The organism is Nocardioides jishulii, assembly GCF_006007965.1.
Taxonomy (GTDB): Bacteria; Actinomycetota; Actinomycetes; order Propionibacteriales; family Nocardioidaceae; genus Nocardioides; species Nocardioides jishulii.
Window position 1 is genome coordinate 2,553,674 of the sequence record NZ_CP040748.1, and the last position, 56,727, is coordinate 2,610,400.

General features: G+C 71.2%; 52 protein-coding genes (2 of these 52 only partly in view). 15 read left to right on the forward strand and 37 right to left on the reverse strand.

Going from position 1 to position 56,727, the window contains the following annotated elements:
• A protein-coding gene (locus FCL41_RS12135) for an endonuclease/exonuclease/phosphatase family protein (RefSeq protein ID WP_137067153.1) crosses the window boundary here: on the forward strand, window positions 1-300 show its 3' end. Its footprint begins 897 nt before the window's first position; the window shows 300 of its 1,197 coding nt (coding positions 898-1,197); its start codon lies beyond the left edge, outside the window; it ends in the stop codon at window positions 298-300.
• A 49-nt stretch (window positions 301-349) separates the two neighbouring features.
• Here FCL41_RS12135 and FCL41_RS12140 read toward each other — a convergent pair whose 3' ends face one another.
• Window positions 350-595, reverse strand: a complete 246-nt coding sequence (locus tag FCL41_RS12140; protein WP_137067154.1) for a DUF6752 domain-containing protein — start codon at window positions 593-595, stop codon at window positions 350-352.
• Complete coding sequence (locus FCL41_RS12145) at window positions 583-2,154, reverse strand: class I SAM-dependent methyltransferase (RefSeq protein ID WP_137067155.1); 1,572 nt, start codon at window positions 2,152-2,154, stop codon at window positions 583-585. The genes FCL41_RS12140 and FCL41_RS12145 overlap by 13 nt, the downstream gene beginning before the upstream one ends.
• 70 nt (window positions 2,155-2,224) lie before the next feature.
• On the opposite strand from FCL41_RS12145, the gene FCL41_RS17650 reads away from it, so the two are divergent.
• The 6 genes from FCL41_RS17650 (at window position 2,225) to FCL41_RS12175 (ending at window position 8,708) form a co-directional block, all read left to right on the forward strand.
• Complete coding sequence (locus FCL41_RS17650) at window positions 2,225-3,283, forward strand: glycosyltransferase family 2 protein (protein WP_137067156.1); 1,059 nt, start codon at window positions 2,225-2,227, stop codon at window positions 3,281-3,283.
• A gap of 133 nt (window positions 3,284-3,416) precedes the next feature.
• Window positions 3,417-5,318, forward strand: coding sequence for an endonuclease/exonuclease/phosphatase family protein (locus tag FCL41_RS12155; protein WP_170970349.1), 1,902 nt, complete (start codon window positions 3,417-3,419; stop codon window positions 5,316-5,318).
• Between the two features lie 84 nt (window positions 5,319-5,402).
• Window positions 5,403-6,665, forward strand: coding sequence for a magnesium transporter MgtE N-terminal domain-containing protein (locus FCL41_RS12160; RefSeq protein WP_137067158.1), 1,263 nt, complete (start codon window positions 5,403-5,405; stop codon window positions 6,663-6,665).
• The gene (locus tag FCL41_RS12165) at window positions 6,662-7,180 is read left to right on the forward strand and encodes a DUF1003 domain-containing protein (protein WP_137067159.1); all 519 of its coding nucleotides are present in this window, start codon (window positions 6,662-6,664) and stop codon (window positions 7,178-7,180) included. The genes FCL41_RS12160 and FCL41_RS12165 overlap by 4 nt, the downstream gene beginning before the upstream one ends.
• Window positions 7,181-7,211: 31 nt before the next feature.
• The gene (locus FCL41_RS12170; protein WP_137067160.1) at window positions 7,212-8,375 is read left to right on the forward strand and encodes an Mrp/NBP35 family ATP-binding protein; all 1,164 of its coding nucleotides are present in this window, start codon (window positions 7,212-7,214) and stop codon (window positions 8,373-8,375) included.
• Between the two features lie 3 nt (window positions 8,376-8,378).
• Window positions 8,379-8,708, forward strand: coding sequence for a sec-independent translocase (locus tag FCL41_RS12175; protein ID WP_137067161.1), 330 nt, complete (start codon window positions 8,379-8,381; stop codon window positions 8,706-8,708).
• Window positions 8,709-8,735: 27 nt separating this feature from the next.
• Here FCL41_RS12175 and FCL41_RS12180 read toward each other — a convergent pair whose 3' ends face one another.
• A complete protein-coding gene (locus tag FCL41_RS12180) occupies window positions 8,736-9,293 on the reverse strand; it encodes a hypothetical protein (protein ID WP_137067162.1) in 558 nt (185 codons plus the stop codon).
• A complete protein-coding gene (locus FCL41_RS12185) occupies window positions 9,290-9,484 on the reverse strand; it encodes a hypothetical protein (RefSeq protein ID WP_137067163.1) in 195 nt (64 codons plus the stop codon). Before FCL41_RS12185 ends, FCL41_RS12180 begins: the two co-directional genes overlap by 4 nt.
• Window positions 9,485-9,719: 235 nt before the next feature.
• Between FCL41_RS12185 and FCL41_RS17275 the strand changes: the two genes are divergently transcribed.
• On the forward strand, window positions 9,720-10,613 hold the full coding sequence (locus FCL41_RS17275; RefSeq protein WP_212723200.1) for a LysM peptidoglycan-binding domain-containing protein: 894 nt from the start codon (window positions 9,720-9,722) through the stop codon (window positions 10,611-10,613).
• Complete coding sequence (locus tag FCL41_RS12195; protein WP_137067164.1) at window positions 10,610-11,140, forward strand: Rv3235 family protein; 531 nt, start codon at window positions 10,610-10,612, stop codon at window positions 11,138-11,140. The genes FCL41_RS17275 and FCL41_RS12195 overlap by 4 nt, the downstream gene beginning before the upstream one ends.
• Window positions 11,141-11,158: 18 nt before the next feature.
• Here the strand turns inward: FCL41_RS12195 and secA are convergent, their stop codons facing one another.
• From secA to FCL41_RS12265, 14 genes are all read right to left on the reverse strand, one after another.
• The gene (secA, locus tag FCL41_RS12200; RefSeq protein WP_137067165.1) at window positions 11,159-13,966 is read right to left on the reverse strand and encodes a preprotein translocase subunit SecA; all 2,808 of its coding nucleotides are present in this window, start codon (window positions 13,964-13,966) and stop codon (window positions 11,159-11,161) included.
• 116 nt (window positions 13,967-14,082) lie between these two features.
• The gene (locus tag FCL41_RS12205) at window positions 14,083-15,318 is read right to left on the reverse strand and encodes a winged helix-turn-helix domain-containing protein (RefSeq protein ID WP_137067166.1); all 1,236 of its coding nucleotides are present in this window, start codon (window positions 15,316-15,318) and stop codon (window positions 14,083-14,085) included.
• Window positions 15,315-15,992: a response regulator gene (locus tag FCL41_RS12210; RefSeq protein WP_212723201.1), complete on the reverse strand. Its 678-nt coding sequence runs from the start codon at window positions 15,990-15,992 to the stop codon at window positions 15,315-15,317. Before FCL41_RS12210 ends, FCL41_RS12205 begins: the two co-directional genes overlap by 4 nt.
• Window positions 15,993-16,087: 95 nt before the next feature.
• The gene (hpf, locus tag FCL41_RS12215; RefSeq protein WP_137067167.1) at window positions 16,088-16,699 is read right to left on the reverse strand and encodes a ribosome hibernation-promoting factor, HPF/YfiA family; all 612 of its coding nucleotides are present in this window, start codon (window positions 16,697-16,699) and stop codon (window positions 16,088-16,090) included.
• Between the two features lie 399 nt (window positions 16,700-17,098).
• Complete coding sequence (locus tag FCL41_RS12220; RefSeq protein WP_137067168.1) at window positions 17,099-17,893, reverse strand: ComF family protein; 795 nt, start codon at window positions 17,891-17,893, stop codon at window positions 17,099-17,101.
• 128 nt (window positions 17,894-18,021) lie between these two features.
• On the reverse strand, window positions 18,022-19,773 hold the full coding sequence (locus FCL41_RS12225; protein WP_137067169.1) for an LpqB family beta-propeller domain-containing protein: 1,752 nt from the start codon (window positions 19,771-19,773) through the stop codon (window positions 18,022-18,024).
• Entirely contained in the window at window positions 19,770-21,380 is a 1,611-nt protein-coding gene (gene mtrB / locus FCL41_RS12230) for an MtrAB system histidine kinase MtrB (protein ID WP_137067170.1), read from the reverse strand. The genes FCL41_RS12225 and mtrB overlap by 4 nt, the downstream gene beginning before the upstream one ends.
• A gap of 9 nt (window positions 21,381-21,389) precedes the next feature.
• Entirely contained in the window at window positions 21,390-22,094 is a 705-nt protein-coding gene (gene mtrA / locus FCL41_RS12235; protein WP_137067171.1) for an MtrAB system response regulator MtrA, read from the reverse strand.
• 41 nt (window positions 22,095-22,135) lie between these two features.
• Window positions 22,136-23,566 (reverse strand): adenosylhomocysteinase, encoded by a 1,431-nt coding sequence (gene ahcY, locus FCL41_RS12240; RefSeq protein WP_137067172.1) that lies wholly within the window; start codon window positions 23,564-23,566, stop codon window positions 22,136-22,138.
• Between the two features lie 207 nt (window positions 23,567-23,773).
• On the reverse strand, window positions 23,774-24,835 hold the full coding sequence (locus FCL41_RS12245) for a DUF808 domain-containing protein (protein ID WP_137067173.1): 1,062 nt from the start codon (window positions 24,833-24,835) through the stop codon (window positions 23,774-23,776).
• A gap of 4 nt (window positions 24,836-24,839) precedes the next feature.
• Window positions 24,840-25,877 carry an SIS domain-containing protein gene (locus tag FCL41_RS12250; RefSeq protein WP_137067174.1) on the reverse strand — a complete coding sequence of 346 codons (1,038 nt, stop codon included), beginning with the start codon at window positions 25,875-25,877 and terminating at the stop codon, window positions 24,840-24,842.
• A gap of 10 nt (window positions 25,878-25,887) precedes the next feature.
• Entirely contained in the window at window positions 25,888-26,052 is a 165-nt protein-coding gene (locus FCL41_RS12255) for a Trm112 family protein (RefSeq protein WP_137067175.1), read from the reverse strand.
• On the reverse strand, window positions 26,052-27,431 hold the full coding sequence (locus FCL41_RS12260) for a phosphomannomutase/phosphoglucomutase (RefSeq protein WP_137067176.1): 1,380 nt from the start codon (window positions 27,429-27,431) through the stop codon (window positions 26,052-26,054). The genes FCL41_RS12255 and FCL41_RS12260 overlap by 1 nt, the downstream gene beginning before the upstream one ends.
• Window positions 27,432-27,463: 32 nt before the next feature.
• Complete coding sequence (locus FCL41_RS12265; protein ID WP_137067177.1) at window positions 27,464-27,823, reverse strand: DUF3499 domain-containing protein; 360 nt, start codon at window positions 27,821-27,823, stop codon at window positions 27,464-27,466.
• Window positions 27,824-27,872: 49 nt separating this feature from the next.
• Here FCL41_RS12265 and FCL41_RS12270 point away from each other — a divergent pair, with 49 nt between their 5' ends.
• A complete protein-coding gene (locus tag FCL41_RS12270; RefSeq protein ID WP_239021632.1) occupies window positions 27,873-28,295 on the forward strand; it encodes a metallopeptidase family protein in 423 nt (140 codons plus the stop codon).
• Window positions 28,296-28,343: 48 nt separating this feature from the next.
• Here FCL41_RS12270 and FCL41_RS12275 read toward each other — a convergent pair whose 3' ends face one another.
• From FCL41_RS12275 to FCL41_RS12285, 3 genes are all read right to left on the reverse strand, one after another.
• Window positions 28,344-29,744 carry a DUF5719 family protein gene (locus FCL41_RS12275; protein WP_137067178.1) on the reverse strand — a complete coding sequence of 467 codons (1,401 nt, stop codon included), beginning with the start codon at window positions 29,742-29,744 and terminating at the stop codon, window positions 28,344-28,346.
• Window positions 29,741-32,656 (reverse strand): glycosyltransferase family 2 protein, encoded by a 2,916-nt coding sequence (locus FCL41_RS12280; protein WP_137067179.1) that lies wholly within the window; start codon window positions 32,654-32,656, stop codon window positions 29,741-29,743. The genes FCL41_RS12275 and FCL41_RS12280 overlap by 4 nt, the downstream gene beginning before the upstream one ends.
• Window positions 32,657-32,726: 70 nt before the next feature.
• On the reverse strand, window positions 32,727-32,981 hold the full coding sequence (locus FCL41_RS12285) for a WhiB family transcriptional regulator (protein ID WP_137067180.1): 255 nt from the start codon (window positions 32,979-32,981) through the stop codon (window positions 32,727-32,729).
• A 165-nt stretch (window positions 32,982-33,146) separates the two neighbouring features.
• Here FCL41_RS12285 and cofD point away from each other — a divergent pair, with 165 nt between their 5' ends.
• From cofD to FCL41_RS12300, 3 genes are all read left to right on the forward strand, one after another.
• A complete protein-coding gene (cofD, locus tag FCL41_RS12290; RefSeq protein ID WP_137067181.1) occupies window positions 33,147-34,148 on the forward strand; it encodes a 2-phospho-L-lactate transferase in 1,002 nt (333 codons plus the stop codon).
• A 1-nt stretch (window position 34,149) separates the two neighbouring features.
• Window positions 34,150-35,148, forward strand: coding sequence for a coenzyme F420-0:L-glutamate ligase (cofE, locus tag FCL41_RS12295; protein ID WP_137067182.1), 999 nt, complete (start codon window positions 34,150-34,152; stop codon window positions 35,146-35,148).
• 97 nt (window positions 35,149-35,245) lie between these two features.
• Window positions 35,246-35,980, forward strand: a complete 735-nt coding sequence (locus FCL41_RS12300; RefSeq protein ID WP_137067183.1) for a DUF3105 domain-containing protein — start codon at window positions 35,246-35,248, stop codon at window positions 35,978-35,980.
• Between the two features lie 11 nt (window positions 35,981-35,991).
• On the opposite strand, the gene FCL41_RS12305 is transcribed toward FCL41_RS12300, so the two are convergent.
• Genes FCL41_RS12305 through FCL41_RS12315 form a run of 3 tightly spaced genes read right to left on the reverse strand, consistent with a single transcriptional unit; the run spans window position 35,992 to window position 39,277 of the window.
• Window positions 35,992-37,104 (reverse strand): mannose-1-phosphate guanylyltransferase, encoded by a 1,113-nt coding sequence (locus tag FCL41_RS12305; RefSeq protein WP_137067184.1) that lies wholly within the window; start codon window positions 37,102-37,104, stop codon window positions 35,992-35,994.
• Window positions 37,105-37,127: 23 nt separating this feature from the next.
• The gene (locus FCL41_RS17135; RefSeq protein ID WP_170970350.1) at window positions 37,128-38,660 is read right to left on the reverse strand and encodes a DUF6297 family protein; all 1,533 of its coding nucleotides are present in this window, start codon (window positions 38,658-38,660) and stop codon (window positions 37,128-37,130) included.
• Complete coding sequence (locus FCL41_RS12315) at window positions 38,657-39,277, reverse strand: ABC transporter ATP-binding protein (RefSeq protein WP_239021633.1); 621 nt, start codon at window positions 39,275-39,277, stop codon at window positions 38,657-38,659. Before FCL41_RS12315 ends, FCL41_RS17135 begins: the two co-directional genes overlap by 4 nt.
• A gap of 38 nt (window positions 39,278-39,315) precedes the next feature.
• Here FCL41_RS12315 and FCL41_RS12320 point away from each other — a divergent pair, with 38 nt between their 5' ends.
• Complete coding sequence (locus FCL41_RS12320; RefSeq protein ID WP_137067185.1) at window positions 39,316-40,044, forward strand: TIGR03089 family protein; 729 nt, start codon at window positions 39,316-39,318, stop codon at window positions 40,042-40,044.
• A gap of 16 nt (window positions 40,045-40,060) precedes the next feature.
• Here FCL41_RS12320 and FCL41_RS12325 read toward each other — a convergent pair whose 3' ends face one another.
• From FCL41_RS12325 to FCL41_RS12360, 8 genes are all read right to left on the reverse strand, one after another.
• Window positions 40,061-42,910, reverse strand: coding sequence for an FG-GAP-like repeat-containing protein (locus FCL41_RS12325; RefSeq protein ID WP_137067186.1), 2,850 nt, complete (start codon window positions 42,908-42,910; stop codon window positions 40,061-40,063).
• A gap of 260 nt (window positions 42,911-43,170) precedes the next feature.
• On the reverse strand, window positions 43,171-43,956 hold the full coding sequence (locus FCL41_RS12330) for an ABC transporter ATP-binding protein (RefSeq protein ID WP_137067187.1): 786 nt from the start codon (window positions 43,954-43,956) through the stop codon (window positions 43,171-43,173).
• A 1-nt stretch (window position 43,957) separates the two neighbouring features.
• Window positions 43,958-44,854 carry an ABC transporter permease gene (locus FCL41_RS12335; RefSeq protein WP_137067188.1) on the reverse strand — a complete coding sequence of 299 codons (897 nt, stop codon included), beginning with the start codon at window positions 44,852-44,854 and terminating at the stop codon, window positions 43,958-43,960.
• A complete protein-coding gene (locus FCL41_RS12340; RefSeq protein WP_137067189.1) occupies window positions 44,851-46,902 on the reverse strand; it encodes a glycosyltransferase in 2,052 nt (683 codons plus the stop codon). Before FCL41_RS12340 ends, FCL41_RS12335 begins: the two co-directional genes overlap by 4 nt.
• Window positions 46,899-48,104, reverse strand: a complete 1,206-nt coding sequence (glf, locus tag FCL41_RS12345) for a UDP-galactopyranose mutase (RefSeq protein WP_137067190.1) — start codon at window positions 48,102-48,104, stop codon at window positions 46,899-46,901. Before glf ends, FCL41_RS12340 begins: the two co-directional genes overlap by 4 nt.
• Before the next feature lie 66 nt (window positions 48,105-48,170).
• Window positions 48,171-49,097, reverse strand: coding sequence for a glycosyltransferase family 2 protein (locus FCL41_RS12350; protein ID WP_137067191.1), 927 nt, complete (start codon window positions 49,095-49,097; stop codon window positions 48,171-48,173).
• Window positions 49,094-50,038 carry a glycosyltransferase gene (locus tag FCL41_RS12355; RefSeq protein ID WP_137067192.1) on the reverse strand — a complete coding sequence of 315 codons (945 nt, stop codon included), beginning with the start codon at window positions 50,036-50,038 and terminating at the stop codon, window positions 49,094-49,096. Before FCL41_RS12355 ends, FCL41_RS12350 begins: the two co-directional genes overlap by 4 nt.
• 38 nt (window positions 50,039-50,076) lie before the next feature.
• Window positions 50,077-51,462: an LCP family protein gene (locus FCL41_RS12360; RefSeq protein WP_239021634.1), complete on the reverse strand. Its 1,386-nt coding sequence runs from the start codon at window positions 51,460-51,462 to the stop codon at window positions 50,077-50,079.
• A gap of 309 nt (window positions 51,463-51,771) precedes the next feature.
• On the opposite strand from FCL41_RS12360, the gene FCL41_RS12365 reads away from it, so the two are divergent.
• Window positions 51,772-52,977, forward strand: a complete 1,206-nt coding sequence (locus FCL41_RS12365) for an LCP family protein (RefSeq protein ID WP_137067194.1) — start codon at window positions 51,772-51,774, stop codon at window positions 52,975-52,977.
• 26 nt (window positions 52,978-53,003) lie between these two features.
• Here FCL41_RS12365 and FCL41_RS12370 read toward each other — a convergent pair whose 3' ends face one another.
• The 5 genes from FCL41_RS12370 to FCL41_RS12390 form a co-directional block, all read right to left on the reverse strand.
• A complete protein-coding gene (locus FCL41_RS12370) occupies window positions 53,004-54,215 on the reverse strand; it encodes a Dyp-type peroxidase (RefSeq protein ID WP_137067195.1) in 1,212 nt (403 codons plus the stop codon).
• Entirely contained in the window at window positions 54,215-54,790 is a 576-nt protein-coding gene (locus tag FCL41_RS12375) for a copper chaperone PCu(A)C (RefSeq protein WP_137067196.1), read from the reverse strand. The genes FCL41_RS12370 and FCL41_RS12375 overlap by 1 nt, the downstream gene beginning before the upstream one ends.
• 80 nt (window positions 54,791-54,870) lie before the next feature.
• A complete protein-coding gene (locus FCL41_RS12380; protein ID WP_137067197.1) occupies window positions 54,871-55,599 on the reverse strand; it encodes a hypothetical protein in 729 nt (242 codons plus the stop codon).
• 10 nt (window positions 55,600-55,609) lie between these two features.
• Entirely contained in the window at window positions 55,610-56,023 is a 414-nt protein-coding gene (locus FCL41_RS12385; RefSeq protein ID WP_137067198.1) for a YccF domain-containing protein, read from the reverse strand.
• Between the two features lie 148 nt (window positions 56,024-56,171).
• Window positions 56,172-56,727 carry the 3' portion of a hemolysin family protein gene (locus tag FCL41_RS12390; RefSeq protein WP_137067199.1) on the reverse strand. It continues 464 nt past the right edge of the window, so 556 of the gene's 1,020 nt are visible here — the last part of the coding sequence; its start codon lies off the right edge, out of view; its stop codon occupies window positions 56,172-56,174.

Below are 56,727 nucleotides of genomic sequence, written 5' to 3' on the forward strand. Positions count from 1 at the left end.
AACGACCGGGCCGAGTTCGCGTGCCCGTTCAGCGCTCGCAGCGGCATGCACTCCCCCGACGGCGCGGCCACCGTCAACGGGGCCTGCCGTACGCCGTCACGGATGAGCGTCGACTGGATCTTCGGCAGCGCCACGCTGCAGTGGAGCGACTACGTCCAGGACTGGTCGAGCCGCGACCGACGTCTGAGCGACCACCCGATCATCGTGGGGACCGCGACGGTGCCCAGCGTCCACGACGCCTCGAAGTGCCAGCGGGCCAAGGCCCGGGCCGGCATGCAGATCTACTGCCCTCGACCGTGACGCGGTGGGGGCCGGCGGCTTCAGCCGCCGACCTGCCCTCACGCAGCCCTCACTGGGAGCTGTCGCGCCCCACGCGGTCTCCGGCCATCGTCGAGTCGACCTCGTTGCGGTAGCGGGCGAGGAGCTGACGCGCCCCTTCCTCGTCGCGCTCGGCCAGCGGCACGAGCAGCTCCGTCACCACGTCGACCAGCTCGGCGAGACGCATGTTGAGCTGCCGGCTCTCCTGGATCTCCTTCTCGAGCACCTCCACCCGTGCTCGGAGGTCCGAGTTGAGCAACCGCTTCACCTTGTCCATGACACCGCCATCCTGTCGATACTGACGCCAGCCGTAGCGGCGTTGCCGGCGACGCCGGCCTCCTCCTCCGACAAGCGGGCCAGGTCGACGACCTTCCCACCTGCCGCCGCCACGAGGGCGCGTACGTCCTCGGTGGAGCGGGCACGCAGCCCTCTCGCCGCGGAAAAGCTGGTCCTCGTCGTGTAGTACTGCAGGTACAGCGTGCCGGTGTCGCGCGCGACGAGCTTGGCGATCCTCAGCACACCCTCGCGGGCCAACGGCGTGGCCGAGTCGAGCAGGTGGTGCGCCATCAGCACGCGAGGGCCGGGACGACGTACCAGCTCGGCGCCGGTCGCCAGCGTCGAGCGCAGGTCACCGAAGTTGCACCAGAGGAAGTCGGGGTCCACGCCTTCGGCCTCGCTCTTGCGCATGGCCGAGCGCAGCGAAGGAGGGAAGTGGTCCAGGCCCACGGCGTCCAGGCCCTGGCCGGAGAGCCAGCGGGCGTCACCGCCGCCACCGCACCCCAGGTCGACGACGAGTCCGGCGTCGGGGTGCTGGGCGGCGACGTGGCGGGCGAGGCCGCTCGGCTTCGGCCCGGTGCCCTTGAGCCGTCCCTCGCGCAACGCCGTCCACCGCTGGTCCAGGCCGGCCCGCATCCCACGGAACCAGCCGTTGAGGCGGCGGTGGGTCGACTCGGGGGTGGTGAACTTGAAGGCAGGGTCGGGGACCCGCCACGAGGGGCCGTACATGGCCACCAACAGGTGCTCGGGCTCAGCGGGAGCCGGGAAGGTCCGGCCGGCGAGGGTGACCTCGCTGCGGGGATAGAGCCACTCGCGGCGGAAGGGCGCTCCGACCTCCCCCATCAGGTAGAGCATGTCGCCGAGCATGAAGCCCCCGAAGACGTCGAGGCCTCGCCGGGTCCCGTCGGCCTCGGCCACCGAGACCTTGAGGCCCAGGCCGCTGTAGCGGTCGACCGGGTAGCCCATACGCTCGAGGCGTCGCTGCAGCTGCATCGACTCGATGATCGCGTCGACCGGCGTGGTCGCGGAGCTGACGTAGCCGAGGTCGGCGTCGGAGTCGTGACCGATGAAGTTGCCCTGCCGCACAGCCCCCAGGAGCGTCCCGTAGGCGACGAACGGCTCGACACCGGCGGCCTCGAGGACCTGGATGACGGTCTCCATGGAGTCCAGCAACGGGGCGGTCTGGTCGGAGTCCTGGTCGCCGAAGAGGCGGCTCAGACGCATCGACTTGTCCAGCCCCATGGGGTTGCCCTCGGCGTCGGCGACGCGCACCTCCCCCTCGCCCGACCCCAGGACGGCGGTCGTGGTGGCCAGCACCTCGCCGGTGGCGGAGTCGGTCAGCGACACCTGCACCGTGCCGTCGAGGAAGCGCTTCAGCACCGGCGGCCAGGGCATCAGCCGCTGGTTGCCCCGGCCCTGCGTGTCACGCAGCAGCCAGAACGAGAAGACCCGCTTGCCCTCGAAGAGGACGTCGACGGGGACGTCCTCGGTCGTCACGAACGACACCCCCCGGTCGTCGACGTCGAGCCGCTGGACGCGTCGACCTGTTGTCATCTCCACCCGGCCAGCCTATCGGTCACGAACCTTGCGTCCGCGCCCCCGCACCCACCGCCCTCGGTAGAATGGGCGGGTGATCGTCACCGTCAGCACTGTGAAGGACCACCTGTCGAACGTGCAGCGGTTCGTGGAGGGCAACCTCGACGGCGGCGTCGACCACATGGTGGTCTTCCTCGACGCGCGCGCCCCCAAGGTGCGGCGGTGGCTCGACTCCCGCCCCGAGGTCACGGCCGTCGTCGCCGACCGGCCGTGGTGGGGCGGTCAGCGTCCTGCCCTGCTCAACCGCCGACAGAACATCAACGCCAACATGGCGCGCGTGGTCCTGGCCGACCTGGGGTGGGCGCAGTGGCTCTTCCACGTCGACGCCGACGAGGTGCTCCGGCTCGACCGCGACCAGCTGGCGCGGGTCCCTGCTGGCGAGCCGGCCGTGGGGGTCCCCCCGCTGGAGGTCGTGAGCGTCGCCGAGCCGGACGGCCCGCCGACGCTCTTCAAGCGCCTGCTCGACGACGACCAGCTCCACCTCCTCACTGCGCTCGGCCTGCTGGCCGAGCCCACCAACTCCCGCTACTTCCGCAGCCACGTCGCGGGCAAGGTCGGCGTCCGCCCCGGCGCCGAGGTGTGGCTCGGCATCCACAAGGCCACCGACGCGACGGGCCGCCGCCTCACGCTCGCGCTGCCCCCGGGCCAGGAGATGCTCCACTACGAGGCGTTCTCGCGTGAGGACTTCGTGCGCAAGTGGGTCGCGATGGTCGGCTCAGGCCCCAACGTCAACTTCGGCGCCCACCGGATGGGCCTGGCCAAGGCGCTGCGGGCGCTCGTCGACATGGAGCTGGACGACGAGACCCGGGCGCGTTACCTGGCACGGTTCTACGACCTCCACATGGCTGACCCGGCGGACGACCTCGAGGCGCTCGGCCTCCTGGAGCACCGCCCCCCGATGTCGCACGGGCACCAGCCGCAGGTCCTCGACGAGGCTCGCCGACGTGAGCTGCGCACGGCGCTGGAGGCGTGGCGTACGCAGGACAAGACGCGCCTCGTCCCCCCGAAGGACCCCACCAAGGGCGACGCCGCGCGCGGCGCCACCGGCAGCCTGACGGAGAAGGTGCGCAGCCGCCTGCAGCGCAAGGGCTGACCACCACGTCCGCGCCGGCGTGACGCCGGCCTCCTGACGCCTCGAGGCGTCATCTGGCGTCAAGAACACCACTCGCTCGTGCCACATGGGTCACACTGGGTGTTGCACTGCTGTCCCCGGAAGGCCCTCCCTCATGGTTCGACACCTCCCTCGCCTGCGCACCTGGCTGCTGCTCGCCGTGGTGCTCCTGCTCGTCGGCGCAGCCGCCCTCGTGCCTCGGGGCGACACCGGCGAACAGCCGACCGCCGCGTTGAGCAGCGGCGAGCCGACGGTCCAGCCTCCGGGCACGACCTCGTTCCGCATCGCCTCGTTCAACCTGCTCGGCGCGGGCCACACCGACGGCAAGAATCCCAAGCGCAAGGGGTGGGCCAACTCGGCCCAGCGGCTGAAGTGGAGCCGCCAGATCCTCGACCAGCAGAAGGTCGACGTGGTGGGCTTCCAGGAGATGCACGCCAGCCAGGTGCAGCAGTGGCCCGTCAACAACCCCGACTTCGAGTCGTGGCCGTTGCACAAGTACTCCCACGCCGTCGGGCACAACACCATCTCGTGGCGCACCAGCGTCTTCAAGATGGTCAAGGCCAAGACGATCATGATTCCGTACTTCAACGGCGTCGAGCAGAGGATGCCCTACGTCCTGCTCGAGCACATCGCGAGCGGACAGCGCATGTGGCTCTACAACGTGCACACCCCTGCCAACATCGGTGGCAACCACCAGAAGTGGCGCGACATCGGCTTCAAGCGCGCGATCGAGCTCGCCAACACGCTGCGCACCGAGGACCCGAACGTCCCGGTCTTCATGACCGGCGACATGAACGACCGTGAGAAGTTCTTCTGCCCCACCGCGGCGGGCACCGACCTCGTCGCCGCGAACGGGGGCTACGCCTCCGGCTCGACCTGCGTGCCCCCGAAGCCCATCCAGATCGACTGGATCATGGGCAGCCCGCCGGTCACCTTCACCGACTACGCCTCCGTGCGGACCCCGCTGGTCAAGAAGACCACCGACCACCCGGTGGTCGTGGCCACCGCCAACACCCCCTCCCGGGCCGTGCAGCAGAGCAGCATCTCCCGCGTCGTGGTGGTCACGGCCGAAGGCCTGCGCGCCTCCACGAGCAGCCAGATGGCCAAGCGCGGGGAGCTGCCCCAGGTCGCGACGCTGCGCGACTCCGGCAGCCACACCTTCAACGCGCGTACGGCCGTCGAGTCCGCCGCACCGCTGCCGAACCTGCTCTCGCTCCTCACCGGGCGCCCGGTCGCCAAGGCCAACGCCGGGCACGGGGTGAACAAGAACAAGTGGAAGGGCACCGTGCACCGCGCGTCCGGGCGCTACGTGCCCTCGGTCTTCGACCGGGTCCACGACAGCGGTCGACGCACGGCGCTCTTCGCGAGCTCGTCGGTCGTCGCACCGATCAGGCTCTCGTACAACGCCAAGAACGGCGCCCTCGACCCCTACGGCAAGAACAACGGTCGGCGCAAGATCGACGGCTACAAGATCGCGGGTTCGGACCGCAAGGCCGTCAAGGCCTTCCGCGACAGCAAGAAGCCGGCCGCCTACACCCACATCCACCTCAGCGCCCCGCGCGCCGCTGGCGAGAAGCACGGCTTCGGGTCGGCGAAGTACCGCAAGGCGGTCAGGCAGTTCGACCGCAACCTGGCGATGGTGCGTCGCACCATCAACACCGCCCCGGCCTACCGCGGCAAGACCCTGCTCGTCGTCACCGCCACCGGAGGCGGCGACAAGCGCTCGGGCACCGACCGCCTCGCACCCCAGACCTACAAGGTGCCGCTCTTCGTGACCGGTCCCGGCATCCCGGCCGGACAGTCGCTCTACACGATGAACCCCGCCTGGCTGTGGCCCGCAGGCGACCGCGTGGCCTACTCGCGCCGCCCGATCACCACGGGCGTCGTGGGCAACCTCTCGCTGGCGGCGCTGCGCCTGCCGGCGCTGGGCGGGTCGACCCTCAACCCCGCCCAGGACTTCAACGTCCTGCAGCTGCCCACCACGGCCTCCACCCCGAGCCCCGCACCCGCGCGCTGAGTGCCGTGCGGCGGTCCGCGGGCGCGGGCCGCCGCCGGGCGTGCGTCCACGGCGCGGGCGCCGCCAGACGGTAGCCTGTGGCGCGTGAGCAGCTCCCCCAACCGTGTCTTCGCGGCGCGACTCGTCGGTCTGCCTGTGTTCGACCCTCGTGGCGACCAGGTGGGCAAGGTGCGCGACGTCGTCGTGGCGTTGAGGTCGGAGTACTCCCAGCCCCGTGTGCTCGGACTGGTCGCCGAAGTCTTCGGCCGCCGCCGGATCTTCGTGCCCATGACGCGGGTCACCGCCATCGAGGGCGGCCAGGTGCACACCACCGGACTGCTCAACATGCGTCGCTTCGAGCTGCGCCAGGCAGAGACCCTGATCGTCGGCCAGATGCTCGACCGACAGGTCACGATCCGCCCCACCGGCATCACCGGCACCGTCTACGACATCGGCCTGGAGCAGGCCCGCAACCGCGACTGGGTGGTCTCGCGAGTCGCCATCCAGGAGCCGGGCAAGGGGCTGCGCCGACGCGGCCAGACCCACATCGTCGAGTGGCGCGACATCGAGGGCCTCACCCGCCGTGAGGACACCCAGGGCGCCACGCACCTGCTCGCCGCGCTGAGCGACCTGCGTCCGGCCGACGCGGCCGCGGTGATCCACGACCTGCCGCGCGAACGGCGTACGGCCGTCGTCGCCGGCCTCAACGACGAACGCCTCGCCGACGTGCTGGAGGAGCTCCCGGAGGAGGACCAGGTCGAGATCCTGCAGCTCCTCGACACCGAGCGTGCCGCCGACATCCTCGAGGAGATGTCGCCCGACGACGCCGCCGACCTCATCGCCGAGCTGAGCCCCGAGACCGCGGCGACGCTGCTCGCGGCCATGGAGCCCAACGAGGCCGAGGACGTGCGGCGACTCATGTCGTACGCCGAGAAGACCGCCGGCGCCATGATGACGCCGGAACCGGTGATCCTCTCCCCCGACGCCACGGTGGCCGACGCGCTCGCCCACGTGCGCAACCCGGACCTGACCCCGTCGCTGGCCGCCCTCGTCTACATCTGCCGCCAGCCCCTGGAGACGCCGACGGGCCGCCTCCTCGGCGCCGCCCACATCCAGCGGCTGCTGCGCGAGCCCCCCTCCACCCTCGTCGCGGCCGCGCTGGACGAGTCGATGGACCCGCTGCGCCCCGACGCCACCATCGACCAGGTCGCCGCCCACCTGGCCACCTACAACCTCGTGGCCGCCCCGGTGGTCGACGAGGACGGTCGCCTGCTGGGCGCCGTCACGGTGGACGACCTGCTCGACCACATGCTGCCCGACGGCTGGCGTGACCACGCGCCGCGACGGACCGCGGGAGGCATGCCGTGAGCGACGCGCGCGACCGCCTGGACCAGCCCCGGGAGGTGCGCCGCTCCCTGCGCCGCCACCGGGGCGACGACGACCGCTTCGGGGTCTTCGCCGAGCGCTTCGCCCGGTTCATGGGCACGGCGCGGTTCCTGGCCTGGATGACCGCCTTCGTCGTCGTCTGGATCGGTTGGAACTTCCTCGCGCCGGTGGACCTGCGCTTCGACCGCTACCCGTTCATGTACCTGACGCTCATCCTGAGCCTCCAGGCCTCGTACGCCGCGCCGCTCATCCTGCTGGCGCAGAATCGGCAGGAGCAGCGCGACAAGGTGATCGCCGAGCAGGACCGTCAGGCGAACGCCCGCGGCCACGCCGACATGGAGTTCCTGGCCCGTGAGGTGGCGTCGCTGCGGATGACGGCCGGAGAGATGGCCAGCCGTGACTTCATCCGCTCGGAGCTGCGCGGCCTGCGTGACGACATCGAGGACCTCACGCGTCCAGAGCCCGAGCAGGTCCGCGAGGGACGTCCGGAATCGTGACACCAGGGGTCGACTCGTAGAATCGGTCCACATGAGCACCCCCACCCTCGAGCAGGTCAACTCCGCACTCGCCGGAGTCAACGACCCCGAGATCAAGCGCCCCATCACCGAGCTCGGCATGGTGGACGACGTGGTGATCACCGATGCCGGCGTGGTCAACGTCAAGGTCCTCCTGACCGTGGCCGGGTGCCCCCTCAAGGACACGATCAACCGCGACGTCACCGCTGCCGTCACCGCCGTCCCCGGCGTGACCGGCGTGGAGCTCGAGCTGGGCGTCATGACGCCGGAGCAGCGCGCCGCCCTGGGTGAGACGCTGCGCGGCGGCCAGGCCCAGCGCGAGATCCCGTTCGGCCAGCCCGGCAACCTGACCAAGGTCTACGCCATCGCCAGCGGCAAGGGTGGTGTCGGCAAGTCGTCGGTCACCGTCAACCTGGCCCTCGCGCTCGCTGCCCAGGGCATGAAGGTCGGCATCGTCGACGCCGACATCTACGGCCACTCGGTGCCCGCGATGCTCGGGGTGGCCGACACCCGACCCACCCAGGTCGACGACCTGATCATGCCCGTCCCCACGGCCTCGGGCGTCTCGGTCATCTCGATCGGCATGCTCAAGCCCCGCCGCGACCAGGTGGTCGCGTGGCGCGGACCCATGCTCGACCGGGCGCTGGTGCAGATGCTCGCCGACGTCTTCTGGGGCGACCTCGACGTCCTGCTCCTCGACCTGCCGCCGGGCACCGGCGACGTCGCCATCTCGCTCGGCCAGCACCTGCCGAGCGCGGAGGTCATCGTGGTCACCACGCCACAGGAGGCCGCTGCCGAGGTCGCCGAGCGCGCCGGCACGATGGCCTCGATGATGCACCAGCGCGTCATCGGCGTCGTGGAGAACATGGCCTACCTCCCCTGCCCCCACTGCGAGGCGGAGGGCAAGGAGCACAAGCTGGAGATCTTCGGCTCCGGCGGTGGCGAGCGGGTCGCCCGAACCCTGTCGCAGCGCTTCGGTTACGACGTGAAGGTGCTCGGCTCGCTGCCGATCGACGTCAGCCTGCGTGAGGGCGGCGACGACGGCAAGCCCGTCGTGGAGTCGAACCCGACCTCTCCGGCCGCCGAAGTGATCCACCGGATCGCCCGCGACCTCAGCGGACGTGGCCGAGGACTGGCTGGAATGCAGCTGGGATTGACACCGACGAGTAAGTTCTGACCCATGTTCGGAATGGGGCTGACAGAGCTGGCTGTCATCGCACTGGTCGCCGTGATGGTCTTCGGCCCTGACCGCCTGCCTGAACTGGCGAAGCAGGCGGGCCAGATGGTCAAGAAGGGCCGTCAGATGGCCAACGCGGCCCGGGACGAGCTCCGCGAGGAGCTCGGTCCGGAGTACGCCGACCTCCAGCTCCGCGACCTGGACCCGCGCGCCCTCGTGCGCAAGCACATCTCCGACGTGCTGGCCGAGGACGACGAGGTCGCTCCGGCCAGCGCAGCGACGGCTCGCCTCCCGAAGGGCCAGACCCCACCCTTCGACGTCGACGCCACCTGACCCGCACCAGCCTGACCGCGAGCCGGGTCAGACCACGCCCGAGCGGTCCTCGGTGCGCACTGCCCCGACGGCCTCCAGCGCCACCAGGGTGACGGCGTCCGGCCCTTCTCCGAGCTCGACGAAGTCACCACCCACGCGCCTCAGCACGCCCTGGAGCGTGCTGCCGTCGACCAGGTGGACGGTGCACTCGAGGCGGTCGTCCGCGATCCGACGCAGTGGCGACCCCAGACCGACGGTGTCGATCCTGCTCCACGCCAGCCGTGGCAGGGCGCGCTCCGAGAGTCCCTGGGCCCACAGCAGGGCGACGGAGCGCACGGTCCATCGCACCTGCGCTGCCGTCACCTGGCACCACTGGTCGCCCACGCGCCTGAGCTGGCCACGAACCGGTCCGACTCCCCGGAGTCCCAGGACCACCTCGTGGCCCACCGATGCCATGAGACGGCCCTCGAGCAGGACCGCCTGGTACTCAGCCCGACTCCGGTCGGCCACCTCGGCCGCCCTCTCCAGGTGGTGGAGCGTCTCCGCGTGCGCCTCCAGATCCTCCAGGACCTCGAACATCGCCCGCTCGGAGGAGTCCTCGCTCACGACGGCCGGCCCCGGCGTCGCGGCTCGCGAGCCCGCACCCGCAGCACGAGCACCGTCCAGAGGGCCAGGGCGACGGTGGCGCCGCACCACCCCGCGACGGCCCACCAGCTCGTCCCCGCGGAGGCGACCATCACCAGCACGACGACCGCGGCCGCCGTCGCGACGTGGATCCACTGCACCTGCTCGGACATGGCGTTCCTCCTCACCCCCACGCCCACGGCGGACGTGGCCCCAGCCAACTGGGGTGCGGGAGCCTCGTGCAACCTCCCACGCTCCTCGACCCCCCGGTGGCGACGGTTCCCCCAAGTGGGGGACGTGAGGGCCCGGGCGGGCCGATGTCCCTCGCGATGCCCGGAAATGGGGATGGGCAAAGAACGCCTATCGCCGCTTAGATGAGGCAAACAGACACAAACGAAAGGGTCTGGGATGTCTCGGAGCATCGATGCCCTGCGCGGCACCGCCCCCGCTGCCCCCGTCTGGCGCTGCCTGCTCGTCTGGGTCGCGGCCACCGTCGTGCTGGCCGCGGGCACCCTCCTGGGGCTGGAGAGCGCCGCGGCGCTGGCCGACACCCCTTCAGGCCGCCCGTTCGACGTGCTCGTGGTCGACCTGGCAGGTGCGCTGGCCGCCCTGGTGTGCCCCTGGCTGTGGGTGCTGACGAGCGTCACCGTCGTCGACGCCCTCCGGGGCCGCGTCCGCGGTGAGGCAGGCTGGTGGCGACGGGCGACGCTGGTCGCCTGTGGCTGCCTGGCCACCGTCACCCTGGGCACCACCTCCCACGCGGCGTCCGCACCGATGGACTCCGCCCCCACAACCGACACTGCCGGCTCGACTGGGTCAACCGGGTCAGCCGGAGCGCTCCAGGGGCTCCCCTACCCCGACCGGCCGGTGTCGGGGCCCGACACCGGGCTGCCGTCGCCGGTGGCGCCCACGAGCACCAGCCCGACGACGTCAGCGCCTGCCCCCGCGACGCCTCCCGCGGGGGAGGACGTCGCGGCACCTGAGGCACCCGACGCACCCGGGGCGTCTGCAGGCACCACCGGGTCGGCTGCGACCCCCCACGACCCCGAGGGCGGCGCCTCCCGCTCGGGCGACCGCTCCGACGCCCACGTCGTACGCAGCGGCGACACGCTGTGGGCCATCGCGCGGGCCCGGCTCGCGGCTGCGGACTCCCCGACGAGCGACGCGGAGGTGTCGAGAGCCGTCACCGCGCTGCACCTCGCCAACCATGAGGTCGTGGGCGGCGACCCGGACGTGATCCTGCCTGGCCAACGGCTCGCCCTGGACCTTCCTGACCCCACCCACCGAGAGGACGCACGATGAGCAGCACCCCGACCCCGATCGACCGGCGCACCCCGCACCGTCCGGTGCACTTCGCGCCCACCCCCACGCTGGTCCAGGGCTCGCTGGCCCTCGACCTCACGCCCTGCCTCGACCCGCCCCGCCCGGAGGCGCGGCCGGGGCGCGCGGGCTGCGACCTCGTCCGGGTGCCCGACGCGCTGCGCCACGACCTGGAGAGGTGGGTCGAGCGCTACGCCCAGGCCGCGGTCGAGATCGTCGCCGGCGACCGGCCGGCGTCCCAGCTGCTGCGCTGGAACCGCGCCGACGTGCACCAGGACCTCGTACGACGTGCTGTCCTGGTCGCCCACGCGGGTCGCCGGGAGCCGGGCCAGGGCCGTCCTGCGGGCGCCACCCGGGCACGTGTGCACGGCGTACGGCTCAGCTTCCTCTCCCCCACGACGGTCGAAGCGGCCGTCCACCTCAAGCACGGCGCAAGGTCGCGTGCGGTGGCCGGCCGCTTCGAGGTCCACCGCGGACGGTGGATCTGCACGGCGCTGGAGTTCTGCTGAACCCGCTGTCGGTGCGGGTCAGCCGACCCTGGCGGTCTGCCCGGAGGCGCCGCCCGGCGCTCCGTGGCACTTCTTGAACTTCTTCCCGGAGCCGCAGGGGCAGTCCGCATTGCGAGCGATGCCTGCGAACGGGTCGGCCTCGGCGGCGGGTGCGGTGAGCACCTCGGCGTCGCCGTCCTCCGACGGCGCCGTGTAGGTGAGGATCTGCGGCTTCTTCGGCGCGAGCCCCTTGGCCCTGACCTGCGGGGCGTGCGGGGCGGCCTCGTCCATGTTGATCAGCCCGGGAGCCTCGTCCTCGTGGTCGTGGTCGTGGTCGTGAGCGGGCTGCTCCTCGATCTCCACGGACAGGTTGAAGAGGAAGCCGACGGACTCCTCCTTGATGCCGTCCATCATGGCCGAGAACATGTCGAAGCCTTCGCGCTGGTACTCCACCAGCGGGTCGCGCTGCGAGTAGGCGCGCAGGTAGATGCCCTCACGCAGGTAGTCCATCTCGTAGAGGTGCTCACGCCACTTGCGGTCCAGCACCGAGAGGACGACCTTGCGCTCGAGCTCACGCATGACCTCGTGGCCGACCTCGTCCTCACGCGCGTCGTACGCGGCGTGGGCGTCCTTGCGGACCTCCTCGGACAGCGCCTCGCGGGTGAGGTTGATCCGGCCGCCCGCCTTCTCGACCAGGCTCTCCAGCGTGAAGCTCATCGGGTAGAGCTGCTTGAGGGCCGTCTCCAGTGCCGGCAGGTCCCAGTCCTCGGCCTGCTCGATGGTCGCGCCGTTGACGTAGCCGTTGACGACCTCGTCGATGAAGCCGCGGATCTGCGCCTCGAGGTCGGCGCCCTCGAGCACCCGACGACGCTCGGCGTAGATGACCTCGCGCTGGCGGCTCATCACGTCGTCGTACTTGAGGACGTTCTTGCGCGACTCGAAGTTCTGGGACTCCAGGTTGGCCTGGGCCCCGGCGATCGAGTTGGTGACGCGCTTGGAGTCGATCGGCATGTCGTCCGGGACCTTCAGCGCGGTCAGCAGGCGGTCGATCATCTCGCCCTTGAAGAGGCGCATCATCTCGTCCTGGAGGGAGAGGTAGAAGCGGCTCTCGCCCGGGTCACCCTGACGACCGGAACGACCACGCAGCTGGTTGTCGATGCGGCGCGACTCGTGACGCTCGGTGCCGATGACGTAGAGACCACCCAGGGCCGCCACGTCGTCGTGCTCGGCCTTCACCTGCGCCTTGATCCGGGTGAGGGTGTCCTCCCACTTGGCCTCGTACTCGTCGGCGGTCTCACCGGTGGGCTCGATGCCGGCGTTGCGCAGCTCCTGGTCGGCCAGGAACTCGACCGAGCCACCGAGCATGATGTCGGTGCCTCGACCGGCCATGTTGGTGGCGACCGTGACGGCGCCGCGGTGACCGGCCATCGCGACGATCTTTGCCTCGTCGGCGTGGACCTTGGCGTTGAGGACGGTGTGCGGCACGCCCTCGCGCTTGAGCAGGCCCGAGAGCAGCTCGGACTTCTCGACCGACACGGTGCCGACCAGGATCGGCTGCCCCTTGCGGTGGCGGTCGGCGATGTCCTGCACGACGGCCGCGTACTTCGCCTCCTCGGTCCGGTAGACGAGGTCGGGCTGGTCGATACGGGCCAGCGGCTTGTTCGGCGGGATCGGCACGACGCCGAGCTTGTAGATCTTGTCGAACTCGCTCGCCTCGGTCATGGCCGTACCGGTCATGCCGGAGAGCTTGGAGTAGAGGCGGAAGTAGTTCTGCAAGGTGATCGTGGCGAGGGTCTGGTACTCCTCGCGGACGGTCACGCCCTCCTTGGCCTCGATCGCCTGGTGCAGGCCGTCGTTGTAGCGACGCCCCGACAGGATGCGGCCCGTGTGCTCGTCGACGATGAGCACCTCGCCGTTCATGACGACGTACTCCTTGTCCTTGCGGAACAGCTCCTTGGCCTTGATGGAGTTGTTCATGAAGGAGATCAACGGCGTGTTGACCGAGTCGTAGAGGTTGTCGATGCCGAGGTTGTCCTCGACCTTGGTGATGCCCGGCTCGAGGACGGAGATCGTGCGCTTCTTCTCATCGACCTCGTAGTCGACGTCCTTGACCATGTCGCGGGCGATGCGGGAGAACTCGCCGTACCACTGCACCTCGTCCTGGGTGGGACCGGAGATGATCAGCGGGGTGCGGGCCTCGTCGATGAGGATCGAGTCGACCTCGTCGACGATGGTGAAGTTGTGTCCACGCTGGACGCAGTCCTCGAGCGCGTCCGCCATGTTGTCGCGCAGGTAGTCGAAGCCGAGCTCGTTGTTGGTGGCGTAGGTGATGTCGCAGTTGTAGGCCTCGCGACGCTCCGCCGGACGCATCGACGGCAGGATCACGCCGGTGGTCAGCCCCAGGAAGGAGTAGATGCGACCCATCCACTCCGCGTGGTAGCGCGCCAGGTAGTCGTTGACCGTGACGACGTGGACGCCCTTGCCCGACAGCGCGTTGAGGTAGGCGGGCAGGGTCGCGACGAGGGTCTTGCCCTCACCGGTGCGCATCTCGGCGATGTTGCCCAGGTGGAGCGCGGCCCCACCCATGATCTGCACGTCGTAGTGGCGCTGCCCGATGACGCGCTTCGCGGCCTCGCGCACCGTGGCGAAGGCCTCCGGCATGATGTCGTCGAGGGTCTCGCCCTCGGCCAGCCGCGCCTTGAACTCATCGGTCATGTTGCGCAGCTCGTCGTCGCTCATGGCGACGAAGTCGTCCTCGATGGCGTTGACGGCCTTGGCGATGCTCTCGAGCTGACGCAGGATCTTGCCCTCGCCGAGGCGGAGGAGCTTGTCGATGATGGCTGGCACGGGGTTGAACTCCTGGTGCAGATCGGAAGAGGCGCGGCACGGTCCGAGGACCGTCCGCCATGCTACCCACCACACGTGAGACGTGGAGACGCACGCGCACAGTGGTCACGCAGTGTTCAGGCAGGCGCGCTGTCCAGGGCCGCGGCCAAGGGGCCGGCGAGGTCGCCTCGAGCGCCGACCTCCACCCGGTCACAGCCCACCCAGGCCGCCGCCCGGCGGAGCTCGGCCGCGAGCTGCTCGGCGGTGTCCGCGGGGGCGTACGCCTCGGCGAAGGCCCCGGGGACGCCCAGCACCCCACGCCGCCGGTCCGCCTTGAGGTCGACCCGCGCCGCCACCCGGTCGCCGAGCAGGAACGGCAGCACGTAGTAGCCGTGCACCCGTCGGTGCACCGGGGTGTAGATCTCGATGCGGTAGTGGAAGTCGAAGAGCGCCTCGGCGCGTGGACGGTGCCAGACCACGGGGTCGAAGGGGCTCAGGAGGGTGCGAGCACCAACCCGGCGCGGCAGCCGCGCCCCGACGTCCAGGAAGGCGGGGCGGCTCCAGCCCTGGACCGTGACCTGCTCCACCTCCCCCGTCTCCAGCAGGGTCCGCAGGCTGGCGCGGGTCGCCGCGACCGGCATCCGGTAGTAGTCGGCCAGCGAGGCGACGTCGGCGACGCCGAGCGAGCGGACCGCCCGGCGGACCAGCTCGAGGTCGGCCTCCTCCCGGCTCGGGGTGGGCGCGGCGAGCACGCGGGCCGGCAGCACGCGCTGGGGCAGGTCGTACACCACCTCGAACGCCCGCGTACGGCCGGCGATCGCCACGTCACCGACGGAGTAGAGGTAGTCGAGGACCTTGCGCGCCTGCGACCAGTTCCACCCCCAGTGCTCCTTCGAGCGCGTGGCCCCCATCTCGGACTCCAGCTCGCGGGCCGTCAGCGGCCCCCGCTGGGCGACCGCCGCGAGCACCTGCGGCTCCAGCGTCTCGTCGGCACCCATGCCCCACTTGCCGCGACTGGCCCGGAAGGCGACCCTGCGGTGGTGCATGGCAGGCCACAGGTCGACCGGCATGTACGCCTGCACGTGGGCCCAGTACTCGACCAGGCGCCGGTCACGGCTGCCGGAGGCGGCTCGTTCGAGCAGGGCGGGGTCGAAGGGCCCCATCCGGGCGTACAGGGGCATCAGGTGCGCCCGCGCGAAGACGTTGACCGAGTCGACCTGGAGCACACCGGTGCGGGCCACCGCCCGGTCCAGGCTGCGCAGCGTCGGTGCGGCGTGGGGACGGTCCGTGAAGCCCTGGGCGGCCAGCGCGATCCGACGCGCCTGCGACTGCGAGAGCGTCTGGCTCGTGCGTGGCCCGGCCGGTGGCGTCACGGCAGCTCGAGGATCTTCTCCTTGACCGCGTACATCACGGCCTCCATGCGCGAGTGGAGCTGGAGCTTCTCCAGCATGTTGCGCACGTGGTTCTTCACGGTGTTCTCGGAGATGAAGAGGACCTTGGCGATCTCACGGTTGTTCATGCCCTTGGCCACCAGGCGGAGCACCTCGAGCTCGCGCTCGGTGAGGCGCAGGCGGGGACCCTGCTGGTGGTCGGGACGCGACATCTGCTTGAACTCGTCGATGAGCTTGACCGCCATCGAGGGGGAGATCAGCGACTGTCCCTCGGCCACCACCCGGACGCCCTGGGCGACCTCCTCGATGGAGGAGTCCTTGAGCATGTAGCCGGCAGCACCGCCCTTGACCGCCTCGTACAGGTCGACCTCCTCGTCGGAGACCGTCAGCATGATCACCTTGGCCGACGGCGTGGCCTCCTTGATCGCGCGGCACGCCTCGATGCCGGTGCGCTTGGGCATGCGTACGTCGAGGAGCACGACGTCGGGGGCCAGCGCCACGGCCATGTCGGTGGCGGCGACGCCGTCAGCAGCCTCGCCCACGACCTGGATGTCGGGCTCCTGGCTCAGCAACATCGTCAGTCCGCGGCGGAAGAGCTCCTGGTCGTCAGCGATGACGACCCGGACGACTCCGGCGCCCGTAGATTCGTCGGTCACGCGGTCATCATGTCAGACAAAGAACTCCCCCGAGGTGTACCGACACCTCGGGGGAGCGCTCTCTGCTTCAGATGCTCTGCTTCAGACGGAGGAAATCACTCGCTCATGTCGAGCGCGATGACTCCGTAGTCGTAGCCCCGTCGGCGGTAGACCACCGACGGCCGCTCCGACTCCTTGTCGACGAAGAGGTAGAAGTCGTGACCGACCAGCTCCATCTCGTAGAGCGCCTGGTCGAGGGTCATGGGAACTGCCTCGTGCGTCTTCTCCCTGACCACCAGCGGACCATCGCCCGTGACGGTGATCGGCCCGACCTGACGCTCGGCGACTGCGTCGGTCTCGTCGGGCTCGGGCGCCTGGACATCGGCCAGGGCCTCGCCGACGGAGACGGGGGTGCGACGACCGCGGTGCACCCGGCGACGGTCGGCCGCCTTGCGCATCTGCGACGTCATCTTGTCGAGAGCCAGGTCGAGCGCAGCCATCTTGTCGTCGGCTGCGGCCTCGGCACGGACCACGGGGCCCTTCGAGAAGGCAGTGAGCTCCACCTTGACGGCCCGCTCGGTCTGACGGGGGTTCTTCTCGTGGGAGACCTCGACGGCCACTCGTTGAATCCGCTGGTCGTGCTTCTCGAGCCGCGACAGCTTCTCAGCGGCGTGCTCGCGGAACCGTTCCGAGACCTCGATGTGACGGCCTGTGACCACTACGTCCATGTGAACCTCCCGATTCAGTGGAAATCACCTGCAATGACTGCCGGCCGCCGGCCCTGCACGGGCAACGACGAGCGGCAGAGGAAGGAGTCCGTCCGGCCGACCTGGTCTTCGTCCCCACAGTCGCCTGCTGAGGCTCTCGCAGCTCAGTGCCACTACCCACCTTCTCCCGACCTCCGTCGTGTCTGACGACGGGGCCGAGGCAGGACTTACTTCTAAGCCGCACCGTGATCAGCGGCCCCGCGAGGGGGGCACGCCTTACGTGGGCCGTTTTGCCTGCGACTGGCATCGGCTTGTCGTCCGAGACGTCCCGGACGACGCAACCACGGACCCGAACGGACTCCATGCACAGACGTTACCCCCTTCGCCCGAGGGCGTGAGGCGCCCCCCTTGATCTGTCCGTCACACGGGCGTCCGAGGTGTGCGGCCCGCCCCGACCCGCCGCGTCGGCACCCGTCGAGGCACCGCTGCCACGACCGCCGCACCCACCGGTGGGGCGCCGACGGACAGGAGTGCCCGCCGGGCCTCCACGAGCGTCGCCCCGGTGGTGACCACGTCGTCGCAGAGCACGATCACCGGCGCAGGACCGCTGCGCGTGAGCCGGGCGACCGGGACCAGGCGCGGCGAGGGACAGTGCATCGAACCGACCAGGTTGTCGGCCCGTCGAGCCGCGGTGAGTCCGCCCTGGTCAAGGACTCCGCCCCGGCTGCGTAGGAGTGGATGCACGCGTACGTCGTGGCCGTCGCGCCGCAGTCGGCGCGCGGCGAGACGCACCACCCGCGCCAGGGGGTCGTCGCCACGAGCTCGTGCCGCCCCCGGCGACGACGGCACGGGCACGAGCACGACCGGGCGGGGACCGACGCGCTGGCCTGCGACCAGCAGCGCCGCCACGGAAGCAGCCAAGCGGTCGCCGAGGAAGGGTGCGACGGCGGTGCGCCCCCGCTCCTTGTGCGCGACCACGGCCTCGGCGAGGAGGCCGACGTACTCCCCCGAGCTCCAGCAGCGCGGGAAGCCCTCCGGGGTGGGTCGCGGGGCCGTCGGCGTGGGCTCCGGGAGGACGGTGAGGCACGGCTCGCACACAGGCGGTCCGAGGGCGCCGCAGCCGGCGCAGCTGCTGCCGAGGACCAGGTCGAGCCAGGCGGCACGGGTGGCCCGCGCCACGGGTGCGCGGGCGAGCGAAGGCGGCAGGGGGACCATGGACCCAGCCCAGCAGTCCGTGGACTCTCTCACCGAGCGCCGAGCTCCTCCTGTGGAGCGGCACCTCCTTGGGGAGGCGCGGCGGGCGTCGCGCTCCGACGTCGCCCCACCACGAGCCCGCGCCCGGCTCAGCCCACGAAGCCGAACCAGGAGGGGCCGTCACCCGGCTCGGGGAGGTCGCGCGACGGCTTGGCGAGGTCGAGGATCTGGTCGCCGGTGACGACGTAGGTCCCGTCCCCCTCGACCGGCGAGCAGACCAGCCGCCTGGCCTCTCCGCGCACCCGTGTGGCCGCGCTCGCGCCGCGCTCCCCGGGCGAACCGTCGACGGGGAGGAGCCGCACCTGGGCCAGGTCGGGGGTGACGCTGCCGAGCAGGGCCAGGGTCACCGGCGATCGCCACGCGATGTCGGTCACCCGTCGCGCAGCCTCTGCGCTGCGGGTGACCGTGCGCGCGCGGGTGAGGCGTGGCCGGCCGCCGTCGGGTGAGTGCGACACACGGCTCACCACCACCCGGTCCCGGTCCGGCCCGCGGATCACCGCGACCAACCGTGAGGAGTCCCGCGAGACCAGGAAGAGGGTGACGTCCTCGCCCGTGACGCCGGGGACCTCGACCTCGACCGGGTCGCCGTCCCCCGACTTCACCCACACCCGGGCCCCGGAAGGCGTCCGGTCGACGAGCCAGACACGGCCCGCGAAGTCGAAGACCGGGCGGAGCAGGTCACTCGCCCCCTCCACGAAGGTCTCGTCCGGGGCGCCCTTCTCGAGCGCGGCCGCCACGGCGGAACGTCCGTCCCTGGTGACGCCGACCGCCCGGGTGCCGTCGAGGCTCACCCCGACCGACCGGACACCGAGCCCGGAGCCGAGCGGCCCGGCCGTCGTGGAGAAGTTCTCGAAGTCGCCACGCACCAGGCGACCGTCGACCAGGGCGAAGAGGTCACGGTTGGTGTCCCGCCCCAGTGGGCTGAAGGCGAGGCTGGACTGCACGGAGACCTCACGAGCACCGTCGGCCATGGTGACCGGACGGTCGTCGATGGTCAGCCGGACCTTGTCGACGTCCGGCACCTGGCGCAGGGTCCAGGTGAGCTGGGCCAGCATCTCCTCCGCCGAGGTCGTGTCGACGGTGCCGTCCACGTCCTCGATCACGACGTCGGCCACGCCGTCGTCGTCGATCGGCACCGAGTTCATCGCCAGACGGCCCGCGGGGAAGGCGCTGCGCGAGACGGCCCGGTCGGGCGCGCCCTCGAGCAGCCCACGGACCAGGGCGGTCGCCATCTGGTCGCCGGACGGCACCCGCACCGGCTCAGGCACCAGGATCGTGCCGGTGGGGTCGAAGAAGTGGAGGGAGGCGGACTGGAAGCCGTCGTCGAACCACGACTCCGGGACGACGAGGGCGTCGGGGGCGGCGTCGATGCGCCACTCCTCCCCCTCGATCGCCATCGGGAAGGTCAGGGTCGCGTCCTCGTCCGGCAACCTGTGCTCCCAGGCACCGCGACGGTCGTAGCGGTGCGCCTCGACGAGCGGCACCCGGACCCGGGCGAACCCGACGGCCGGCCCGAAGTCGGAGTAGGTGATGGTGCCCTTCTCGGGCGACCACGTGCGCTGGGCGCGTTCGGTGAGGAACTCCGAGGCCACGCTGGTCGTGACCGGGGTCGCCTTCATCGCCTCGAGGAAGCCCAGCACGATCTCCTCGGGGTCCGCCCCGTCAGCCGGCGGACGCGGGTCGTAGAAGCCGCCGCCCTCGTCCTCGTCGGCGGCCTGGGGGTCGACGCGCACCAACGGCCCCTCCGTCGGCATCTGTACGCAGGCCGTGAGGACACCCAGGGCGAGGACCGTCAGGAGAGCCGCGAACCTGCGGCGGGAACGGGCGTACGGACGGGTCATGAGCCCACCTCCGCATCCTCGGGGACCAGCGGCAGGGGGCTGTGCCGCAGCGGCTGTCCGAGCGTACGCGGCAGCGTGAGGCGGAACTGGGCTCCCGCACCCTGACGTCCCCACGCCTGGAGCCAGCCACCGTGCAGGTGGGTGTCCTCCAAGGAGATCGACAGGCCCAGTCCGGTGCCGCCACTGGTGCGGGCGCGCGCGGGGTCGGCGCGCCAGAAGCGGTTGAAGACCATCGCGGACTCGCCCGGGCCGAGGCCCACGCCGTAGTCGCGCACCGTCAGCGCGGCGGCGGTGTCGTCGGCCCCCAGGGTCACCACCACGTCACTGGACTCCGCGTGGTCGATGGCGTTGGTGACGAGGTTGCGCACGATGCGCTCCACGCGTCGTACGTCGGCCTCGGCGATGCAGGGGCGGTCGGCCTCGCGCACCACGACGCGCGTGTTCCGCCGCTCGGCCATCACCCGGGTCGCGTCGACGACGCGGTTGACGACGTCGAGGAGGTTGACGTCGTCCACCTCGAGCACGGCTGCCCCGGCGTCGAAGCGGCTGATCTCCAGCAGGTCGCCGAGGAGCACCTCGAAGCGGTCGAGCTCGGTCTGCAGGAGCTCTGCCGCACGCGCGGTGACCGGGTCGAAGTCGCTGCGGGCGTCGTGCAGGACGTCGCTGGCCATCCGGACGGTGGTCAGGGGCGTACGCAGCTCGTGGGAGACGTCGGAGACGAAACGACGCTGGAGCCGGCTGAGCTCCTCGAGCTGCCGGATCTGGCGTTGCAGGTTGGAGGCCATCTGGTTGAAGGAGACGGCCAGGCGGGCGAGGTCGTCCTCGCCGGTGACGCGCAGGCGCTCCTGGAGCTGGCCCGCGGCGAGCCGCTCGGCGACGCGGCGGGCTCGGCGGATCGGGTTGACCACCTGGCGGGTGATCAACCACGTCACGCCCGCGACCAGGAGCACCAGGAAGACCGCGGCGCCCAGCAACGCCCGACTGACCAGGCCGAGCGTGGCCTCCTGGTCGGTGAGCGGGTAGAGGTAGTAGAGGGTGTACGTCTGCCCGTCCGCCGGCAGCGTCACCTGGGAGGCCACCACGATCCCCGGACCGGGCTCCACCCGTGCCACCGCCCCGGTGGTGCGGATGTCGGTGTAGCTCCACGCGCTGGGGCGCGGATCGGAGAACTCCCGCACCATCGAGGCGGGGACGCTCGCCCTGTCGAGGTTGCGCGAGAACTGGACCCCTCCCCCGGAGAGGTCACCTCCCGAGCCCACCGGCGGGGAGAGGACGACGGCGAAGCCGCTGGCGGCTCCGCGGGCGATGATCGGCTCGATGAGGTCCTCGCGCTGGCCCGAGGCGTCGACGTCGGTGCCGGTCGCGAAGGTGAGGCGGCTGCGCGCCTCGGCGGTCTCGGCGGCCGCCTCCGCGAGGACGCGGTCGACCCGTTGGTCGAGCAGGCCGTCGCGGGTGGTGCGCAGCAGGAACCACCCCACGGCGCTGCCCACGATGAGGCAGAGCAGCACGGTGCTGGCCACGACGCGGGCCTGGATGGACCGTCGCCAGGCGGTGAGGAACCGCCGCACACCGCCCGAGAACCGGGCGAACGCTCTGCGCAGTGGCATGGGCGCTCGCTACGACTTGCCGGCCCTGTAGCCGACGCCACGGACGGTGAGCACGACCTCGGGGTTCTCGGGATCGTGCTCGACCTTGGAGCGCAGGCGCTGGACGTGGACGTTGACCAGCCGGGTGTCGGCGGCGTGCCGGTAGCCCCAGACCTCCTCCAGGAGGACCTCGCGGGTGAAGACCTGCCACGGCTTGCGGGCCAGGCAGACGAGGAGGTCGAACTCGAGGGGCGTGAGGTTGATCTCCGTGCCGTCGCGCGTGACCTGGTGCCCCGGGACGTCGATGCTCAGGTCTCCGACGGTGAGCGTCTCCGACTCCGGGGAGTCGAAGCGGCGTACGCGGGCGCGGATGCGCGCGACGAGCTCCTTGGGCTTGAACGGCTTGACGACGTAGTCGTCGGCGCCGCTCTCCAGCCCCAGCACCACGTCGACGGTGTCGCCCTTCGCGGTGAGCATGACGATCGGCACGCCGGACTCGGCGCGGATCTCCTTGCACACGTCGATGCCGTCCTTGCCGGGCAGCATCAGGTCCAGCAGGACGACGTCGGGGCGGTAGTCCCGGAACGCCGGGACCGCCTGGTCCCCTCGGGTGACCATGCGAGAGTCGAAACCCTCCTGACGCAGGACGATGGTCAACATCTCCGCCAAGGAGGCGTCGTCGTCGACGACCAGGACGCGCCCGCGCGTGCGGGCGTCCTGGTGTGCCTGCGTCATGTCGGCCATTGTGCCAGCAACACGGTCCCCGAGGAGGACGCTCAGTAGCGGTAGTGGTCGGGCTTGAACGGACCCTCGGCGTCGATGCCCAGGTAGTCGGCCTGGTTCGACGTGAGCGTCGTCAGGTTGACGCCCAGGCTCGCGAGGTGGAGACGGGCGACCTCCTCGTCGAGGTGCTTGGGCAGCACGTAGACGCCGACCGGGTACTCCTCGAGCTTGGTGTAGAGCTCGATCTGCGCGAGGACCTGGTTGGTGAAGGAGTTCGACATCACGAACGACGGGTGGCCGGTGGCGTTGCCCAGGTTCATGAGGCGACCCTCGGAGAGGATGATGACGGAGTTGCCGGCCGGGAACGTGAACAGGTCGACCTGCGGCTTCACGTTCTTGCGGACGATGCCCTCCCACGACTCGAGGCCGGCCATGTCGATCTCGTTGTCGAAGTGGCCGATGTTGCCGACGATCGCGTTGTGCTTCATGCGCGACATCTGGTCGGCGGAGACCACGTCCTTGTTGCCGGTCGCCGTGATGATGATGTCGGCGATCGGAAGGGCGTTCTCCAACGTGTCGACCTGGTAGCCGTCCATGGCGGCCTGAAGGGCGCAGATCGGGTCGATCTCGGTCACGATGACGCGCGCGCCCTGGCCGCGCAGCGACTCGGCGCAGCCCTTGCCGACGTCTCCGTAGCCGCAGACCACGGCGACCTTGCCGCCGATGAGGACGTCGGTGGCGCGGTTGATGCCGTCGATGAGCGAGTGGCGGCAGCCGTACTTGTTGTCGAACTTCGACTTGGTGACCGAGTCGTTGACGTTGATGGCCGGGAAGAGCAGCTTGTCTTCCTTCATCATGTCGTAGAGACGGTGGACGCCGGTGGTGGTCTCCTCGGTGACGCCCTTGATCTCGTTGGCGACCTTGGTCCAGCGGTCCTTCGACTCGGCGAGCGAGCGGGCGACGGTCTCGAAGACGATGCGCTCCTCGACGGATCCGGCGGTGGCCGGGTCGGGCGCGACGCCGGTCTTCTCAGCCTCGACACCGAGGTGGACGAGCATGGTGGCGTCGCCGCCGTCGTCCAGGATCATGTTGGCGTACTGCCCGTTGGGCCACAGCAGGATCTGCTGCGTGCACTCCCAGTACTCCTCCAAGGTCTCGCCCTTCCAGGCGAAGACCGGGACACCGCTCGGGTTGTCCACGGTGCCCTCGGGGCCCACGACCATCGCCGCGGCGGCGTGGTCCTGGGTCGAGAAGATGTTGCACGAGGCCCAGCGGACCTCCGCGCCGAGGGCGACCAGGGTCTCGATCAGGACCGCGGTCTGGATGGTCATGTGGATGGAGCCGGCGATCCTCGCGCCTGCCAGCGGCTTCGAGTCGCCGTAGCGCTCGCGCATCGCCATGAGGCCGGGCATCTCGTGCTCGGCAAGCTTGATCTCGGTCCGGCCGAAGTCGGCCAGGCTCAAGTCTGCGACCTTGTAGTCCATCACTACCCCTCGTCAGTGGTTCCTCTGGTGCTGGTCCGGAGAAGCGGACCACCGTCCCCTCCGACGACGAGCGTAGGACCGGCTCCCGACAATCGCGCAATTCGCACCTGCCCCGCCGAGGGTGCCTGCCCTGCTCACGACCCTGCCCCTGGCCCTCCTCCTGGCACGGCGTGAGGGCCCCGTCCCTCCGGGCGTGGCGCGCTGGCGTCAGGAGGCCTGGCCGGGATCACCGGCACCGGGCGTACCGCCGCCCTCGGCACGTCCACCGGCCTGGTTGGCTACGTCCTGCGCACGGTGGGCCTTGCCGCGCGCCTCGGCCTCGGCGTGCTTCTCGTCCTTGCCGTGCCCGAAGGGCAGCAGGTGCAGCACCAGGACGACGACCGCTCCGACGACCAGGCCGAAGACCGCCGAGCCGGCCGTGTTGACCAGCCATCCCACCGCTCCGGCCGCCACCGGGACGGCGTCGTGGGCCGCGACCTCGACGTGGTGGACGAGGTCGTAGGGCGCGTGCCAGCCGAGGTCGTCCAGACCCACCAGCAGGATGTGGCCACCGACCCAGAGCATGGCCACGGTGCCCACGGCACCGATGGTGGCCAGCACGCCCGGCATCGACTTCACCAGGCCGCGGCCGAAGCGCCGGCCGAATGTCGAGCGCGCCTTGGTGGCGAGCATCAGGCCGAAGTCGTCGGCCTTCACGATGAGGCCGACGACGCCGTAGACGAGCAGCGTGATGCCGATCGCGACGACGACGAGGATGATCGCCCGCGAGAGGAACGGCTCGTCGGTGACCTCGTTGAGGGCGATCACCATGATCTCGGCCGAGAGGATCAGGTCGGTCCGGACCGCTCCGGAGACCATCTTCTTCTCCTGCTCCGGGCCGATCTCGGTGGCGAGCACCTCGGGCTCGGTGTGGCCGGAGAGCTTCTCGTACAGCTTCTCGGCGCCCTCGAAGGCGAGGAAGGTGCCGCCGAGCATGAGGATCGGGGTGAGCAGCCACGGGAGGAACTGGCTGAGCAGCAGCGCCGCGGGCAGGATGAAGCAGAGCTTGTTGACCAGTGAGCCCTTGGCGATCTGCTTGACGATCGGCAGCTCCCGCTTCGCAGCCAACCCCTGGACGTACTGCGGCGTGACGGCGGTGTCGTCGATCACCACGCCCGCTGCCTTGGCGCTGGCCCGGCCGGCGGCTGCTCCCACGTCGTCGATGGAGGCCGAGGCCACCTTCACCAGCGTGGCCACGTCGTCGAGCAGTGCGAAGAAACCGCCACTCATGAGTTCACTCCCCCGTCAGTCCGATCTGCAGGTATGCGGCTGCATACCGCCCCTGCAACAGCAGCGAGGAGTAGCGTGCCAGCTCGCTCAGGGCGCCCGGGTCGCAGGTCAGGGTCTCCACGCGTACGCGGCGCTCGCCCGCCGTGCGGACCAGCCGGTCGCGCTCCTCGGCGACGACCGGGTGGTCGCTGCCGTCGTCGAGCACCACCAGCACGGGAGGCGCGCTGGCGGGGTCGGAGTCGAGCGGGTCGTCGAACAGGTCGCGCACCGGCGCCGACTCCATCACGGGGAGCAGGTGCTCGGCGTCGCCGGCGAGGGCGGAGACGCCGGTGGCCCGCCTCAACGACTCCGCGACGCGCCGCGCCGCCCGCGCGGCGAGGACGGTGCCTCCCCAGACCAGCGGCGTGCGGTCGGCCAGGGCGATCGCGAGCAGCTTGGCGGGATTGACCGACAGGTCCTGGTGGGGCGAGCAGACGGTGGCGACCTGGTCGAGGGCGCCGGCGACGTCGTCCACGTCGGTGTGCGGCCCGAGGTCGATCCGGTCGAGGAACTCCAGCATCACCACGGCTGCTGCCGACTGGTCACCGGTGACCACCGGCAGCAGGTGGCACCAACGGCCCTCCGCGTGCTCGGCGACCAACGACTTCTCGGGCGCGGCCACGACCACCTGGGCTCCGCGGCGCAGTCCCTCGGTCACGGCCAGCGCGGAACCGTGGTCGGAGCCGTCGGGTGCCAGCACCACGACGAGGTCGAGGCTCCCCACCCACCCCGGCAGGCCCGGCATCGGCCAGGCCACGAACGGCACCGGGCACGAGGGCTCGAGCACGGCTCGGAGCAGTCGCGAGTCGGGCCCCGCGGCGACGACGGCCCTGGGACGGTTGGCCTGGTGCGCCTGGGCCACGGCTCGCTCGAGTGCCTCACCGACCTGCACCCGGTCACGGCGCACCCGGGCGCCGGCCTCGGCCAGCGTCCTCAGCATCGGGTCGGCAGCGGCCAGCACCCGCTCGTCGTCGAGGCGGGCCTCATCGAACCAGGTCGTCATCAGCGTCGTCTCAGGCGGGCTTGCGGGCCTCGTCGACCAGCAGGACCGGGATGTCGTCACGCACGGGGTAGGCGTAGTGGCAACCGGTGCAGACCAGCTCCTCGCCCTCCACGGAGAGATCCGCGTGGCAGGCGGGGCAGACGATGATGTCGAGCAGGGCGGGGTCGAGGTTCATCAGTGGCTCCTGATCGTGGAGAGGACGGCGTCGCGGACCTCGGCCATCGTGGCGTCGTCCTTGCCCTCGGAGTTGAGGCGCAGCAGCGGCTCGGTGTTCGAGGCCCTGACATTGAACCACCAGTCAGCGTGGGTGACGGTGAGGCCGTCGAGCTCGTCGACCTCCACGCCGTCGCGGCCCGCGTACTGCTCCTTGAGCCGGGCCAGCACGGCGCCCTGATCGGCGACGGTCGAGTTGATCTCGCCCGACGCCGGGTAGCGCTCGTACTCGGCCAGCAGCTCCGACAGGGGCAGGTCGGTCTCGGCGAGCGCCGCCATCGCGTGGAGCGCGGCCAGCATGCCCGAGTCGGCGCGCCAGAAGTCGCGGAAGTAGAAGTGGCCCGAGTGCTCGCCGCCGAAGACGGCGTCGGTCTCGGCCATCGTGGCCTTGATGAAGGAGTGGCCCACCCGGGTGCGCACCGGCTTGCCGCCCAGCTCGGTGACGATCTCCGGCACCGCACGCGAGGTGATGAGGTTGTGGATGACCGTGGCCCCCGGCTGCCTGGCCAGCTCGCGCGCGGCGATCAGCGCGGTGAGCGTCGAGGGCGAGACGGCACGGCCCTTCTCGTCGACGATGAAGCAGCGGTCGGCGTCACCGTCGAAGGCGAGCCCGATGTCGGCCTTCTCGGCCAGCACGGCCTTCTGCAGGTCGACGAGGTTCTCCGCCTCGATCGGGTTGGCCTCGTGGTTCGGGAAGGTGCCGTCGAGCTCGAAGTAGAGCGGCACCATCTCGACGACGCCACCGATGCGGTCGAAGACCATCGGTGCGGTGAGCCCGGCCATGCCGTTGCCCGCGTCGACCACGACCTTGAGCCCACGGCCTCGCACGGGCGCCAGGCTCAGCAGGTGGTCGGCGTAGTCGGCCAGCACGTCGGTGGAGGTGATCTCGCCGGGCGTCTCGGCCTCGAGCGTGGTGCCGGCCGCGACGACGTCACGGATCTCCGACAGACCGGTGTCCAGGCCCACCGGCACGGCACCGGGGCGGCACATCTTCATGCCGTTGTACTGCGCCGGGTTGTGGCTCGCGGTGAACATCACGCCCGCGTGGCCCAGGTGGCCGGAGGCGAAGTAGAGCTGGTCGGTGGAGGCCAGGCCGATCATCACGACGTCGGCGCCGGCGGTGGCCGCACCCTCGGCGAAGGCCTGCGCCATGCCGGGCGAGGAGGGCCGCATGTCGTGGCCGACCACCACCGTGTCGGCCCCGAGCACCTGCACGAACGCGTTGCCCGTGGCACGGGCCAGGGTCTCGTCCATCTGGTCAGGAACGGTGCCGCGCACGTCGTACGCCTTGAAGATGGCGCCGAGGTTCGCGGGATCCAGGGTCGGGCTGGCGGATGTCATGGCCGGGAGCCTATCGGCCACCGCACAGAGGGTCAGTCCGTGGTCAGCACACGCAGGTGCCCGCGCCGCACGCCCTGGGAGGGGTCGTCGGTCGGCGGAGTCCGCGGCGCCGGCTCCGAGGGCCGGGCGGCCTCACGGACGGCGTCGGCGAGCGCAAGGAGGTCGTCGTTGGACGGCCCGGTGTCGCGCAGGTCGTTGGCCAGGCGCAGCACCTCCCAGCCCCGAGGGGCTGAGAGCCGCTCGCTGTGCTGCTCGCACAGGTCGTAGGCGTGCGGCTCGGCGTGGATGGAGAGGGGGCCCAGGACCGCCGTCTGGTCGGCGTACACGTACGTCAGGGTCGCGACCGCGTTGCGGCCGCACGCGGTGCGCGAGCAACGACGGGCGGAATTCACACCGCAGACGTTACCTCGCGATGCACGCGGTGCCGTCTAGGCTCGCGGCATGGAGATCGCGCCGCGCCGGACCCGGGATCGCCGCGGTCGGGGCATGCGTGGGCCGGGCGTCATGCCGCGAACGCTCGGCACCCCGGCCCTGGGCAGCGAGCGGGAGCGCTTCGACGCCCTCGTGCTCAGCGTGGTGAAGGTCATCGACGCCCACTGGCACGACCGGCTCGGGCTCGTCGAGTACGCGGTCGAGGACGCGCCGCTGGTGCCCGACGACTGGGACGACGCCGGGGTGCCGCTCGCGTCGGTGGTGCGCGGCCAGGGGGCCACGCCGAGTCGGCTGGTCCTCTTCCGCCGCCCCCTGGAGCACCGCGCCGACACGCGCGAGGAGCTGCGCGCGCTGGTCCTCACCGTGGTCGTCGAGCAGGTCGCCGAGCTGCTCGGGATGGACCCCGAGGACGTCGACCCGCGCAACCTGTGAAGGCCGCGAGTGACGTCCCAGCAGGCGTCGCGTCGGTGGAGCGCCGCGTCAGTAGAGCGCGGGGCCCACGTGCGGCACCCAGTTGTCGGTGACCAGCTCACGCACAGGTCGTACCGTCCCCGCGCCGGACTCGACCGCCGCCACGACCGGCACCCCGTCCACCACGACCTCCACCCAACGGGCGCGACCCGCGAGGTCGAGCCGGGCGCCCTGCCCGGGGCGTACGGTCAGCCGCCGCTCCTTGAGCGGCGTGCCGTCGGCGGCACGCTGCCGGACCCGGACGTCCGACGGCTCCTGGGCGCCGGCCACCACCAGACGGTGGTCCCCTCCGGCGAGGGTCGTCGCGCCCGACCCGGTCAGGGGCGCCGTGGCCACGGCATGGCTCAGTGTGTTGCCGTCCGTCGTGCGCAGGAGGCCGACGACGGGGGCATCGGCCTGCAGGCGCAGGGCCACCAGGCCAGCGGCGGCCCGCGAACGCAGGAAGGCACCCAGGTCGACGCTCACGGTGGCACCGCCCGGCACGGCGATCTCGGGCACGTCGGCCGGCGCGAACTCGCTCTCCGGCGTCACGGCCCTGAGCCGCACCAGGGTCTGGTCGGTGCCCGGGTTGGTGAGCACCAGGGTGCGGTCGCCCTCCCCGCGCCGGACCCCGGGGAGGTAGCTGTCGGTGGCCGGCGCGGCGGCGGGCGGGAGCCAGGAGACGGCCCGGTCGTCGCTGCCCAAGGGGTCGACCCGGTCGACGACCGAGGAGGCCAGACGTCCGCGGTTGACCTGGATGTGGAGGGAGACGTCGTCGCGCTCCGGAAGGACCGCGGCCAGGTCGAGGGTGAGCTCGTCACGCGCCGGCACCGCGACACCGCGCAGGCGGGCGACCTCGCGGATGCCGTCGGCGGCGTGGACGACCACGTCCGCGATGGCGGGGCCACCGTCGGGGTTGACCAGGCGCAGCACCGAGGAGTGCTCGGCCCCCGCGCCGACGCCGGCGAACCACACGTCGCTGCTCGGGCGCAGGCAGTCGGTGGCGATGCCGCCGCCGCTGCGGCTGGCGACCAGGCCCGAGGCGGTCGGGCCCTGCCCGCGCAGGAGGTCGGTGCCCTTCGTACGCCACGTCGCGACGGCCCCGGAACCGACCTCCAGGTCGGCACCGGAGGTACGCAGTGCTCCCGAGACGTCCGGGTCGGCCAGGGCTGCCTGCAAGGTGTCGGCGCCTGCGAGCGCCGGTGGGCAGACCACGACGGTCGAGGTCAGCGGCGTCGCGGAGGGCGGCTTCGCGGAGTCCTCGGTCGGGGCCGGGTCGACGGTCGCGAGGAGCCCGACCGTGGCGAGGGGGATCACGAACGCCAGGACGGTCAGCGGGTTGACGGAGCGCTGCCCGGAGACGAGCGCGCGCCGCCGGTCGCGGGTGTCGGGACGCTCGGCGCGGCGGGAGGGGCGGGGCTCGGGGGTCATGCGGCGGACCTCGATCGCACGAGAGTAGGGGCGGCGGCCACCAGGGCCACCAGCCAGGCGGCCCCCTGGATGACCAGGAGCAGGACGCGCCCCGCGCTCACCTCGCTGGCCACACCAGCGACCGAGGTCTCGCGGTCGACGCGCCAGGCGCGGGTGGAGCGGTCCTCGGCGCTGGCCTGGACCAGTCCGTCGACCGCGTCGAGGCCGGCGGAGACGCGCCCGTCGACGGGTGCCGGGAGCACGACGTACTCGATGCCGTGCTCGGCCAGGGCCTCCACGTCACGAGGGCTGGGGGCTGAGACGAGGCGGGTGACGATGTCGGTCATCTCGCGGTCCTCCGGGGTCAGGCCGAGGATCTCGTCCTCCCCCACGGTGATCCCGTCGCCACGTCGGACCCGGTAGGTGACGCCGTCGTCGACCGAGCCGCGCACCACGAGGACGCCGTGGTCGTCCCCGGTCAGGGAGCTCTGCGCCATGTAGGCCGGAACCACCTCGGCCCGGTCCTCGTGGAAGGCGTTGTCGGCACCGAGCCACCAGACGATGCCGCCCAGCGGCACGGCCACGGCCACCGCGGCGACCACGGCCGCAATGGCTCGCTGCCACCACGGGTGCGGGTCACCGGAGAGGCGCCGTACGAGGGCACCGGTGCCGAGGGCGATCACGACGATGGCGATGCCCTGGAGCACCACGACGAAGAAGCCCATGCTGGGCGGGGTCGAGGTCGCCGGGAGGTCGAGCACGACGAGCCCCAGCACCGCGACCACGCAGGCGGCGGGGAGCGCGACGAGCCATCCGATCATCACCGGCACCCGGGTGGAGATCGGGGCGATGGCCAGGACGGCGAGCACCCCGATCGGGACACCGAGCCACCACGGCGCGCCGAGGTCGGAGAGGCGTCCGGTCGCCAGGTCGGTGAAGTCGACGGCCGAGACGGGCAGGCGTCCCGCTTCGAGGAGGAGTCCCTGCACGGCTCCGGTGCCCAGCAGGGGCAGGAACCACGGGAGCAGCAGCACCGGGACGAGTCCCAGCGCGAGGGCGGGCGGCCCCCACGCGGACCGCTCGCGCAGCAGCCGGGGACTGATCGCGAAGGCGGCCGCGACGACGAGCGCAGAGGCCAGCAGGCCGAAGAGCCAGACACCGGGCACGAAGGCCGAGCAGAGCGCGAGGAGCAGCCCGGTACGCCAGGCGGCTCGCCAGCGACGCTCGGCGTCGGGGTCGGCGAAGCCGATGGCGGCGTGGGCCAGCCAGGGCAGCAGCGCCGCGAGCGCGACGGTCCCGAAGCGGCCCTCGCCCCAGGCGCCGGAGGTGGCGGGCACGAGTGCGTAGGTCACCGACCCCCAGACCAGGACCCAGGTCGAGAGGCCACGCGGGTCGACCAGACGGCCGACCAGGCGCAGGAGGCGCCACGCTCCCCACAGCGCGATCGGCACGGCCAGGAGCATCAGGACGCTGATCACCGCACCCGCGTTGCCGCCGGTGAAGAGGCCGGCGACCGCGAAGAGGGCGACGTAGGCCGGCGCCGGGACCCGGCTGCCGGTGCCGAGCGGGTGCTGGGACTCGACGTGGAGGCGCCACCAGTCGGCCGCGCTCTGCGGGACGGGTGACAGTGCGCCCCCCTGGATCTCGCCGAAGGCCGCGCGGGCGGCGACCACGGCGAGCACGACGAAGAGGGTGAGGACGAGCGCGACGGGGTTGGTGAAGAAGCGGTAGACCAGCCCGGAGTCGGCGTAGAGCTCCGCGTCGTCGTCATCGGGGTCGTCGGAGCGCCGAGGCTCCTTGGCGGCCTGGAGCGGTGCGAGCGCGGGCGAGGACGCGATCTCGGCGGCCAGCGCCGCCTCCTTCGCCTCACGGCGCCGGTCGGAGAGGTCCTGGGCGCTGCTCGCGAGCGCGGAGGCCAGGTCGGTGGCCACGTCGAGTCCGTGCCGGTAGGGCAGCCACCAGGGCGGCCGCAGGGCGGAGACGTCGCGCGGGGAGTGCTCACGCAGCGCGGCACGCTCACGGCGGGCGGCTCGGACCTGGCCGGGATGGGTGTAGATCGAGAGCAGCGCGGCCAGCTCGTCGAGCGCCTGGCCCACCGCCCGCACGCCCAGCAGCCCCAGGACGCGGAGCAGGGTGCCGAAGAAGAGGCGGAACGTCTGCCAGAGCAGCTGGCGGGACTTCACGTTGGCCAGCAACGTCAGGAGCGCGGCGCGGCGCTCCTGGTAGTGCGGGTGGCGTCCGGTGAGCGCGGTGCGGCGGGTGCCCCGGCTGGCGGCCTCGGCGTGGAAGACCACGGCCTGGGGGACGACGTACGTCCGGTGCCCCGCGCGCGCGGCCCGCCACCCGAAGTCGACGTCGTTGCCGAAGAGCGGCAGCCGCTCGTCGAAGCCTCCGAGCTCCTCCAGCACGCGACGACGCACGAGCATGCCGGCGGTGTTCACGGCCAGCACCTCGCGCTCCTGGTCGTGCTGCCCCTGGTCGTACTCCCCGCGCTCGAGGCCGGTCTCCCGACGGCCCGTGCCGGAGATGGTCACCCCGAGCTCGAGGAGCCGGCGCAGGGAGGGCCACTCGCGCAGCTTGGGGCCGAAGATCTCGACGTCGGGATACTCCTGCGAGGCGGCGAGCAGCCACGCCAGCGCCTCGTGGTCCGGCGCGGAGTCGTCGTGCAGCAGCCAGATCCACTCGTCCTCGTCAGCGGGTGGGAGAGCGTCGAGGGCGGCCCGCACGGCGGCGGGGAAAGAGGTGGAGACCGGGAGGTCGACGACGGAGTCCTCGCCGAAGGCCTCCACCAGGAGGCCTCGGGACTCGTCCTTGCTGCCGGTGTCGACGGCGAGGCAGCGATCGGCAGGACGGTGCTGGCTGCGCATCCCCTCGAGGACGTTCGGCAGCCACCTCGCCCCGTCGTGGCTGATCAGTACGGCGGAGACGGTCACCCGTCAACCCTAGGGAAGGGCATCAAGACCGTGCGAATCGGGCACGGAGAGTGTGCGGAGGCGGAACAGGTCAGACGGCGCGCTTCTTCAGCTTGCGACGCTCCCGCTCGGAGAGGCCGCCCCAGATCCCGAACCGCTCGTCGTTCATGAGCGCATACTCCAGGCAGTCGGTGCGGACGTCACACGTCAGGCAGACCTTCTTGGCCTCACGGGTCGAGCCACCCTTCTCAGGGAAGAAGGCTTCGGGGTCGGTCTGTGCGCAGAGCGCTCGATCCTGCCAACCCATTTCTTCGGTGTCGGCATCGAGGAGAAACAGTTCCCGCATCGGCCCTCTCCTTTCAACCCAGTGTCCGGACCTCTCCCCGTCGTGAGGACCGTTTGAACAACACTAGTGGAATTACATGCTTGTCGCGCACGTAAGTCAAGCCCGATCCACAGAAGTCTGGGGTCTCCTGCGTGTCGCAGAAGGGTTCAGGCAAAGATATGTCGTATGCGCGACATCACGGTTCTCTCCGGTGGTATGGGGGGCGCGAAGTTCCTCCGCGGCCTGCTCCACGGCATCTCTTCGAGGACCCTCCCCCACGTCCACCCCGACGCCCGCGTCACGGTGGTGGCCAACACCGCCGACGACATCTGGCTCCACGGCCTCAAGGTCTGCCCCGACCTCGACACCGTCATGTACACCCTCGGTGACGGCATCGACCCCGATCGGGGCTGGGGCCGCCGCGACGAGACGTGGAGCGTCAAGGCCGAGCTCGAGGCCTACGGCGTCGAGCCCACCTGGTTCGGTCTCGGCGACCGTGACGTCGCCACCCACCTGGTGCGGACGCAGATGCTCGACGCCGGCTACCCCTTGTCGAAGGTCACCGCTGCCCTGTGCCGTCGCTGGCAGCCGGGCGTCACCCTGCTGCCGATGACCGACGACCGGGTCGAGACCCACGTGGCCGTCGCCGACCCCGACAGCCCCAGCGGACGTCGTGTCATCCACTTCCAGGAGTACTGGGTGCGGCTGCGCGCCCAGGTCCCCGTCGAGGCGCTGGCCTTCGTCGGGCTGGACCAGGCCACCCCTGCCCCCGGCGTGCTCGAGGCGATCAGCGGAGCCGACCTCGTCATCCTGCCGCCCTCCAACCCCGTGGTCTCCCTGGGCACGATCCTCGACGTGCCCGGCGTGCGTGACGCCGTGCGTACGACCCCGGCCAAGGTCGTCGGCCTCTCCCCCATCGTCGGAGGCGAGCCCGTGCACGGCATGGCGCGCCAGATGCTCACCGCCATCGGCGTCGAGGTCAGCGCGGCCGGCGTCGGGCGCCACTACGGCGCGCGGCGCAGCGGCGGACTGCTCGACGGCTGGCTGGTCGACGAGACCGACGCCGACGCCGTGGCCGGTCTCCAGGTCAGTGGGCTGGACGCCGCTGCGGTGCCCCTGATGATGACCTCACCCGAGGCCACCGCCGCGATGGCGGCGGCCGCGGTGCAGCTCGTGGCCGGCGCCTGAGGTGCGCGGCATCGAGGTCATCGCCCCCGACGGGATCGGCGAGGTCACGGCCGGCACCGACCTCGCGGTGCTGGTGAGCGAGGCGATCGACCTGGCCGACGGCGACGTCGTGGTGGTCACCAGCAAGGCCGTGAGCAAGGCCGAGGGCCGCACCGTCGCCGCCGGGACCGGCGCCGACGGGGAGGCGGCGTACGAGAAGGCGCTGGTCGAGGAGACCCGCCGCGTCGTCGCGCGTCGCGGTCGGACCCGCATCGTGCGCAACCGCCTCGGGCTCGTCATGGCGGCTGCCGGCATCGACCGCTCCAACGTGGAGGTCGGCACCTTCGTGCTGCTGCCCGACGATCCCGACGCCTCCGCGCGCCGACTGCGCGAGCGCCTGCTGGAGCTGACCGGGGCCAACGTGGGCGTGGTGGTCACCGACACCGCCGGCCGCGCCTGGCGCGACGGCCAGACCGACATCGCGATCGGGGCCGCCGGCCTGGACCCCAGCGAGGAGTTCGCCGGGCAGGTCGACCCCTACGGCAACCCGTTGGAGGTCACGCTCCCCGCGGTCGCCGACGAGATCGCCGGCGCCGCCGAGCTCGCCCAGGGCAAGCTCGGCGGTCGTCCGCTCGCACGGCTGCGCGGTCGCGCCGACCTGGTGCTGGGCGTCGGCGAGCACGGCCCCGGCGCAGCCTCGTTGCAGCGCCCCGAGGGTGCCGACCTCTTCGGCTTCGGCGCCCGCGAGGCGGTCGTGGTGGCGCTGTCCGGCGAGAGCAGGCTGCACCCCGTCTTCGGGGCCCCCGCCGCGCCCGAGGAGCTGGCCGAGGCGTTCGCCCGGGTGAGCCCGGGTGCGCTGCTCGCGCCGTCGGGCGACGCGTGGGAGCTGCGGACCGTCTCACCCCTCCCCCGTGCCGCCCTGACGGCCCTGTGCGTGGCCCACGGTTGGAAGGCCGAGCTCGCCGAGGCGGCGCCGAGCGAATCCGTGAGCTTCGCCCGCCTCTCACCCGCCAGTCCGTAGACTCACCCCGACCTGAGGCGCGGTCCCACCCCGGAACGCCTCTCCACCGCACCAGTACTCCCCCGACTGTGCGCCGACAGCGAAGGTACGACCCATCGTGGCCAAGCAGGACAAGACGAACCGTCAGGCCGTCATCGAGGAGATCCGCAACTCCCAGAAGGCAGCCGACCGGCGCCGCGGAGGCATGATCGTCGGTGTCTCGGTCATCCTGGGCGTGCTGATCATCGCGGCCGCCGCCTGGAAGCCCGTCTCCGACGCGTTCTCGCAGCGTGAGTTCAAGGCGAAGGAGCTCTCCAGCATCGGCGCCAAGGCCGCCGATGTCTGCCAGGACATCACGACCAAGCCGGCCGACGGCATGATGGACCACGAGACGCCGGGCACCCCGATCCCCTACGCCGACGCGCCCCCGGCCTTCGGCACCCACTACGACTCGTGGGAGCCGATGCAGCGCAAGTTCTACGGCGAGGACCGCCCGGAGCTCGGCTACCTCGTGCACAACCTCGAGCACGGCTACACGATCCTCTGGTACGACGAGACCATCGCCAAGGACGACGCCAAGCTGGACGTGGTCAAGGGGCTCGCGGCCAAGTTCGACGGCGACGACATGCGCAACAAGTTCAAGGCCGCGCCGTGGACCGCCGAGGACGGCGACGCCTTTCCCGAGGGCCAGCACGTGGCGCTGACCCACTGGTCGGCGGGCGGCACCGGGGAGACCGACACCGCCAAGCAGGTCGGCGTCTGGCAGTACTGCTCGGAGCCCAGCGGCGAGGCCCTCGAGGACTTCATGAACGAGTACCCCTACATGGACTCCCCGGAGCCCGGCGCCGGCTGACCCGGACCAGCTCAGACCAGCTCGTCGTGGCCGTCCTCCTTGAGGGCGGCCACGATCGATTTCACTTCCTGCGCCCGGGCCTTCGTGGTGACCAGCACGGCGTCGGGGGTGTCGACGACGACGACGTCCTCGATCCCGACCACCGCGACGGTCCGTCCGCCTGCCGGCACGACCAGGCCGGTGGCATCGTGCGTACGCACCTGTGCGGCGTCGCCGATCACCCGCAGGCGGGCGTCGTCGCCGGCGAGTGCGGCGAGGAGGTCGCCCAGTGAGGAGAAGTCGCCGACGTCGTCCCAGGTGAAGCGGCCGGGCACGCAGGCCACCCGACCGGCGGCGGCCGCCGGCTCCGCGACGGCGTGGTCGATGGCGATCCGAGGCAGGGTCGGCCAGATCTCCTCCAGCCGCTCCGGGGTGGCCGCGATCGTGCGCAGCGCAGCCGTGAAGTCAGGGTCGGTCTCCGCGAGCAGGTCGAGCAGCACGCCCGGCCGGACCACGAACATGCCCGCGTTCCAGCGGTAGGCCCCCGAGGCGAGGTAGCTGCGGGCCACCTCCAGCGACGGCTTCTCCACGAACTCCTCGACCCGGCTGGCCGCGAGCCCGGGCAGGGCCTGACCGGCCCGCACGTAGCCGAAACCGGTGGCGGGGCCGGTCGGCTCGATGCCGATCGTCACCAGCCAGCCCTCGCGCGCAGCCTCGACCGCAGCGGTGACGCACTCCTCGTACGCCTGCTGGTCGCCGATGACGTGGTCGGCGGCGAAGGAGCCCATCACCGCGTCGGGGTCGAGCCGCTCGAGCATGGCGGCCGCCAGGCCGATGGCGGCCATGGAGTCGCGCGGCGACGGCTCGGCGACCACGCGGTCGTCGGGGAGCCCGGGCAGCTGGCGTCGTACCGCGTCGGCGTGCGCAACTCCGGTCACCACCAGGCAGCGGTCCGCGGCGAGGGGGGCAAGTCGGTCGAGGGTCGCCTGGAGCAGCGTGCGGCCCGACCCGGTGAGGTCGAGGAGGAACTTCGGCGCCCCCGAGCGCGAGAGCGGCCACAGCCGGGTGCCAGCCCCACCGGCCGGGACGACGGCCCAGAAGTCCGCGAGCGCAGGTCGGGGCGTGGAGGTGTCGGTGGCAGCCATGGCAGCGAGGGTAACGGTCGGACTCAGCGTTCCTTCGACACCTGCCAGCCCAGGGCAGCGAGCGAGGTCAGGAGGATCCACGGTTCGCCCACCAGGACCAGCACCAGCGCCAGCGCCACCGCGACGTCGGGCCCGTGGAGGAGCTGCCGGACCACTCCGATCGGCAACGCTCCGGCGGGGGTGGTCACCACGGCACCGAGCTCGGCGGGCACCGGGTCGGAGGAGCGTATGGTGGCGGCCAGCCCGGCCACCGCCAGGTGGAGACCACCCCACCACGGACCGTCCACGAGAAGCACGGCGGGCATCGCGACACAGGCCGAGGCCAGCGCCGGCAGCAGCGTCAGCGCCAGGGTGACCCCGTGGGTCGGTGCCACCACCGCCCGACGCAGCCCCGGGGAGCCGAGCCAGGTGCGCAACCCCTGGCCCGCCTGCCGACCCGACCACGCCGCGACCACGCCCGCCAGCAGCACGGCCCCGCCGTAGCCGAACCCCTCACCGGCGACCACGATGGCCGGCACAGCCGCGAACGTGACGGCCACCGCACGCCACCGCCGGCGCACCAGGCGCAGGTCCGCGACGAGGAACGCGTACGCTCCCCGCCACCGCAGCGGCCTGCTCGGGTGCCTCCCCCCGCGCAGGTCGGCCCGGCGGCGCTGCAGTCCGGTCAGGGCGGTGGCGTCCATCATCAGGGCGGAGTCGGCGACGGCGTCCACGACCTCGCGGCCACGAGCCAGCTGCGCGTCCGAGAGCTCCGCCAGCACGCTCCCGGGCCGTCGCAGCAGGACCAGGGCGACCACCAGGGCGACCACCAGAGCGGCGAGCAGCAACCCGGTCGTGACGACCGCTCCGACCAGCCCCGGGCCCTCGACACGCCACCCGCCGGCCGGCGGCTCTGGCAGGTGCGCGACACGGGTGACCACGGCGCTCAGCAGGGTGAGGCCGAGGAGCACCAGCACGGCCCCCGCCCCTCGACCCGGTTGGCGTCCCGAGAGCCGGGGCTGGACCACCACGAGGGCGACCTGGACCACGGCGGCACCCAGCGCACCGACCACCGCACCCAGCGCCAGCACCACCGGGTCGAGCCCACCGCCCTGCGCGGCGAGGGCGGTGAGGAGTCCGACCAGCGTCCCGCCCAGCGCCGCGGCCCCCACCGTCGCCGCGAGGGGGCCGCGCAGCAGCACGGCGCGTTCGGCGGTCGTGCCCAGAAGCCAGCGGGCGGCTGCCCGCTCGGCGGAGACCGGCCCCACCGCACCGCCGGCGAGCACCAGGGCACCGAGCCCCAGCATCGCGACGGCGACCGCGGAGGACGCCGGGTGCTGCTGCAGGACGCAGCCGGCACCCTCGCCCACGGTGCACACCTGGCTGGTGAAGGTCTCCCGGGCGAAGGAGACGATCCAGACGGCGAAGAGCACCCCGGAGAACACCCACACGTAGAGGTCGGTGAAGCGCTCCGCGCCGTCACGCCTGCGCGCCCTCGCCCGGGCCAGCGCGGAGACGGCCTCGTGGGCCGCCACGTCGTCGCCACCCCGGTCGGGGCGCCGCGGCGCCACCCTCATCCGGCGCCGACCTCGAGCACCCTCGCCCCCGACGCGGTCACCAGCTCGTCGGAGTGGCAGGCCATCAGCACCGAGCGGCCCTCGCGGGCCTGCAGGGCGAGCCACTCGCCGAGCCAAGCCCTCCCGTCGGCGTCGAGGCGCTGCTCCGGTTCGTCGACGAGGAGCAGCCGCCACGGGCGTACGAGCGCGACGGCCAGCGAGAGACGCTGCCGCTGGCCCGAGCTGAGCGTGCCGGGAACCTGGTCGGCCACGCGGGTGAGCCCGAGGTCGGCGAGCGCCGTGCGAGCCACCGTCGTGGGATCCACCACGCTGTCGGCCCGGGCGAGGAGGTCGAGGTGCTCGAGCACCGTGAGGTCGGGGAACCAGGCCGTGTCGTCCAGCAGCGCGAGCACGTCGCCGCGGACCGCCGCGTCCCGCGTGTCCAGGGGGCGGCCGTCGAGCAGCACCTCCCCCGAGTCCGGCTCGTCGAGGCCGACCACGCACCGCAGCAACGTGGTCTTGCCCGCGCCGTTGGGTCCGACCAGGGCGACCACCTCGCCCTCGCGCACCGCCGCCGTCATGCCGTCGAGCACCGTGCGCCCGCCGAACTCCTTGACCACCCGTTTCAGCTCCAGCACGCGACGATCCTAGGAGGAGCGACGTCTACGCTGGCCCGATGACGTCTCCCCGCACCTTCACCACCGCCCTGGACCGTCAGCTGCGGCGCGCGCCCGGTGACCCTCTGGTCACCTTCTACGACCACGCGAGCGGCGAACGCGTGGAGCTCTCCGTGGTGACCTACGCCAACTGGGTGGCCAAGGTCTCGAGCCTGCTGACCGAGGAGTGCGGTCTCGAGCGCGGCCAGCGGCTGCGCATCGATCTTCCTCCGCACTGGCTCGGCCCGGTCTTCCTCGGCGCCGCCTGGACCGTCGGCCTGGTGGTGAGCGACTCCGACGACGTCGACGCCGTGGTCTGCGGTCCCGCCACCGTCGCGCGGTGGTCCGAACGGGCCGACGACCTGGAGGTGCTGGCCTGCAGCCTGCTCCCGCTGGGCCTGCGCTTCCCTGACGGAGTTCCCGAAGGCGTGCGCGACGTCGGCCTGGAGGTCTGGGGCCAGCCGGACTCCTTCATCCCGTGGGACCCGCCCACCGACGACGACGCGGCGACGGTCGGCGACGACGGCGCCACCGTGTCGCAGGCCGACATGATGGAAGCGGCCGCCACCGGGAGTCTCCTCACCGACGGCGGCCGCCTCCTGACGGTGGCGAACCCGACTTCCCCATCAGGTGTCGCCACCTTCATCGAACCCCTCGTGCGAGGCGGTTCGATGGTCCTGGTGGCCAACGCGGACCCCGAGCGACTCGAGGCGACCGCGGAGCAGGAGCGGGTGACCGCGCGAGTGTGACCCCGCGCGGACCGGCTCACCCGGCCAGGTCGTAGGCGCCCAACCCCTCCCCCAGGAGGCGACGGCCGGTGAGCCCGTTCGCCGACGAGGTGAAGAGGTAGAGCAGGCCGGTCTTCTTGTCACGGGCCAGGAGGTCCGTGGTGCCCTTGGCCAGGTGGGCGTCGCTGATCGCGACCTTCCAGTCGTACAGCGTGGGGTTGTAGACCGAGGAGGTCTTGAGGCGCCCCAGGGCTCCGGAGAAGCCGGTGGCCGGCACCCCCGCCGCCACCGTCTTGGCGCCGCGCCCCGCGTAGAAGACGGTCTTGCCGGCGACGGTGCCGATCAGGTCAGGCATCTTGTCGCCGTCGATGTCGCCGACTGCCTCGAGGTTCTGCACCTCGGAGAAGCCACCGCCGATGCGCTTCGGGTCGGCCAGGCGACCGGTGCCGTTGCCGCGACGCAGCTGCAGGGCACCGTCATTGCGGATGCTGATCACGTCACCGTGTCCGTCGCCGTCGAAGTCGCCGGCGTTGATCAGGGCCCGGATGCCACCGGCGGTGGTGCCGGTGCCGATGGGCACACCGAGCTCGAACGTGCCCGGGTTGGTCAGCAGCACGAGCGAGTTGCCGCGGCGTGCCACCACGTCCGGCAGTCCGCCGGTGACGAGCGGGGCGACGGAGAGGTTGGTGATCTTCTTCCGCACGCCCAGCGGGCCGAGCGGCAGGCCGAAGCTGCCGTTGCCCCGTCCGGGCAGGACCTGGAGGGTGCCGTTCGACGTGCGGACCAGGAGGTCGTTGACGCCGTCGCGGGTGAAGTCGCCTCCCCCGGCGATGGCGGTGCTCGCCGCCCAGGTGCCGGGCGTACGCGACTGGGTGCTGAGGGCGTTCTTGCCGGTGCCACGCAGGGTGTAGGTCACGCCGGCGGAGTCCCGCCCGATGAGGTCAGCACGCCCGTCGCCGGTGATGTCGCCCACGGCCGTGAGTGACGTGTAGCGCTTGACCGTGCGCTTGAGGTCGACGCGGCTGAAGCCACCGTTCTTCTTCTGCACGAATCCGCGGAGCTTGCCCGTCTTGATCTCGCGACCCACGAGGTCGGCCCGCCCGTCGCCGTTGAGGTCGCCGTAGGGCACGAGCAGGTCGTGCTTCTTGGTCGCCAGGACGCGGCGCTTCGGGGCGGCGAAGCCACCCTTGCCGTCACCTGCGTGGATGCTCGCGACGCCGTTCGAGTCCAACGACACGACGTCGGCCCTGCCGTCGCCGGTGAGGTCGGCGGAGACGAAGAACTTGCCACGCGCCTTCCACCCCGTCGAGACGGCCTTGGGCGCACGCAGGCTCGAGGTGCCGCCGGTCGGGATGATCAGCAGGCGGTTGTCGGACTTGCGGCGCACCACCAGGTCGGGGTGCGGCGTGCCCACGAGGTTGGAGTCCTTCACCGGGGTGGAGTACGGCGGTTTGGGTGCCGGGCTCGGGGTCGGGGTCGGGGCGGGCGCGGGGGCCGGGGTGACGACCGAGCCACCCTGGGCGGACTTGGCCAGCTTGCGGATGTCGCCGAGACGCGCGTAGAGGTGCTTGCCCGGGCAGGCGGTGCTGCCTGCGTCGCGGTGGCCGCTGATGGCCTGGAACGTGCCCTTGCCGACCTTCACCTTGGTGGCGGAGGCGTCCACGCCGGCCAGGCTGAGCTTCCACGCCATGAGGGCGCCGTAGGCGTCGACCATGGCCTGGGGCGGCTTGACGGTCTCGAAGTTGCCGATGGCCGACATCGCGAAGGCGTAGTCGTTGTAGCCGAGGGTGTGCGCGCCGACGACGGCCTTGTCGACGCCGCCGTAGCGACCTTCCCAGATCCGGCCGAAGCGGTCGACGAGGAAGTTGTAGCCGACGTCGCTCCAGCCACGCGACTTGGTGTGGTACGCGTAGATGCTGCGGATGATCCCGGGCACCTCGGCGGCGGTGTAGTTGTTGGCGTTGACGGTGTGGTGCACGAAGCCGGCCTTGATCGTGCCGTAGCGCAGCGACGACTTGTCGCGCAGCTTCTCGTTGGCACCCCACTGGGCGCGCGAGTAGATGGTGGGCTTGGGAGCCGACTTCTTCTTGGCCGCGCTCAGCTCGATGTCGCCCTCCTGGGCGCTGGCGTCGTCGTCGTCCGCGGCGGGGGTCTGCGACTCGATGGCCGGGCCCTCCTCGCGCGTGGCGGTCGTGCCGGGGTCGACGACGGCGAGCGAGAGGCCCTCGGGCAGCTCACCGGCGGCGTCGGCACGGAGCTCGACCTCGTCGACGTCGCCGACGATCAGGGCGTCGGTGCCGCCACGGGCCCGGCGGGCGTCCGGGCTGTCGGCCTCGGGGGCGTGCTCGTCGTGGTAGACGAGGTCGCCCCACTCGCTCCACTCGTCGCCCACCCGCGTACGCACCTGGAGCGCGAGGTCGCCCTCGGAGACCTGGTCGGCGTTGTCCCACGTGACGCCGACGGCGCCGTAGCCCTTCACCGGAGCCTTGACGGTGGCCTCGACGACCTCGTCAGCGTCCGCGGAGAGTCCGTGGTCGTGGCCGTCGTCGTGCCCACTGTCGTGCCCGTGGTCACTGCTGGGCTTCTCGGCCCGCTTCTTGGTGGCCGGCGCCTCGGACTTCTTCTTGGCGGCGGGCTTCTTCGAGGCGGGCGCACCGGTCGCGACCGCGTACTCCTTCACCTCGGGCTCCACCGGAGCGACCGGGACCTCGGAGGTCGAGACGCTGGCGGTGTTGACCGGCGGCGCCGCCTGGACGAGTCCGGCAGGGGGCTGCGGGACGACGTCGAGCGAGACCACGTTGGTCGCCGGGGCGAGGACGGCCACCACGAGACCGAGCGCCAGGGTCGTCTGGCACGCAGTGATGAACCGAGCTTGATTGGTACGCATAAGGGCCTACTCCAGTGCGGGGGAAGAGTCACACAGTGAGCAACTTTCACATGAGTCACACCAGTCAGTCGAGTAAAACTGAGTAACTACAACGGTGTAATTTCCAGTCGCCACGCCGACCAACTCGCACTTTGTCAACTTTTCGATCCCCAGAATGGCGTAGTTCCGGCCGTTCTGACGGCTGAATGGCGCGAAAAGGTAAAGAAAAGAGGCCGACCCCCGATGGGGGTCGGCCTCTCCGTGTCTAGTCCGTTCAGATGTCAGATGTCGGCACCCAAACCGTCGTCGGCATCGTTCGGGTCGCCACCGACGTTGGCGTCGGGGTCGTCGTACTTCAGGAAACGGATACCTTCCTCCACTCCCCCGTCAAAGGCGAGCTTGCCCTTCTCCAGGACCAGGACCCGGGTGCACAGGTTGCGGACTGCGCCCGGCGCATGGGAGACGTAGAAGATCGTCGTGCCGGAGTTCTTGATCTCGTCCATCTTCAGCTTGCACTTGCGCTTGAACGGGCGGTCACCGACCGCCAGCGCCTCGTCGGCGATGAAGATGTCGGAGTCCACGTGGATCGCCACGGCAAAGCCCAGACGAGCCTTCATGCCCGAGCTGTAGTAGGTCACCGGGGTGTCGAGGAACTTGCCGAGGTCGGCGAACTCCACGATCTCGTCGAACTTGCGGCGGGTCTCCGCCTCGCTCATGCCCAGGATCGCGGCGTTGAGCCACAGGTTGTCGCGACCCGACAGCTGCGGGTCGAACCCCGCACCGGTGGCGATCAGGCCGGCGATCCGGCCGCGCGTCAGGACCGAGCCGGAGTCGGGGCTCATCACGCCACTGATCAGCTTGAGCAGCGTCGACTTGCCCGAGCCGTTGAGGCCCATGAGGCCGATGGCCTCGCCCTCCTTGACGTCGAAGCTGACACCGTCGACCGCGTTGAACGTGTCGTGCGTCTTCATGCCTCGAGCCTTCGCCAGCGCCATCTGCTTCAGGGAGCGGTGGTACTGCATGCGGAAGGTCTTCGTGGCGTCGCGCACCTCGATGAAGTTGGTCATCTCAGAGCCTCTCCGGGACGCGCTTTTCGTACTTGCTGAACCACAGCTGCGCCACCACGAGGAAGACCACGGAGGCCACGAACATGATCCCGCCCCGCGCCCACAGGTCGTCCGGGAAGTGGGTGTCGATCAGGTGCTGAGGATTGTCTGCCGTGCCGACCCAGAAGCAACGCTGCAGCAGCAGCACCGCCTCGGCGACCGGGTTGAGCAGGTAGATCTGCGACCCCAGGTCACCGAACCGCTCGTGGACCATCGTGTAGGGGTAGATCATCGGCACCGAGAAGGTCGTGAACTGGGTGAGCGTGCCCACCACCTTGCCGAAGTCACGCATGAACACGTTGAGCACGCTGAAGAAGAGCGCCAGCCCGAGCCCGAGCGGGATCAGGATCCCGAAGGCCAGCAGTCCCGCGCCGACTCCGACCGGGTCCGGGACCCAGCCCAGCAGCACGCACGCCACGAGGAGGATCACCAGCATCGGACCGGTGTGCCACAGGGCCACCAGCATCCGTGACACCGGGAAGAGCTCCTTGGGCATCGCCAGCTTGGAGATCAGCCCACGGCTGCGCACCAGCGAGGCCGTGCCGCCGTTGAAGGTCTCGGTGAAGAAGTGGACCAGGATCATGCCGGCGAACAGGTGGATCGCGAAGTTCGGGACGTCGTCTCCCCCGCGGCCGATCGCCACCTGGAAGACGAAGTAAAACATCAGGAACCGCACGCCCGGCTGGAGGTAGCTCCACGTCCAGCCCAGCGCGGTGCCCTGGTAGCGCGACTTGATCGTGTTGCGCACCAGCATCCCGAGCAGGTAGCGCTGGCGGAAGACCTCGAGCAGGCCCGAGTTCGAGGCCGGCGGCGCGAGGGGAGGCAGCTCCTCCCCTCGCATCGTGGGAGCCTGGCTCATGCGTCCGCCGCAGGGCTCTCGGTGGACCCGGACTGCTCCGTCCCCTGCGACATCCACGGGGCGAAGGTCTTCTCCCACTCCTCGGGCGAGGTGATCTCGCCCAGCGCGTCGCGGTACTCCTTCGCCAGGCGCGGCCACTCCTTGCGCAGACGCAGGTGGATGTCGACCGTCTTCTTCAGCAGCTCCTGGAACTTCTCCGGGTCACGCTGGTAGAGGGCGGCCGAGGAGCCGTCGGGCATGGAGACGACGACCGAGTCGTACTTGGTCAGTCGGTACCACTGCGAGTCCATCGCGGGCAGCTCTGCCTCGGGGTTCTGGCGCGAGGTCGGGCGCACCGGCAGCAGCTGACGGATCGGCGCCTTGAGGGCGGCCAGCCTCGTCTGCATGCCGGTGGGGACACCGGTGTCGTCCTTGCCCTTGCGCGGCGGCTTGTGGCGGCGTACGGGCGGGAAGGCGTCCGGGTCGGCCTGCAGCTGCGCGTCGGAGAAGGGCTTCACGAACTCGCGGATCTCGGGCAGCTTCGTCGCGAGCTCGCCGTGCAGGGCGCGCGGTCCGGCGAGCACGTCCTCGAGGGCCTTGTGGCGCAGCTCCACGGTCGAGTACTGCATCGAGACGATGTGCTTGACCTGGTGGTTGAAGCTCTCCTGCACCATGCGGCCGCCCTTGGGGTAGGCCGAGTGGAGCAGCGCGGCGATGAAGCGGTTGCGCTGGTGGAAGTACGACTGCCAGTCCAGGCCGTCGTTCTTGTCGGTCCACGGCACGTGCCAGACGGCGGCACCGGGGAACGTGACGGTCGGGTAGCCGGCCGCGCGGGCGCGCAGGCCGTACTCGGAGTCGTCCCACTTGATGAAGACCGGCAGCGACAGCCCGATCTCCTCGAGCACCTGGCGCGGGATCAGGCACATGAACCAGCCGTTGAAGTCCACGTCCACGCGCTTGTGCAGCCAACGGGTGGAGCGCAGGTTGCGGGCGCCGAAGTCCCAGTCGCCGAAGACGCCCGGAGCCGACTCCCACCAGAAGCGCCAGGGCTGGACGATCTCGCCGAAGGAGTGCAGGCGGGCGCGGGAGTAGATCGAGAACATGTGGCCGCCCACGATCGTGGGACGGCGGGCCAGGTCACCGAAGGTGATGGCGCGGATGATGCCCTCGGGCTCGCAGATCACGTCGTCGTCGAGGCACATGAAGTACGTCGCCGTGCCCTTGCGCACCGACTCGAGCTGGCCGCGGGCGTAACCGCCGGAGCCGCCGAGGTTGCCCTGCTCGATGACCCGGAGCTGGTCGCCGAGCGCCGCCTGGGCGCGCGGGAAGTCCTCGTCCTCGGTGACCAGCTTGGTGCCCTGCTCCATGACGAGCACCTCGTCGAGGTAGGGGCGCAGGTCGGGGTCCTCCCCGATCTGGACGATCAGGTCGGCGCAGAAGTCGGGACGGTTCATCGTGGTGATGCCGATGTCGACGGTGCCGTGCTCGGCGCGGTCGGCGGGGACCTCGGCGGTCCACTCGGCGGACTCGACGACGACGTCGTCCTCACCGGCAACGACGTCGTACCAGTACCAGCCGCCGTCGACGAAGGGCTTCAGCGGCAGCTCGAAGGTGAAGGCGCCCGCGGACTTCTCGCCCGTGGTGACCGTCTCGACGCGCTGCGAACGGCCGTTGGCCATCGACCGGTAGACGGTCAGCGAGGCGCCGACGCCCGTGAGCCGCACGGTGAGGGTGACGTCGGTGACGACCGTCCACCGGCGCCAGTAGCTCGCCGGGAAGGCGTTGAAGTAGGTGCCGAACGACAGCTTGTCCCCCGCCACGACCCGCAGCGCGGTGCGGTTGAGGATCTGGTCGGGGTGGATCGAGGCGCCGGTCGAGATCGACTGGCGCATCTGCGCGGCGTTGAGCTCCTGGGCGTTGCGGTTGGCCCCGACCTCGTACTTGTCGGCGTCCAGCACGGCGGGCTCGGGGTCGACGTAGAGCCGGAAGACGTCCGAGTCGCTCTGGGTGGGCAGGATCTGGCGCTGCAGCAACCGGGTCACGGTCGCGGCCTTGGGGGTGCGGCTCATGCGTCCACTCCTCCGCTCTTGAAGGGCTCGCCGTCGGCGAAGTGCGGGCGGATCTTGTTGTCGTACATGGAGAGGGCTGCACCGATCGCCATGTGCATGTCGAGGTACTTGTAGGTGCCCAGGCGGCCACCGAAGAGGACCATCGGCTCGTCCTTGGCCAGCTCGCGGTACTTCAGCAGCTTGGCGCGGTCCTCGGCGGTGTTGATCGGGTAGTACGGCTCGTCGCCCTCCTCGGCGAAGCGGCTGTACTCGTGCACCACGATGGTCTTGCCGGCGAGGTGCTTGCGCTCCGGGTGCAGGTGCTTGAACTCGAGCACCCGGGTGAAGGGGACGTCGGCGTCGTTGGCGTTGACCACGCCGGTGCCCTGGTAGTCGTCGACGTCGAGCGTCTCCTGCTCCAGGTCGATGGTGCGCCACGAGAGGCGACCCTCGGAGTTGTCGAAGTACTCGTCGACCGGGCCGGTGTAGACGATCGGGACCTTGCCCTTGTAGTCGTCGGCGACGGCGAAGAAGTCGGTCTCGAGCTGGACGGTGATGTTCGGGTGCTCCGCCATGCGCTCGAGCCACGCGGTGTAGCCGTCGACCGGCAGCCCCTCGTAGGTGTCGTTGAAGTAGCGGTTGTCGAACGTGTAGCGGACCGGGAGGCGCGTGATGATGTCCGCGCTCAGCTCCTTGGGGTCGGTCTGCCACTGCTTGGAGGTGTAGCCCTTGACGAACGCCTCGTAGAGCGGGCGGCCGATCAGGGAGATCGCCTTCTCCTCGAGGTTGGTGGCGTCCTCGGTGGCGATCTCACTGGCCTGCTCGGCGATCAGCGCGCGCGCCTCGTCGGGGGTGTGCGACTTGCCGAAGAACTGGTTGATCAGGCCCAGGTTCATCGGGAACGAGTAGACCTGCCCCTGGTACTTCGCGAAGACCCGGTGCTGGTAGTTCGTGAACTCGGTGAAGCGGTTGACGTACTCCCACACCCGCTTGTTGGAGGTGTGGAAGAGGTGCGTGCCGTACTTGTGCACCTCGATGCCCGTCTCCTCGTCGAACTCGGAGTAGGCGTTGCCGCCGATGTGCGGGCGACGCTCGAGGACGAGCACCTTCAGGCCGAGATCGTTGGCGCAACGCTCAGCGACCGTGAGGCCGAAGAAGCCGGAGCCCACGACCACCAGATCAGGCAGGTCGCTGGGCTCGGTCGACGGGACGGACTCGGACAAGACGTGCTCCTCACGAAGGGATTCTTCACAACAGTGCTGGCCCCTGGGGGCACAGGCCAAGCGAGTCTAGCGGCGTGCGGGGCGGGGTCCCGGCACGGCGCGCATCCCCCACGCGTCCCTCATGGCCCGGGTCACGTTGCCGGCCTCGGCCCGTCCGCCGCGCAGGGGGCTCAGGACCACCACGGCCAGGGTGATCAGGAGCGGCTTGAGCCGGACCAGGAGGTTCTCCCCGTAGCGCAGGTGCACCACGAAAAGATTGCGGTACATGTAGTAGCCCTTCCACCCCGACAGGTCGTGCTGCTGGTTGAAGTCGAGCTGGCGCACCAGCACCGCGTCACGCTGCGCCCAGATGGTGCGCCCCGACCGACGGACCCGGATGGCGAAGTCGACGTCGTCGTAGAAGATGAAGAACGAGGGGTCCGGCAGGCCGATCTCGTCGATCACGCTGCTCCGGGTCATGAACCCCTCGAACGCGACGTTCTCGACGGGCACCCGCTCCGGCATGTCGGCCCGCGAGGCGTACGTCGAGTCGACGCTCGCCGTCTTCGGCCGGATGGCGAGCGGGTTGGCGAGGTCGAAGCGCAGCGCGGACTTCTCCACCAGGTGGCCCGCCAGGTCCTCGCGCACCACCATCAGGCAGTCCTCGTCGGCGGCCATGAGCACGGCCAGGCAGTCGGGGGCGGGCACGGTGTCGTCGTCGACGAGCCAGATCCGGTCGTACCCGGCCTCGTACGCGGTCTTCGTCCCGAGGTGGAAGCCGCCAGCTCCCCCGAGGTTCTCGGGCGAGGAGATCACCTGCAGCGGCAGGTCGTCGCGCGCCGCCAGCACCTCGGCCGTGTGGTCGGTGCTGGCGTTGTCGACGACCACGACGGCGTCGGGAAGGCGCGTCTGCGCCGCCAGGCCGTCGAGCATGCGGGTGAGCAGGTCGGCGCGGTTGTAGGTGACGATCACCACGGCGACGCTCTCGCGTCCGGGCCCGTCGGGGGCGGTCATGCGAGGAACCTCCGGTGTCCGGTGAAGTCGCCGCGCAGCGCAGCGGCGAAGGCGGAGAAGCTCAGCCGCAGCCGCGCCGGGTCGCGGTGGGTGAAGAGGTAGAACCACACCGTCTTGGCGACGAAGGCCAGGGCGTGGGGCGTCCCGCGGTACTCGCGCAGGTTGAGCAGGTTGTTGCGGGCCATGCAGTAGTGCTTGAGGTCGCTGGGGCTGTGGTTGTAGGTCATCCGGCCGCCGAGCATCGGGGTGCCCAGCGCCCCGACCGAGGGGTGGCGGACCACGGCGTCGACCACGGTGGCGATCCGGGCACCGGCGCGCTCGGCGCGCAGCCTGTACTCGTGGTCGTCGCCCCAGATGAAGAGCTCGGCCCGCACCGAGCCGATCTTCTGCACCAGCTCACGGGTGACCAGGACGCCGTTGAAGGGGATCACCACGTCGCGGATCAGGCCGTCGGTCGCAGCCGCCCGGACCGCGGCCATGTCGTGGACGACGGTGGAGGTCCCGGGCAGCCGGATCGGGAAGACGAGCCGGTCGCCGCGCTCCTCGTCGACCACGGCCGGCCCCCAGAAGTCGAGCTCCCCGTCGTGGGCGAGCAGCACCTCGAGGCAGTCGGGGTCGGGCATGCCGTCGTCGTCCATCAGCCAGACCAGGTCAGCCCCACGCTCCACGGCGACGTCCAGCCCTTCACGGAAGCCACCGGCGCCGCCCCGGTTCTCGTCCAGCAGGCGGGGCACGACGGGCGTGCCGGGCGTGCCCTCCAGACCACGCAACCAGGCACCGGTGCCGTCGGAGGAGGCGTTGTCGACGACCACGATCTCGGCGACGCCGTCGATCTCGCGCAGGCGCGCCACGAGGCCCTGCAGCAGCGTGAGCCGGTTGAAGGTGACCACCGCCGCGACGATGCGGCGCGGGCCGGGAGCGGCGGGGTGGGCGTCGGTCACGGGGTACACCCTAGAGCCGGGGTCCACGGCTCCCGGAGTCAGCAGGCAGCTGCGACGTCGTCCGTGTCGTTCGCCACGTAGCCGCTGCTCAGGGTGCCCTTGGAACCACCGGTGACCGCGTCGCTCGCCGGCTTCGGCTTCTTCGCGGCGCCGGCCTTCTTCTTGGGCGGGTTCTCGGAGTGGTCGACGGCCTTCTGCACGGCCGCGTGCGCGACGTCGATGTCCGGGTTGGCGGTGGTGAGCAGCGGCGGCACCAACGAGACGCTGGCCATCTTCTGGTCCTTGGCCTTGAGCGCCAAGGAGATGAAGGTGTCGAACTCGCCGCCCGGGATGCTCGTCGTCAACATCGAGGAGCCAGCCTCCATGATGTCGCGCAGGTTGAGGACGGCCTGGGCGGGGTTGACCTGGGTGAGCAGCGCACTCATCACGCACTTCTGTCGCGCCATGCGCGAGTAGTCGTCCGAGCCGTGGCGGGCGCGGGCGAACCACAGCGTGTCCTCGCCGTCGAGCGTACGGACGCCCGGCTCGATGTAGTGGAAGGACGCCTCGTGGGGCAGCCCGACCGGGATGCGGTCACGGACGTTGAGCTCCACGCCACCGAAGGCGTCGACGACGTTGCGGAACCCCTTCATGTTGACCATGGCCCAGTAGCTGATCTCGAGGCCGGTGATGCCCTCGACCGCGGAGATGGTCGCGATCATGCCCGCGTGCTTCCTCGGCTTGAAGAGCTCGACATGGTCCGTCGCCCACGTGCTCACGCCGTTGAGCATGCAGCCGTCGCAGTCGAAGCCGTCGGGGAACTGCTCGTCCATCACCGACCCCTCCTTGAAGGGGAAGTGGCTCATGTTGCGCGGCAGGCCGATGAGGACGGTCTTGCCCGTCCTGGCGTCGATGCTGGCGACGGTCAGTGAGTCGGGCCGCAGCCCGACGCGGCCCGCGCCCTGGTCGGCTCCCGCGAGCAGGATGTTGAAACGGCCGTCGACCGCCCCCTGCACCTCGCTGTCGCCGGCCACCGCGATCCAGAAGTCCCGGTTCACGTTGACGACGTGGGCGCTGAAGAGCAGGGTCCCGACGACCACGAAGCACAGCGCGCCGTTGATCCCGACCAGCGACAACCGGTGGTTGCGCAGCAACGACAAGGGCTGGCCCAGGCGCCAGGCGTCGACGAAGAGCACGCCCCAGCCGAGGGCGACGGCAATCAGCACGACACGCAGGAGACCGAGCAGCGCCGGGCTGGTGCCAGCCTTCAGCCCCAGGGCGGGCCACGTCCAGGTGAGCAGCAGCGCGACGACGACGACGACGAGCAGCGCCCCCCAGATCCGCAGGGCGATGCGCCCCAGCCGGCGGTCGCCGGCGACCAGCTGCGCCGACCCGGGCAGGACGAGGGTCATCAGCAGCAGCGTGACGGCACGACGGAAACGCACGCGAGCAGCACGGTCCGACACTCCCAGGGGGGCGAGCGGGGCGGACGGAGGAGCGTACGACGACATCAGGGCTCTCTGCTGGAGAAGGAGGGGCGGGAGAAGAGGGGGCGGGAGGAGCAAGGGCTGGGGCAGGTGCGGCCCACGATGAACCGGGGGTGAAAACCGGTGCCCCCAGTATCACCAGCCACACCGGCCACATCGGCCCATGACGCTCCGGCGTGTCCGAGAAGAGCCGACCGGTCTGCACCGCTCAGCGTGGGAGCGTCGTCGATCCCCGGTCCGCTCCCCCGGGCCGGGTAGTTTGCCCCCATGGCATCACGAAGGCCCGACAGCGGTGGCCCCGAGGAGGGCTCCCCCGAGTACCGGTGGTTGTACGGCGAGGACCCGGCGTCCTCGACCGAGACCCAGCGACCCCCTGACCAGACCCGCGTCATCCGCGCTCGGCCCAGCGCCGGCACGGCGCCTTCCCGGCCCCGCCAGGCGCCCCCGTCCGGACCACGCGTCCCACCGCCCCCGCCCCCCGGCGACCGCGGCCGCGGACCGCGTCGTCCGCGTGGCGCGAGGCCGAAGCGCAACGTCTTCAAGGTCGTACGCCTGCTGCTCCTGCTGTGGCTCGTCTTCCTCGTCGCCGTGCCGCTCATCGCGTGGCAACAGGTCACGACCGTCGACGCCTTCAAGGGCGACGACCGCATGGCGTCGCAGCCGGGCACGACCTACCTTCTCGTCGGCAGCGACTCGCGCGAAGGGCTGACGAAGGCCCAGCGCCGCAAGCTCGGCACCGGTGACGCGGGCGGGCGCCGCACCGACACGATCATGCTGCTGCACACCGGATCGGGCCGCAACGTCCTGACCTCGATCCCCCGTGACTCGCTCGTCGAGATCCCCGGACGGGGCACCAACAAGATCAACGCCGCGTACGCCTGGGGCGGCGCTCCCCTGCTCGTGCAGACCGTGGAGAGTGCCACCGGAGTCCGCGTCGACCACTACGTCGAGATCGGCTTCGGCGGCTTCGTCGACATCATCGACTCCGTGGGTGGCGTCGAGATCTGCCCCAAGGCGCCGATGAAGGACAAGGACGCCAAGCTCAACATCAAGGCCGGGTGCCAGGAGGCCGACGGCGCCACGGCGCTGGGCTACGCCCGCTCGCGCAAGACCTACAAGGCGCTGGGCGACGTCGACCGCGCCCGCGCCCAGCGCGAGGTCGTCTCCGCCATCGCCTCCAAGGCGTTGTCGCCCTGGACGGTCATCAACCCCAAGCGCTACTACGACCTCTCGATGGCGGGCGCCAACTCCTTCACCGTGAGCGAGGGCACCGGCGCCTTCTCGATGGCTCGCTTCGCCTGGGCGATGACCCGCGTGGACGGTGACGCAGGCATGACCTGCGGCGTCCCCATCCGCGACCTCGCCGTGCACTGGGACGAGCAGCGGTCCGAGGAGTTCTTCGGCTACCTGCGCTCCGGCGACACCGAGAGGATTCCCAAGAAGCTGTGCACGCCCTCGGGCATGCCCGGCTGAGGTGACCCGGCCCGGCCGGTCCGTCCTCAGGAGAGGACGGACTGGCCCAGCCACTCCCCTTCGGTGAACCCGGGGAGCACGGCGAACTCCGCGGAGCCGATCGCCGTCGTCCACTCATTGAGCTCGTCGGCCGTGTCGAGGGTGCGCTGGATCGGCACGAACTGGTCTGCCAGGTCGGCCTGGTAGCTCTGGAAGAGCAGCCCTGCCTCGGCGCGACCGTCGACGTAGGCCTCGTAGTTGGCGCCCTTGCGGAAGATCCTGCGTCCGCCGTTGGTGGAGGGGTGCGAGCGACGGACGTGCGAGTTCTCCGCGATGACGAAGCGGCCCTCCTCGCGCGCCCCCAGGTCGACGTCGTCGAGCTCTCCCCCACCGGTCAGCGGAGCACCCACTGCGAGGTCGCGCCCGACGGAGCGCTCCTGCTCGCTGCGGGTCAGCTCGTCCCAGGTGGGCAGGTCCATCCTGATCCGGCGCACCACCAGACTCGTGCCACCGGCCCAGGCCCCCTCCTTGACCCACACCGTCTGGTCGAAGAGGTCGGTCCCCGGCTTGGGGTTGGCCGACCCGTCGACCTGCCCGAAGAGGTTGCGCCCGGTGTGCGGGCGCCCCAGCGGGTCGTGCGGGTTCCAGGAGCCCGTCTGGCGCCAGCGCAGCGACGCGAAGGGACCCGCGTCGGCGACGAGACGGCGTACGGCGTGGCCCACGGTGGTGCCGTCACGCCCTGACACCACGGCGACCAGGTCACCACCGCTCCACTCCTTCGCGAGCCGGTCGTGCTTCATCGCCGGCACGCGCCCGAAGCCGCGGGGTGCCTCGAGCCCCCACGGAGGGGAGAAGAGGCGCGGGCCCAAGCCCACGGTGACGGTGAGGTCGGCGTTGGCGCTGGCCAGCCACGGGGCGGTGTCGCCGGGCGTCCCGCGGCCGGCGGCCAGCGCCTCGACGTCGGCCGTCCACACCCGCATCAGCCGGGCCACGGCGTCGACGTCGCCCGCCCGGTGCAGGTCGGGGTGCAGGTCGAGCGCCACCAGCTCCGTCACCGCGCCCGGGTGGGCGGCGATGCCGGGCTGGTGCGCACCCCAGGGGCTGAGTGACTCCCCCGTACGACGTGTGCCCGCCCTCGTCGGCTCCGGCTCGTCGAGGGCGCGAGCGCCGGCAACACCGGCTCCTGCCCCCACGACGGTGCCTGCCGCGGCGGTCCCCACGTAGCCGAGGAAGCCGCGACGACCCATCGGAGCCGTCATCAGTGCTCGTGGTCCCCGGTGCCGGGAGCGTGGTAGTGCTCCTCCTCCTCGGTGAACGCCTTCACGGGGGCGGTGACCTCGGTCGTGGAGCCGTCGGCGAGCTCGAGGGTCAGGGTGACCTCGTCGCCCGCGCGCAGGGGGCCGGTGAGTCCCATCAGCATGAGGTGGAAGCCACCGGGCTGGAGCAGCTGCCCCTTGCCGGGCGACAGGACGAGGCCGCCGTCCAGCTCACGCATGACGGACTTGCCGTCGACCACGGCCATCTCGTGGATCTCCACCGAGCGGGCCACGTCGGTGCTGGCGCCGGTGAGGGTGAGCTCCTCGTCGCCCTCGTTGTCGAGCACCATGAAGGCGGCGGACATCGTGGCGTCCTTGGCACCGTCGGTGCCGCGCACCCACGGGTCCTCGACGACCAACGACTCGGCCGAGGTGGCCGCGGCAGCCTTCGGCTCGTCCGTGGAGGAGTCGCTGCCGCAGGCGGAGACGGTGGCCACCAGGGCGACGGTCAGGGCAGCGGCACCCAGGCGGGCGCGGGAACGGGTCAGACGGGACAGGGCGGAGCGGGTGTGGGACATGGGTGTTCTTCCTCGCAGTACGTAGGCGTGACTGGGCGCCCGGCATCCGGCCGGGCGTCGCGATGAGCCCGACCAGACGGTCAGGCGGCGAGGACGAACGGAGGTCCGCGATGGCGTTCGGGACGCCGGTCGAGCAGGGCGGGCCGCAGGAACGGCACCGTGGGCACGGCGAGCGCGGCACGACGCGTCGCCCCTGCGAGGCGTACGCCCAAGGTCGCCGCCGCGAGGCGCGAGCGGCGTGCGCGCAGGCAGGCACGCGCCGCCCCGAGCAGGAGGAGCCGCCACAGGGCGGACTCACCGACGGCCAGGAAGATCCCGAGCACGACGGCACCGGCCACGTGCGCCAGCAGCATGGCCGGCCCCTGCTCGGTCACGTGCTCGATCTGGTGGGCCAGCCAGTCGTTGCCACCCTGCGGCGCCGGGTTGGCGGCCACCAGGGCGTCGTACTGGTCGAAGTAGCGGCTGGGGCGCGTGCCGTCCGCCGCGGGAGCGACGGCCCGCAGCGGAGCCGCGTCACCGTGGTGGCCCGCCAGGATGGAGAGGGCGGTGTGCACGAAGGTCTGCCCGGCCACCACCAGCAGCACGAGGCGTACGACGCCTGCTCGCGCCCGCAGGAAGAGGGCAGCGAGCCCCACGCAGACCCCGAGCAGCGCGGTCATGGCCACCGGTCCGGGCAGCCGACCCTCCCCCAGCACGTGGGAGACGGTGCCGGTCCCGAGCGCGATTGCGCCGAGCACCCCAGCGCGACCCCAGACCATGAACGGTGTGGGGTCGACCCTCAAGGCGTCTGCGCGACGCGACGCGACCACGGCGCCCATGCTAGCCGCGGGAGGGAGGGGCGAAGGGATCAGCGACGCCCCTGCCCACGGGGACGATCTCGCGCCCCAGCGGAAGCAACGCGAGAGGCACCATCTTCCAGCACGCGATGCCGAGCGGGATGCCGACGACGGTCAGGCACAGGAGCGCGCCTGCGACCAGGTGGGCCAGCGCCAGCTCCCAGCCGAGGACGACGACCCAGACCACGTTGCCGATGAGCGACCACACCCCGGCGGTGCGCTTGAAGACCACGGTGCGCCCGAAGGGCCACAGCACGTAGCCGGCCAACCGGAACGAGGCGATCCCGAAGGGGATGGTGACGATGAGGACGCAGGCCAGGACACCGGCCACCAGGTAGCCGAGGGCGAGCCAGAACCCGGCCAGCACGAACCAGATGAGGTTGCCCAGGGTGCGCATGCGTCCACTCTGCCACGCCCGGGCGGCGCTGGGTCGCGCTCCGTCGAGCACTCCGCTGATCAGTCGGTCACACCCCGGACCGGCGCCCCGGAACGCAGGAACCGCCGCCCACGTGGTCGTGGGCGGCGGCTCCTGCATGGGCGTCAGGTCAGGCCGGTTGCGGCTCTTGGTCCGACAGCGGGAAGAGCCCCTTCAGCAGGTCGGAGAGCGTCACGACGCCGACGTGGGCGTCACCGTCGTCGACCAGCACCAGGTGGGAGCTGGTCCGCCTCATGTGTGCCAGGGCGTCGTAGACCTTCATCGTGGCGGGCAGCGTCTCCACCGGGCGCAGCCAGCGGGCGAGCTCGTCGGTCGGCAGCGCGGTGAGGGTGTCACGCACGTGCACCATGCCCTCGATGCGCTCCTGGTCGCCAACGAGGATCCGCAGGTGTCCGGTCGCCAACGACCGCGCCTGCACGTCGGCCACGGTGGCGCCGACCGGCACCGCCGTCATCCGTCCGCGGCGCACGATGTCGGCCAGGGTGAGCCGGTCGAGCTCGAGCGCACCGGTGAGCTGGGCGGAGTAGGTCGCGTCGAGCGACCCGACCTCGGCCGAGTGCTCGACCAGCACGCGCAGGGCCGCCGGGTTCTGACCGGCCTCGATCTCGTCGGTCGCCTCGACCCCGACCTTGGCCAGCATCCAGTTGGCCATGGCGTTGAGCCCC

Excerpts from the sequence above, each read along its gene's own strand:
- FCL41_RS12140 (WP_137067154.1), bottom strand. The coding sequence starts at position 595 with ATGGACAAGGTGAAGCGGTTGCTCAACTCGGACCTCCGAGCACGGGTG.
- FCL41_RS12155 (WP_170970349.1), top strand. The coding sequence starts at position 3,417 with ATGGTTCGACACCTCCCTCGCCTGCGCACCTGGCTGCTGCTCGCCGTG.
- FCL41_RS12170 (WP_137067160.1), top strand. The coding sequence starts at position 7,212 with ATGAGCACCCCCACCCTCGAGCAGGTCAACTCCGCACTCGCCGGAGTC.
- FCL41_RS12175 (WP_137067161.1), top strand. The coding sequence starts at position 8,379 with ATGTTCGGAATGGGGCTGACAGAGCTGGCTGTCATCGCACTGGTCGCC.
- FCL41_RS12185 (WP_137067163.1), bottom strand. The coding sequence starts at position 9,484 with ATGTCCGAGCAGGTGCAGTGGATCCACGTCGCGACGGCGGCCGCGGTC.
- FCL41_RS17275 (WP_212723200.1), top strand. The coding sequence starts at position 9,720 with ATGTCTCGGAGCATCGATGCCCTGCGCGGCACCGCCCCCGCTGCCCCC.
- FCL41_RS12195 (WP_137067164.1), top strand. The coding sequence starts at position 10,610 with ATGAGCAGCACCCCGACCCCGATCGACCGGCGCACCCCGCACCGTCCG.
- hpf (WP_137067167.1), bottom strand. The coding sequence starts at position 16,699 with ATGGACGTAGTGGTCACAGGCCGTCACATCGAGGTCTCGGAACGGTTC.
- FCL41_RS12220 (WP_137067168.1), bottom strand. The coding sequence starts at position 17,893 with ATGGTCCCCCTGCCGCCTTCGCTCGCCCGCGCACCCGTGGCGCGGGCC.
- FCL41_RS12225 (WP_137067169.1), bottom strand. The coding sequence starts at position 19,773 with ATGACCCGTCCGTACGCCCGTTCCCGCCGCAGGTTCGCGGCTCTCCTG.
- mtrB (WP_137067170.1), bottom strand. The coding sequence starts at position 21,380 with ATGCCACTGCGCAGAGCGTTCGCCCGGTTCTCGGGCGGTGTGCGGCGG.
- mtrA (WP_137067171.1), bottom strand. The coding sequence starts at position 22,094 with ATGACGCAGGCACACCAGGACGCCCGCACGCGCGGGCGCGTCCTGGTC.
- ahcY (WP_137067172.1), bottom strand. The coding sequence starts at position 23,566 with ATGGACTACAAGGTCGCAGACTTGAGCCTGGCCGACTTCGGCCGGACC.
- FCL41_RS12245 (WP_137067173.1), bottom strand. The coding sequence starts at position 24,835 with ATGAGTGGCGGTTTCTTCGCACTGCTCGACGACGTGGCCACGCTGGTG.
- FCL41_RS12250 (WP_137067174.1), bottom strand. The coding sequence starts at position 25,877 with ATGACGACCTGGTTCGATGAGGCCCGCCTCGACGACGAGCGGGTGCTG.
- FCL41_RS12255 (WP_137067175.1), bottom strand. The coding sequence starts at position 26,052 with ATGAACCTCGACCCCGCCCTGCTCGACATCATCGTCTGCCCCGCCTGC.
- FCL41_RS12260 (WP_137067176.1), bottom strand. The coding sequence starts at position 27,431 with ATGACATCCGCCAGCCCGACCCTGGATCCCGCGAACCTCGGCGCCATC.
- FCL41_RS12270 (WP_239021632.1), top strand. The coding sequence starts at position 27,873 with ATGGAGATCGCGCCGCGCCGGACCCGGGATCGCCGCGGTCGGGGCATG.
- FCL41_RS12275 (WP_137067178.1), bottom strand. The coding sequence starts at position 29,744 with ATGACCCCCGAGCCCCGCCCCTCCCGCCGCGCCGAGCGTCCCGACACC.
- FCL41_RS12285 (WP_137067180.1), bottom strand. The coding sequence starts at position 32,981 with ATGCGGGAACTGTTTCTCCTCGATGCCGACACCGAAGAAATGGGTTGG.
- cofD (WP_137067181.1), top strand. The coding sequence starts at position 33,147 with ATGCGCGACATCACGGTTCTCTCCGGTGGTATGGGGGGCGCGAAGTTC.
- FCL41_RS12305 (WP_137067184.1), bottom strand. The coding sequence starts at position 37,104 with ATGGCTGCCACCGACACCTCCACGCCCCGACCTGCGCTCGCGGACTTC.
- FCL41_RS17135 (WP_170970350.1), bottom strand. The coding sequence starts at position 38,660 with ATGAGGGTGGCGCCGCGGCGCCCCGACCGGGGTGGCGACGACGTGGCG.
- FCL41_RS12320 (WP_137067185.1), top strand. The coding sequence starts at position 39,316 with ATGACGTCTCCCCGCACCTTCACCACCGCCCTGGACCGTCAGCTGCGG.
- FCL41_RS12325 (WP_137067186.1), bottom strand. The coding sequence starts at position 42,910 with ATGCGTACCAATCAAGCTCGGTTCATCACTGCGTGCCAGACGACCCTG.
- FCL41_RS12330 (WP_137067187.1), bottom strand. The coding sequence starts at position 43,956 with ATGACCAACTTCATCGAGGTGCGCGACGCCACGAAGACCTTCCGCATG.
- FCL41_RS12335 (WP_137067188.1), bottom strand. The coding sequence starts at position 44,854 with ATGAGCCAGGCTCCCACGATGCGAGGGGAGGAGCTGCCTCCCCTCGCG.
- FCL41_RS12340 (WP_137067189.1), bottom strand. The coding sequence starts at position 46,902 with ATGAGCCGCACCCCCAAGGCCGCGACCGTGACCCGGTTGCTGCAGCGC.
- FCL41_RS12350 (WP_137067191.1), bottom strand. The coding sequence starts at position 49,097 with ATGACCGCCCCCGACGGGCCCGGACGCGAGAGCGTCGCCGTGGTGATC.
- FCL41_RS12365 (WP_137067194.1), top strand. The coding sequence starts at position 51,772 with ATGGCATCACGAAGGCCCGACAGCGGTGGCCCCGAGGAGGGCTCCCCC.
- FCL41_RS12370 (WP_137067195.1), bottom strand. The coding sequence starts at position 54,215 with ATGACGGCTCCGATGGGTCGTCGCGGCTTCCTCGGCTACGTGGGGACC.
- FCL41_RS12375 (WP_137067196.1), bottom strand. The coding sequence starts at position 54,790 with ATGTCCCACACCCGCTCCGCCCTGTCCCGTCTGACCCGTTCCCGCGCC.
- FCL41_RS12385 (WP_137067198.1), bottom strand. The coding sequence starts at position 56,023 with ATGCGCACCCTGGGCAACCTCATCTGGTTCGTGCTGGCCGGGTTCTGG.